We start from the raw sequence: 53,234 nt of genomic DNA, 5'->3' as shown, positions 1-53,234 counted from the left end.
CCCGGGTGGATGTTGCCCACGCCGCCGGTGCCCGTGCCGGTGAACCCGGAGATGACCTTGAATCGGTGGCTGGTCCCGAGGCCCTTGCGGCGGGGGATCCGGTTCCTGATCGGCGTCGGCCGCGGCGTCAGCATCTTCGCCGGCGCCTCCAGGTCGAACGCGACCAGGCCGGTGCTGATGGGGCCGGTGAGGGTGAGGTCCTTCACCAGGTCCGGCTGCTGCGCCTTGACCTCGTCGAGCGCGGACGTCACCGACGCGAGCGCCTCGGCCGAGAGGCCCTTGACGATGTCCGGGGAGCCGAGCGCCTTTGTGATCGCGCCGTACGCGGTCGTGGGCTGCTGCTCGAAAGTGATGCCGCGGCCCTCGGAGAACGCCTGGACGACGTCGGACGGGCCGAGCGTGCGGGTCGGCGCGTCGGTCAGCGCCACCATCAGGTCATCGAAGCGCCGAGAGACCTCGGCCTTGGACAGCGACGGTGCCTCCGGGGAGTCACCGAAAAGGATATTGGCCTTGGGCAGAGCCATAGCCCTGCTCCTTCCGTGCGAAAGCCCCGCACGTGGCGGGGCCGAAGAGTGTCTGGGGGTGGTGCGGCGGGGCGTGGTCAGGGTTAGGCGTCGGCCTTGGCGAGGAGCTCGCGTCGGCGCTCCAGGTAGCCGTCCCGCAGGTCGCGGTCCGCGACCTGATCGGCCTTGGCCAGCAGGCCGTCAGCCTCAGCGCGCAGCAGGTCTGCGTCGCTCTTCCGTGCCACCGCGGTCTGCGTGGACGTACGAGTCAGGGCGGGCCCGCCCGGGGTGGGCAGGGCCTGCAGCTCGGTGATCGTCTCCGTCGCCTTCGTCAGGTCCGCCGCGAGCGTCGCCATGCGCTCCTCATCGGTCTTCCTGGCCTCTGCGACAGCCGACTTCACGAGATCGGCCACATCGGCCTTCGTGAGCACCTCGGCCGCCGGCTCTGCGACGGTCGAGGGAGTCTGGGGGGTTTCCGGCTGCTCCGCCGGGACTGCGGGGACGTCCGTCTTGACGACGTCCGGCGTGTCCGCGAGGTAGACGTCGCCGCCGTTCTCGCCCTCCGCGGCTTCCCGGCGCGAGAACCAGGTCAGGGAGCGGACGGCGTCCAGGAGGAGACCGATGTCGATGGCCTCCCCGAGGTTGCCCTCTGCGAGAGACTCGGCCTCGGAGACGATGAGCTTGGCGATACAGGCGATGGCGTCCTGAGCGCTGGTGATGTCCGTGGCCTCGGCACCGTCAGCGGCCTCTGTGGCCGCGTCGCCTTCCTCGGCCTTCACGATCTCCGGCGCCAGGGCGCGCACATCGCGCAGGATCCCCTCGGCCTTCGTGACGAGCTCGGCGTTCACACCGTCGGGGTCGTCCGACTTGGCCGCGCCCTTGAGCGAGCCGTCAGGATTCCAGTTGTTCGGCACCATGGCCTCCAGTCCGAGCGCCTTGGCCCGAGAGATGACGTGCTTACGGATCGTGTCGTGGTCGGTGCCACCGCGGCCGACCGCTTTCACGGCCTTCCGCAGGTCGCTCTTGCTGGTGATCGGGTACGAGCCGTCGGCCATGGCCGCACTGGCCCGAGCGCTCTTGCGCGGTGCAGCAGCGGCGGCGTCGGCCTTGGCGAGCTCGGCCAGGCGGCCGTCGACGAGCTCACGGATCTGGGCCTCCGACACTGCGACTCCGCCGACGCTGACCTGGATGACCGGCAGTGCGCTCGGTGCTGCGGCCTTGTCGACGGCGACCTGCGCACCCGCCCCAGCCAGGGAAGCCAGAGCGGCCTTCACCGGGTCGGCCAGCCCGTCGTAGATGTCGGCCGGGATCCCGAAGGCCTCCGCGTCGGACTTCTCCACGACCGTCGGCTCCTCGACGACCTCCAGTGCGCCGCCCGCCCCGTCGGCCTTGGCGATCTCGAAGAGCGTGCCGGGGTTGCAGGGGCGGTCCACGACGCTGATCTCGCAGATCGTGCCGTCCACGATCTCCCCGCCTGGAGCATCGGCCTTGCCCAGCGCGACCTTAGGTCCCTTGATGCCGACGCTGAATCCCTTGAGGACCTTGGTCTTGATCTTCGTCACGGCGATGGGGTCGACGATGTGCGCGGCGATGTGGTGCACGCCGTCGGCCTTCGTCAGCCCTACGCCGACACCAACCGCCCTTTTCGCGTCGTGCTGCTCGCGAATGTTCCCGGTCTGGGCCCACTCCGGCATCGCCCGGTCCAGCCAGTCAGCGTTGAGACGCTGCTTGTCGCCATCGAGGTCGGAGGAGGCGGCCGGTCCGTAGACCATGAGCGTGCCGTCGTCCTGCTCCTCGCTCTTGGTGATCGGCGCCCACGCGTACGTGACGTCCATCTGCGGTCGGTCCTTCCGTGAGCGCGCCGCCGCAGCGGCCCGGGATGATCAGTCGAGGGTCTCGGGGTAGACCGTGCACCGGCATGAGGGGTGCCCGGGCGGGATCATGTCGCCGCTGGTGAAGGCCTGGTTGACGGGGATTGCCCCGGCGCCCTCGTTAGACATGCAGACCGCGCAGACCCGCTCGTCGACCGCAGTCAGCCAGCTCTTGTAGGCGATGCCGTTGGCCCGGTAGGTGTTCAGGGATGCGGTGGAGACTGCGCGGGAGATCTCGGTGACGGCGACGCGCTCCGCCCACGCGGGATCCGACAGGATCCCGGTGAGAGTGCTGGCCAGGGTGTCGGCGCTGTCTCCTCGTGCGAGGGCGTCGGAGAGGGCCTGGGCGAGGCGGTCCATGCGGTTGGAGGCAACCGACCGGATCGTGACTCCCGCGTCGTCGAGCAGCTGACGGAGCCCGTTCGCCGAACCGTTGGCGTTGACAAGGCGGGCCGCGTCCGGGTCCCCGGGCCGCCACTTCGACCAGTCGACGATGGTGTGCCCGGCGAGGACCGCCTGCGCGGATCGCTCGCCGATCACGTACCCGTCGGCGTGCATCTCGCGGATGATCAGCAGTGCTGAGATCAGGTCGACACCGTGCGCGGTCAGCCACCCGAGCGCGTCCTCGGTCGGCGTACGCCGCCCATCGTCCCCGCCCGAGCGCTGCACCCCGTCAAGGTCGGGCTCATCCGCACGAACCACGATGGCCCGCTGGGCAATCCACTGCTCCGCCAAGGCCTGAGGGACGACGGCGTCGCGCATCACCTTGCGCAACCGACGCTTCCAGTGCGCGACGGCGCGGAGGTCAGGGCCCCACCCGGGCCAGGCCCGGGCGCTGTCCACCGCTGGCACTTTTGGGCCCGCATCACCCGGCCCGGGTACCGGTGCGAAGACGAGCCGCACGTCGCCGTTGAGGTCCGGGGCGTCGGACTTGGTCACGACCGAGAACCGGAACGGCCTGGTCGGGGTGGGGTTCTTGCGTGCCCACCGCCGGTAGGTGATCAGCTCGGACTTCACCGCCTCGGCCCTGGCGTCGTCCTCCTGGACATCGTCGTCGGCGGCCTCCGGGTCGTCGGCCGGCTCTGGATTGGCGTCTTCGCCAATCGTCTTCGGTACGCCGACCAGGGTCCCGGGGTCACCGCGTTCTGCGGCGCCTTCGAGGAAGACCACACCGCGCGTGGTCATCATCATCGGCTTGTCGGCCTCGGCGAAGTCGTAGCGCGGCTGCCCCATGCGGTCGCGGTCCTCGTTGAGGGTCATCCGACCCCACTTGACCCGGTTCTCCGCGACCTGGTCCGCCGCGGCCTCGTCCTCCTCCTCCAGCCCGAGGAACCGGAACTCCAGCTCCGGGGGCATGCGGAGGTGGGCGCGGAGGATGCCGGTGACGAGCTGCTGGAGCCACCGCACGGTCGGGAGGGTGCCCTTGCGGTGCTGGACGTCGGCCTGGCCCTCGTGCCAGCCGCTGGAGCCGAGACCGCCCTGCTCGGTGAACCCCAGCTCCGCCATGGTCACGTCGAAGTGCGCGGCGATCTGCTTGAGCAGGAAGAGGTCGTACTCGGGCTTGTACCGCTCAGCGATGTCCGGCGGTAGCTGGGGATCGAGGCCGGGCGGGAGGATGCGGAGCCGGTGCCGGGCACCAGTCGATCCGTACGCGTCGTTGAGGGATGTCTCGTATTCGGCGAGCTGGGACGGGGACCAGTTGGCGGCCCCCGTGTTCGTGAGCAGCGCGGCGGGGACGGTGCCCTCGGTGTACTCGGAGCGGATCCACTGCCGGCGGCGCAGCCAGGTGTCGACGTCCTCCAGGGCCTGCTCGACCGGCGAGTACCCGTACGGCGTGTGGGCGCGAACGTTGCGCCGCTTGTAGACGAGACGGTCCGACGTGTACCCGCCGATGACCTCGCCTTCGGTGTCGGTGTCGGCGACGAACTCACCGCGCGGGAAACCCCAGAGGATCTGCTGGAAGGCCGGGTTAGGCGGCGCAGGGCGGCCGCCGCGGTAGTCCCGCAACGGCTTGATCGTGGAGCCGTCGAGGATCTCCAGGGCGTGGAGGTCGCCGCCGTAGGTGAGGCGGGGGTAGATCGCGACCGCGTCGAGGACCAGGTGCTCCTCCAGGAGCTTCCCGAGCCAGTCGCTGAAGCCCTCGTCCTGGCCGGGGTCGGGACGCTCCAGGAAGCGCGAGCAGCGGACGATCTCCGGGGACAGGGTCTGGCGGAGCGCCTGGTCGACTTCGTGCCGGGGCTGGGTGCTCGCGTCCTGAGCTGCCTCGATCGCGTTCGCCGTGATCGTGATCGCCCAGTTCAGCGTCACCACTTCGGCCTTGCGGATCTCGATGCACCGGCGCGGAAGACCGCCCGCGTCGGCGGCGTCCCTCAGTACCTTCCACGGCACGAGTTTGTCCGACATGCCCGGCAGGTTGCTGCTGACCGGGTACTCGGTGAACCGCGGCTCAGGCCGACCGGAGTTCGGGCGTACCGGGTCCAGGGCGGCCGGGAAGAGCGGCACGCCAGGACCGAAAGCGACCGGCGGGTCTGTGCGCGGCAGCGGTACGACGTCACCCGTGATCTGCCGTCCGGCTGAGGCGGTCATGAGCGCGGCCACCTGGCTCGCGTCGAAGGTGGCCGCCCCGGGGCTCAGGGCTTTCGTTGTGTCCGGCCTGGCGACACGGCGGCGATGACGGCGCGACACGGGCGGTCACCCCCTTCAGGTCGAAACGGACAGGTGGGCTGGCTACTCCTGCTCGTGCAGGTACCGAGCCCGCAGCGCGAGGGGCAGACGAGCCGGATTGCGGAGTGTCCATCGGCGCGGGCATCCGGGGTGCGCGCGGCAGAGCAGCATCCGGAAGCGCGGCGCGCGCTCGGGGCAGGGGCACCTCGGTGCGAGGGCGGGCATCCGGCGCACCCGAGAAGGTGACGGTGAGGTCATGACGGAGCTCCCGGTGAGGGGTGAGGGCTGCCGGTTTTCGCGTACTGGTTGATCCAGTCCATGGCGTCGGTGTGTCCACCAACGGGCTGGTAGAAGGCCAAGATCAGGGCGTCGGCGTTGTCTGGTGACCGGCCGAGACGTTTGATCGTTTCGGGCTTCGGCTCGACGACGATCCGGCCCGAGGCATCCAGGCCGTACTTCGGGGCGGTCAGCTGGGAGACGAGCCGCTCGCGGTCCATCTCGTCGAGCTCGGACATGTCCCAGCCGCGGTCCTCGGAGAGTTGGCGGCCGATCTGCCACCACAGCTGGCTGCGGAGGCGGGGGAATCGCTCGGGTTCGGTGCTGGACTCGGAGACGTTGACGGGGATGATGTTGGCCCGGTGCAGGCCCTGCATGCCCTTCTCGCGGAGGTTGCCGGCGATGCCCCAGCCGATCCCGATGCTGTCGATTTTGACGGCGGTAGGGCCGACCAGCCGGATGTACTCCAGGATTTTCGACGTCGCGATGATCGGGTCCCGCTCGCGGAACCTCCACTCGCGGCCGACGACCCGGCCGCGCCGCTCGCGGATCACGGTCTCGTCTCCGCCACCGCCCATGTCGATGCCCAGCTCGACCGGAAGCTGCTGGTCCGCGGTCGGCTCGACCTCGCGCGGCGCGTGGCAGGCCCGCACCGCGGAGAGCCGCACGACGCCGTCCTCGGAATCCGAGGGGAACTGGCCGAGAACCTTGCTGATGTACGTCGGGGATTGCTCTCCGAATTCTGCGCGCATGTCGTCGACGTAGTCCTGGGAGACGAGCATCGGGCGGATCGCATCCGGGACCTCCTCGTCGGTGAAATTGGGGGTGTCGAAGGCCGAGATGTGGATGGTGTTCCAGCGCGAGTGCGGGGCGCAATTTTTCGCGAACTGGCTGCTGGGATCGTCGGGGTTGCCGATGGCGAGGATCCGGCAGTGCTCGCCGGTCGCAATGCTCATCGCGGCGGTCCAGAACTGTTTGTTGATGCCGCACGCCTCGTCGAGGATCACGAGGACGTACTTCGCGTGGATGCCCTGGAACGCGTGCGGGTTGTAGTCGGACGGCTTCCGTCCGAAGGCGATCAGCCGCTTGCCGAGCTTCCAGTCGGTCTCGTTGATCCGCCCCATGAACGGGTTGCCGCGCGCCTCGGCCTTCGAGAACGCACCGTTGATCTCGGACCAGAGGATCGCCTTGACCTGGTCGCCTGTCGGGGCGGTGGTGACGACGCGGGCTTCGCCGGGCGGGTGGATGTCGAGCCACCAGCACACGAGTTGGGCGGCGTTGAAGGACTTGCCGGAGCCGTGGCACGAGTGGACCGCGGTGAGGCGGTTGTCGCGGACCGACTCAGCGATCGCGATCTGCTTGGACCACAGGAAAGTGCCGAGCTTGTCGGCCGCCCACCCGCCCGGTGAGAGGGCGTACTCCTCGGACTTGGTCTCCCGCTCGCTGGCTTCGTCCAGCATGTCGGCGGCGAGCGCGAGAGCGTCCATGGGCACTCCGCTCGGCTACACCGCCCGCAGCTTGCGGGCAGCGACTTGCTTGGCGGCCGTCGCCTCGGGGCCGGTGATGCCGGCGTACGCGAGCGCGGCCTCAATGGCGCCGATCACGACGCCGGCCTGCTGCTCGTTGATCGCAGCGAGCCGCTCGTCGATCTTGAGGCGTCCGATGGTGCCCAAGACGTTCACGCACCGGTCCATGGCCCGCTCGTACAGAGCGACCTCCGCGCGCAGCTGCTCCGCGCCCTTGTCGTCGGTGAACCGGATCCGGGTCAGTTCGTTGACCCGTTCGGCCAGGGCGTCCTTCCATGCGATGACCTGTCCGGCGATCTCCGACAGGGCAGTGAGCGGGTTGTCGACGGGGCCGACATCCAGGCGTGCAAGCGCGCGCCGGGTCTCGTCCTCGATCTTGGCCTCGGTGACGCGCTTCTTGCCCGCCTTCAAGTTCTGCTGCGCCTTGCCACCGTGGGATCGGCACACCGTCTGACCTTGAAGTGCCCAGTGCTGACACGGGTTTCCCGATCGTTTCGCCTTGGCGGTACACCGGCGTTCGGGGGTGGGCGACGCGAGATTCGACGGCATCATTCGCCCCCGACTACCCAGTGGTCCGGCAGGGCAGCGGTGCTCGACAGGACCGGCGCGGCTGCGGCGGTCAGGAGGGCCTCGGGCGTGCAGGAACAGCCAGGCAAGTCCGCAACGGCCGGGGCGCTACAGCTCGCCTGATGCACGAGGGTCGCCAGGTCCAGAGTGATCGCGTGCGGGCCACAGGCGTACACCGGCCGTACGAAGTCCTCGGGTCCGGGGAGCGGGCCGAAGACCGGCGCCGGCAGTTGCGGGTCGGAGAGCTCGACCGCCCGCGCGCGACGCTCCCGCTCCCACTCGACTTGCTGTGTCAGCTCTTCGCCGGTCAGGCGACGCTGCCACACCGCGACCGCATCAGCCCCGCACAGACCGCAGAGAGGCCCCGCCGGCAGCAAGGGCACCTCCGGCACGGGTTGAGCAGCGACGTCACCGTACGGGCGGGGTTCGGGACTGGGCGGAGTGAGGGTATCCACACCAGGCTCCTCTCTACGTGATCGCGAGCTGCCCTACCGGCAGGACGGGCACCTCGGGGGAATCGGTGACGCGGATCCAGTACTGGTACTTGCCGACGGCGAGGACTGGGCCGCCGCTGCCTGGGCCGATGAGAACCTGCGCCCGGTAGGCGTTGGTGCCGGGGATGGGCTGGGTGCCGTCCCAGGAGCCGGTGAACCAGGTGTCTGGCAGCCGGTTCCCGACCGGTGTGAACGCGAATTCCACGACGTCGGCCGTGGGGTTGTAGGCGAGACCCTGTTCAGTGGCCTCGACCTCGGCCTGCACGAACTCGCGGGACAGGGACGAGATGCTCTCCACCGGCGCCTACTTTCTGATCGTCCAGCGGCCGGCCCTGATCCTGGTAGCCCACCGACCGGCGACGGCCCGTACGGACCACCGGCCGGGCACCGTGCGCGCCGCCCACCGGGGGGCGGCCGCGCGGACGGACCAGCGGACGAACGGGCCGGTGACGTGGATGACGAGGTTGCGGGCGTTTCCCGGAGTAAAGAGCCAAGCCACGTCGCCCGCGACCTCGACGGCGGCGTCGAGCAGGCGGACGTAGTACCGGCCGGACCGCACGCCCCCAGCCACCGTCACCGCCGCCCGGTACGCGCTGCCGGCGATTCGCCGCCTGGCGGCCGCCATGGCGACGACGCTGGCGTGCACCCGCGTTGCGGCGTTCCGACGCACGCCTCCGCCAGCGGCGACAACAGCGGCCAAGACCACCTTGGCCGCCGCACGAAGGCCGACATCGGCCCCAGTGGTGACCAGCGCGGCAGCCACCTGCCCAAGGCTGCGGCGGACAACTGCGCCGGTGCCCGCCACGGTTGCCCGGGCCAGGGAGACCGCACGCGCTACCGCACCGACAGCCGTAGCGGTAGCGGACGCTCGGAGGCCAGCGGAGCGGCCGAGGCTGGCCCCGGTATCTGCCGCCGCTACGAAAGTCTCGAGCGTGGCGTTCCGCTGGAGCCGTCCCGTCAGCACCGATTGGGTGCCGCGTACGAGAGTGGTCTGGCGCCGCAGGCCGGGGGTTGTTGTCGCCGTGGCTGTGCGGAAGAGCCCCGCCGCCCGGCCGAGTGCGCCGACCGGGCTGGTCGCTGTGCTCGCGGTCAGGTGGGCTGCCCGTCGTACGGCGGCCGCCGTAGCGGTACCCGTACCGACCAGGAGCAGGACGCCCCGGATAACCGCGGCCCCGGTTGTCACCGTCGCCATCAGCGAGACTCCGCGGGCCAGCTGCAGAGTGCTGGAGGCGCTCGTAGTGACCGTCGCGGCGAGAGACCGCACGAAGGAGTGCCCGCTCGCCAGCCCCGTACTGAGCAGCGCCGTCGCTGTCCTGGCCAGCGCTGTCGCGCGGCTGGTCCGGCCGGTGAGCGTGCTGACGGCCGATGTGACGAGCAGGCCAGCGCGGCGGAAGGCACCGCTGGAGGTGACAGTGACGGCCAGAGCAGTGGATGCACGCCGGCTGAGCGCTCCGGTACTCGCCGCACCCGAGGTTCGGGAGAGGGAGCTCGCGCGCTGGACGCCAACGGACGTGGCAGCGCTGACTGTCCGGAGCAGCTGCGCGCGGCGCCCCGTCCCTGCCACGGTCGTAGACGAAGCCCCCCGGGTGACCCCGGTGCCTCGGAGGATGGTTGGGACCGCCGTGGTCGTGGTCCCGCGCGTCACACGGCCCTGACGGGTCACCGCGGCCGCCGAGGTTGCTACGGCAGCCCGCAGGAGACTGGTCGCCCGGACGCTCGTGCCGCTCAGCGTGACGGCCGCCGCCAGGAACAGCAGGCGCCCGGCGACGCGGGCGGCACTCGCAATCAGTGTGCAGGCAGCAGCGAGGCTGCTGCTGGTGAAGCGCTGCACCGCTGCGCTCGACGTTGTCGAGACCGCGCGGGCGAGCGACGACGCACGCGCAGTTCGGGCGGTTCCTGTGCAGGCCGCGGCGAATGCCGTGGACAGTGCGCGGGACCGGGCTGCCGCCGTTGAGAGCGTCGCGGAGCGCTGGAGCAGGGCCTGGCGGCGGCCGCCGCTGGTGGTCAGGACGCTGGTGGGGAACGAGGCCAACAAGGCAGAGCGGCGGACGCTGGCGGCCAGGAGCGCGACGACCGCGACCAGGAGGCTCACGGCACGGACCGTGACTGCCCCAGCTGCTACCGCTGCCTGTCGGGATACCCGCGCCGTACGTGTGAGCCCACCGGTAGCAACGACCAGCGCACTACGGGGCAGACTCCCCGTTCGCCCGATGCCCGTCGAGAGGGCCAGAACGGCAGAGACGGCCACCGGGTACACGGTCGGGCCGGACGGGAGCTGCGGTGGGATGCGAACGATCGGCCTCGCCGGACGGCCACGGCCGAAGCGCGCCACGTGCTACTCCACCCACGCCATGTAGGCGACGCAGCCCGGGGTCACGGCCGCGGCCGTGGTGTACCGCAGGCCCAACCTGGCTCCTGCCGGTGCGGTTCCCACCTCGCGGTCCAGGACCTCCTGGAGGACCAGGAGGCCGCCGAAGGGCGACACCATCCATGACCGGAGGACGGTCACGGACGTCGGCTCGGTGGTGAGCGCCGAGAGTGCCGTGGTGCCGGCGGTGGGCAGGCTCTCGTCGGTCAATTTCGCCGGAGTGGTCGTGGTCCCGGCCGGGCTGCCGAGGGTGGCCGTGCGGTAGAGATCGATCTGTACCCCGGTGGCCGTCGCGGATCCGTCGAAGCTGACGCCGATCTCCGACAGCCGGATCCCGGATACGGCCGGATTCAGGAGGACCAGGCTCTTTGTCGCGGACGCGGTGAGCGTCGTCTTGGCCATCGTGGCGCTGTAGGCGTAGTTACCCGGCATGGCCCCTCATCTCGTAGCGGCGCGCATGACGGCCTGGCGGGCGATGGACGGGCGGGCAGCAGCGGACGGCACGAACTCGACGAGCGCCCAGAGCGTGGACACACGCCGTGTAGTGGTCTGCGCCACGTCGCCCCGGTACCCGATCTGCGCGGTGTCGAGAAGCCGGGGCGTCCACGCGCCGCCGGCCTGCGGATCGACGTAGCTCGTGAGCTGGTGAATGAACGGTGCAACGGCGAGGTGCGTCGCCCAGCTGTTCAGGGCCACGGACACAGACGCGGACTCGAGAACCGTCCCGGAGGTCTGCGTTTTGATCCGGTAGACGATGCTCGCCGCGGTGACCGCGTTGCTCCCGATCCTGCCGCCAACGGCGACGAGGGTGATCCTGTCGGTCGGCTGGATCCCGGCAGATGCGGAGGAGGCCAGGTTGAGGTCGTCGATGGTGGTCGTGCCCGTGAGCGCCGTCGCGTTGTACGAGGTCACATCGTTGGGGGTGACCTCGTTGACCCGGGTGAAGTTGTTGGCCGCACCGGCCGTTCCGCCGACGGCGGTTGCCCATCCGTTGTTGTCCCCGGCACTGTCTGGACTCAGGTGGACGACCGAGCCAGGCCCCGGGAGCCCGGTCTGTGCGGCGCCGCTGGTGTCATTGACGGCAATGTCGTCGATGTAGATGTCGCCGGTCGTCGCGACGCCGATTCCAGCGCGGATGCGGGAGAAGCCGATCGTGACAGTGATCTGCGCGGTCCCGCTGAAATTGACGCCGTCGAGGTAGGCCACGACGGGAGCGGTCCCGGTGGCCCCGTCGCTGTTGTCGATCTCTACCCGGAACCACTGGCCCGTGGAAAGGGTCGGTGACGCGGTGCCCACATCGATGCTGGCGTCGCTGTCGTACAGCCGCAATGTGCCTGTCGGGGACAGGCGCAGCCAGGTGGGGAAGAAGCCGCCCTGCCCGACCTGGTAGATCGGGGTCGTCGCCGAGGGGAGGGTGGCGATGTAGAGGTAGAAGCGGTGAAAGGTCTGCTTGTTGGTGGCCGCGTCGCCGACCTGGTGCTCGATGAACCCCGTTGCCGCGGCCGGGTTGGAGCGCAGCGCGGCCGCCCCGGCGCGGTGGATCGCCGTGTTGATCGAGGCGGTGCCAGTAAGGGCCGTGAACTCCACGTTTGCGGTTGTCGACTGGAGCTCGAAGCCGCACGTCCACAGCCGCGCCACGTCAGGAGAACTTCGTGGTCAGGGTGTAGGAGACCTGGTCGCCGGTAGCGAGGGTCTGGGCGCCGTGGTCGGCGTGGAAGAACAGGCTGCCGTTGGTGACGTTGGCGACGCCGGGGATGTTCCCTCCGGTCACCGCGTCGTTCAGCGCGATGGTCGAGATCGCACCGGCCCCGCCGTTCTGGTTGCGGGTCACAGTGAGCGTGTTGGTCGAGATCGCGGTGATCTTCATGACCTCTGTGCGGACCTGGATGTACTGGTTCACCGCGAAGTTCGCGCCGTTGGCAACGATCAGCGATGTCGCCGAGTTGGAGCCGATCACCGTGGACGACGTCTGCACCGCATCGACCGCGGTCGGCTTCGACGCCGAGTCGGAGAGGGCGACTTCGGCGATCGTCTCCCCGGTACCGGCCGTCATGGTCCCGGTCACCTGGTACGTGTCGTTCGGTGTGGTCGTGGTGACGATCGAGGACGTCCCCGCGACCCTGGACTCCGGGGCCTCCTTGAACAGCCCAACATCGGGCACCCCGGCCGCCAGACCTGCGGGGTTCAGGCCCCAGGCGACGTTCAGCGGCTCGGCCTGCGTCGGAGATGACCCCCGCATACGACCGGCGATGATCTCCCGGCCCTTGCTCGTGATGACAGCGCCCACGGTCAGCTCCTCCGGTTGGATCGTGCGATACGGCGGTCAGCGAGATGCCGGCCGACGAACTGCCACCACAGCTGGCGGGCAGGATTCGAGTAGTGGGCGGACACCACCCCGTGGTCATGCCGCGTGCCGTCGACCCGGGTTACGACCATGCGGAGCTCCGTCGAAGTGGGCTGCTCAGCGCGCCTACTTGCCACCGCCCGCCTCCCGTTCGGCTCGGGTACGCCGACGAGCCGCCGCCTTGGCCTGTCCACAGATCGGCTTCGGTTTCGGGCCGTCGAGGACGTACGCGATCAGCGCGGCCTTACGGGACCGCCGCTGCGCCCGGTTCAGCGGTTGTTCGGCCATCACGTCCGCCGTTCTGCGGTGCGGGACGACATCGTCTTGGTAGCGCGCGTGAGAGCGGCCTGAAGCCCGGTGGCGTCGGCGACCATGTCCAGATGCACGACCAGACCCGGAGTGGCATTCTCGGCGTCCTCCGGCCAGTGCCAGGTACCTCCGCGACGCGCACCCTCGGAGTGCTGGCACTCCGCGTCGAAGAATGGGCCGCGAGGGTTGAGAACGGTGAGCGCGACCGCCTCGGGCTCCCAGGTCTGCAACAGGGTGCGGGTGGTGCCGTCCTTCGCCGGGGTCTTCGTAGTGGTCACCCACTGGCCGACTTCGGTGACGATCGCTGTGCGGCAGGTGGGGGCGTGCTCGCCTCCGGGCGTGCCGTACGACTGGTAGTGAACGGTGTCCCCGAGTGCCGGTTTGCGGCCCATCTGCTCCTCCTGGCGGTCGACATGGTCTCGGAGGTGCGCGCGGGCGGTTCCGACGTCGCCGCTGAGGACCGTGGTGCCGTCCACGATGGGGCCCAGTTGCAGCGGGACGTCGAGATCGGCTCCGCAGACGGGGCAGGCGAGGGTGATGGTGCTAGGGAGGGCGACCATCAGCCGGCCCGAGGCGGCCATGCCCACGTGCCCGGCTCAGCGCCGTGCACGCGCGACGTGACCCACAGGGTGTCCGGGCCATCCAAGAGGATCTGAAGGTTGCACTGTGGCGCAGGGTGCAGTGCCCAGACGCGGACGACAACGGCGGCGAAGACGTCCCCGGCGGCAACCTCGTTCGCAGCCGTGGCGAACCGCTGCGCACGAATCCGCTCCACGTCCTGTTCGGTCAGCGCGTAGTGAACGATCCGCCCGACCGTAGGCAGCGGGGCGGGGTAGAAAACCGTCGGCTCAGACACAGTGCTCCTGTCAGGCGTAGAGGGGGAGTTGGAGCCTCGCGGCGGCGGGTAATGGCAGGCACCGTCACCGCGAGGCTTCTCCCGCTGTCCTGTCGCCCCCGACCACCACATCGGGGCGACACTCGCCGCACGCAAGGCGGGCAGCGGGAGTTGTAGGTCCGCCGCCGAGTCGGCGACCCTCGGCGCGACCCGGCGACGGACGACCCCGCCCGTACGCCGAGGTAGCGGCGAACGAGCAGGGCGTAGCGGGGAGTTACTCGGCCGGGGCGACTGGGGGTCGGTCGGCGGTGAAGCCGAACGGTTTCGCCTCCGGGGCAGGTGGCAGGCCAGCAGCTAGGAGACGGCGCGCGGTGCGCTCGACCTGCCGCAGCATGGCCGGGGTCTCGTCCTTCACGCTGATCGTCACGTGGCGGTCGCCGGAGCTGACGGAGAGCCGCATCAGGCCGCCGTGTAGACGCGCCGCGCCCGCTGCCGGGTGGCCTTCTCGGCGCGGATCACATCGACGGCGCGGAAGAGCGGTTGGCCAGCAGCGTTGCGGCGGACAGGATCGAGGCGGCCGCGGTACTTCCAGTTCCGGACCACATTCGGGGTGACGCCGGCTGCCTCGGCGGCCTGGTCGGCGGTCCAGAGGGTGGTGGTGAGGTCTCCGGAAAGGTCCACTGGGCCACCTCTCGTCGACGGGTGCGGGAACGCAAAGAAGCCCCGCGAGACTTCGCGGGGCTTGCCTGGTCGCGGACACAGTGGTCCGCCGCCAGGATCATGCATGACGCGAAGGCCGTCAAGCTGCGGTTTCCTCCCGCGTGGCGCCCGGCTCCTGGTCGGCCAGGGCGGCGAGCTCCTGGGCGGTGAACTCGACCACCCAGGCGTCGTATTCGGCCTGGGTGAGCAGGGCTTGGCAGTCCTCGTCGCGGCACTCGATGTACGGGCGGTCGTCGACGAGGCGCAGGTCACGGGACTCGGCGAGCCAGGGGCCCCCGCAGCGTTTACAGGGTGCGAGGCGCTCGACCGGGCGGGCTTCGTCGCGGGCGGTGTACCGGACGGCGAGGTGGTGCCAGTGCGCGATCGTCGCGGCGGGATTCCCGGACTGCACGGGCGCTCGGCCGGGCTCCCGGAGTGGCTGGTGGGACTCGGCGGCGAGCGGGTGTTCCTGGAGGATCCAGGGGGCTTGGGCGCGCAGAGCCTGGACGATGCGGGTGAGCCGCGCTCCTTCCCGCTCTGTGCGGTCGCCGTGATCGGGGAGTGCCCAGCCTCGGAGGCGGAACGTTTCCTCGTGGAGCTCGGCCAGGCCGCCGACGATCAGGTCGAGGAGCAGCCGGGCGGACTGCCCGGGCCACGGCGTCGTATCGGTCGGAGCCGAGTGGAGCGATGACGTGGCGGGGGCCCGGGTGCCGTGTACGGCCTCCAGGGTGATTGCGGCGCACAGCTCGGGGAGCTCGGCCAGGTGCCGGTCCGCGCGAGCGAGGCAGCCCGAGCAGTGGACGGGGTCGCCCCAGGTGACGGGGATGTCGTGGGCGTAGGGGGCGGCTTCGGCGCGCCGCCAGCTGGTGTTGCACGGGCCTAGGCATGGGGTGGGAGTAGGCATGAGGGCCTCCCGGGAGCACAGTGGAGGGAAAGCCCATTGTCTCCCGGGTTGCTGGTGAATTCGGCTGTTGTGGCTGGTCAGTTGGGGTAAGTCAGGCGCAGCGTGATCGGAGTGTCTTCGTCCACGGTGGTGCCGGCCGCCGGGGTGCTGCTCTTCACCGTCCATGCCTGCACGTCATCGCCCGCGTCGTCGAGGACGTTGTGACCGTCCGGGGCAACCGCTTGCGTGACGTTGAAGCAGGTCAGGGCGCTGCTGTCGCCCGGCTTCCCGAGCGTCACGTCGGTGAGGTTCCGTCCGGCTGCGTCGGGGATCCGCTGGGGCCACTTTGTGTTGCTACAGACGGTCCCGGTCGTTGGGGTGCTTCCGGCGGCAGGGTCGCCGTTGCCTCCCGACGAGCACGCGGCGAGGAAGGCCAGGGCGGCAGCGGCCGGAGCGGCACGCAGTAATCGAGTCATCCGGGCATGGTCTCGGACGGCGCAGGGCCCAGGGAGCGGGTCGGCCATTTCGTGACGGTTGAGCGCCGATGGCCCTCAGCTCGAAAGCAAATGGGCAGATGCCGATGCCCCAGTGCCAGCGAAAAGGTCCAGGATGCGGATTACCGCAGGATCCAACGTGGTGCACATGACCGTGATTCTGCCTCAAAGGCCCCTGACCTGCGCGGAGTTGGCATCCCTGCGAACCGGTAGGATTTATCTCGCTGAACCGCTTCCACCCCAGAACTTCACCCACTCCGCGAGGGTGAGGGCCCGGATCGCACCGGGCGCCGGGTGCCAGTGGAAGGGGGAGGTGAGGTGCGATGGGAAGCGAGCCAGAGAAGCGCCGCGGATGGGATGACCCGAAATGGGCGATCATCTTGTCGGCGTTGTCGATTTTGGTAGCGATCATCATCGCCCTGGTGGCGTAGTTCCTCAGCACTGCTGAGGCCACCCAGGATCCGGTCGGATCGACTGGCAGCTGCACATGCAGCGAGCCCGGTCGCCTATCACTCGACCGGGCTCCTTGAACTGCGGAGGGGCCCAACCTGGTCGTACCCGGGTTGGGTCACTTCTGTTTCGTGCGCTCTAGACCACAGTGCACTAGACCTCTCCAAGGTAACGCACTGGGCAGTGCGTTGGGGTGGCCCGGATGCGAGGTCAACGGTTCACGCGGCGAGTGCGGAGGCCGCGGCTGCCAATCTGGCCCGACAACCGCGCGCGTACGACCTGGACTGCTCGTAGCCGATGAAGTTCCGGTTCTCGGTGAGCGCTGCGACGCCGGTGGTTCCAGAGCCGGCGAAGGGGTCGAGAACGGTCCCGCCGCGCGGGACGACACGGACCAGTTGCCGCATCACATCCTCCGGTTTCTGGGTGATGTGGACGCGTTCGGTGCCGCGCGGCTGACTGCCGCTGAAGTGCCCAGGGAGATAGACGGGCTCGTTGCCGGGGATCATCGCGCCGTTGCTGCCCCAGACGATGAACTCGCACTCCTGGCGGAGGCGGCCGGGCTGGGGGCGCGCGATGGGCTTGTGCCAGACGGCGACACCGCGCCAGGTGTATCCGGCTGCCTGGAGCGCGTCGGTGGTGACGGGGAGCTGTCGCCAGTCGGTGAAGACGAGGGCTGCACCGCCGGGGCGGGTGAGGCGGTGGCACTCGGCGAGGATGAGGGAGAGCCAGGCGAGGTAGGAGCGTTGGTCGCGGTTTTCGCCGGTGAAGTCACCGAGGTCGTGGCCGTGGTTGCGGCCGCCTTCCGTCATGTACTTCTCGCGGGCAGTGCGGCTAGTTCGTTCGGTCATGGTGCGGCCGCCGCTGTTGTACGGCGGGTCGCAGATGACGGCGTCGACAAGGGTGTTGAGGGTGGGGAGGCCAGTTAAGGCATCGCCTTGGTGCAGGGTCCAGGTGGGCATCGGGCTGCTTTCGTGCGATCGCGTGCGCGGTGTGCGAGCGAGTCGGTGCACGGTCTCCGGTTGAGGCCTGGCTCTGGAATGCCCACCATGCGCAATTTTATGTACTTTGACGCTTCATTTCGATTGCTTCTGAGTGTTTTGTTCCGTGGTGATGTGCTGAGCTTTGACCGCGACCTCCCAGGCGGTCAGCTCTGCCCGTACGCCCGACGCCCCTTGAGGGCCTCCTTGACGGTCGCCCCGGCCCAGCGGTGGGCGCGACCGGAGATGTCGTCCGGCGCGGGCCAGCGGCCTCGGGAGACGTCGGCGCGGATCGTGACTGCCTTGATGCCGGTGAGCTCCTCGATCTCGCGGGCTGTGTACAGCCTGCGAGATTCCAAGGTCACTGGGGGCCGGCTGAAGTATTCGGCGATCACTGCGTCCACGGCGGCGGGATCGTAGGTGTAGAAGCGGCCCTCCTTGCCGATGTGGTCCGGCCAGGCGGGGTGGCGGGACCACTGGGCCTTGAGGGTGTTGTAGGCGCGGCCGTGGCGGTCGGCGATCTGCTGGAGTGTCTCGCCCGTCTGGTCTGGGTTGGCTACCATTGGTGGTTCCGATCCTTTCGAGGTGTCGGTGGTGACCGGCAGGTTTTCGCGAGCACCCCTCTGGGGGTGTCTGGGCTTCGGCTCGGGCCTGTCGGTCTTTGTGCTGTCTGGGGTCGGTGCGGGGGGTGCCGCCCCCGGCTGGGTGCCGGGGGCGGTGTGTGCGTCAGCTGGTGGGCGGGTTGTACGACTCGGGGTCGATGGCCCACTCGATGAGCTGGTAGAGGTGGATCTCACCGGCCAGCAGGTGGAGGGTGGCGGCGTCCGCTCGGAAGTGCTCGCCGGTGGTGCTGTAGATCATGGTCATGTCCATCGCGGAGAGCCAGTAGAGGACCGCCGAAGTGGCGGAGACCTTCACGCTGTCCGGGATGGGCTCTTCCTTGATGAGGTCGTACGCGCGGATGAGCGCGGGGCGGATGTCGCGGACCAGGTAGACGATGCCGTCCGGGAGGGTGATCGAGAGGGGCATCTCCGTGAGGGAGAAGGCGAGTGCCTGGGCGAACTGTCCAAGGCGGGCCATCAGGGCCTCGTAGGTGGCGTCCGTTTCGTCGGCCATGATTTCGGTCCTTTCGGTTGGTGGTGGGGTTCGGGTTCGCGGCCCGTTCCCTCTTGGTTCTAGTATGCCCGATGGAGTATTGAATGGCAACACTTCAGGGTAAGGAATCACCCCGGCCTCGGCGTGTGAGGTCCGGGGTGATGGTGAAGCGTGGCCCCGGCTGAATGCCGGGGCCACGCTCGCGGCTAGCCCTCCTGCTCGGTCAGCCAGAGCAGGAGCTCCGCCTCAGCCTCGTCGGCGTTCATCAGGTTCGCGACGGCGCACAAGGCGCGCACCTCGTGAAAGTCGCCCTGGACGAGAAGGCCGAACAGGTCGATCGCGGCCAGCAGGCCGATCGCACTGGTGAGGAGCTGCGACGCCTGATCGCTGGGGAGCGGAATCTCCTCGGCGAGCTCAACGACCCTGCGGACGGCCGGGATGACCTCGACGTTGCTGACAATGCCGTGCGGAAGGGCGATCGGCACCGGCAGTGCCGCGCAGATCGCGCCCAGCTTGCCGTAGACGTTGGCGATGTGGGCGCCAAGGCCGCCCATGATGTCGTCCTGGTAGTCGGACATGTGGTCCGTCCTTTCGGTTGGTGGTGGGTCGGGGTTCGCGGCCCCTTCCCTCTTGGGCTCTATTATGCCCTACTTGAGTATTGAAAGGCAACATTCACGGGGGTGGATTCTCGACACGCGAAAGCGCCCCCGGCCGACCGGGGGCGCTTCAGGTGCGGCTAGATCTCACCCTCTCCGAGGTGGAAGAAGTCGTGAACGTAGCTCTCACCGGCGATCACGGAGAGAATCACGGCATCTGCCTTGTATCCCTTGTGGTCGATCTCGTAGGCGATCACCATCTCGGCCGCCGTCAGCCAGTACAGCGCCGCCGTGGAAAGCAGATCGCGCGCCCGCCCTGTCATCGGCTGCTCCGGGAGGAGCGCGTATGCGCGCTCGACCGCCGCCTGAATCTGCGTGTAACCCTCGAACTTCGTCGGGAGGGCTACCGGGATGGGGAGCTTCCCGAAGGCGATGAGCAGCATCGCGTAGAGGTCGCGCAGGCGCCGGAGCGAGGCGATCGACCGGTTCTCGTATTCGTCGGACATGTGGTCCGTCCTTTCGGTTGGTGGTTGAGGTTGGGGTTCGCGGCCCCTTCCTCCTGCTCTCCATTATGCCCTAACGGAGTATTGAAAGACAACACTTAAGGGAGAGGGAATGCAGCTGCCCCCTCCAACTCGACGGAGGGGGCAGCCGGTCAAACGGTTAGTCGCCCAGCCCCTGCAGCGATTCCGCGAGGTCGAGAACCACGCTCTCGACCTGAACCAGGCAGGCCGCCGCCGACATGGCGCGAGCGGGGTGGAACTCCTGAGTGGCCAGGAGCGCGTACACGTCCATGGCTGCGAGCCAGAACGCGTATGCGGCGTTCAGCTCGGCCTGAACGTCCTCCGGGAGCGGCTGGTCCTCAATGAGAGCCATCGCCCGTCGGACCGCCGGAATCGCCTCCATGTTGCTGATCGGCCCGGTCGGCAGGCTGACCGGAATGGGGAGGAACTTCGACACGGTCACCAGTGCGGTGTACGTGAGGCTCAGGTGTGAGGAGAGCTTCCTCATTGACTGTTCTTCGAAGTCGGACATTGTCCGTCCTTTCGGTTGGTGGCGGGGAGTTGGGGTTCGCGGCCCCTTGTCCCTCTTGGGTCCAGTATGCACCATGGAGTATTGAATTGCAACACTCTGGACCAAGGAAACGGCCCCGAACCCGAAAGCCCGAAGCCGCCCCCACCAGCTACTCCGCCCGCTGCCACCCAAACAAGCGATCACCCACACCAACCAGAGCCGTCAACCGCATCCCCGGCAACTCCGCCAGATCCTCCACACCCACCGCCGCCGCGATCTCGAACGCCGGATACCGCTCCGGATCACCCGCGTCAGGCGCATCCGCCACGATCTCGGCCATCTCGCCGAACAACAACAGAACCTTGACGCTCACACGCTCGCTCATGATCTGGATCCTCTCGTAGGTCAAACGGACATCGGGCCCGGGGACGACGGTCGACTACAGGCGAGGGACCAACCCCAGGATCTTCGGGCCGGCCCTACCGGGCCGGTGGATCTTCGGGGAGCGGGCGCGGAATGACGTGCCAACGGTGGCCGTGTGAACGGTCCCGGATGATCGACAACCCCTCTCCGTGCTCAACCTCCGTGCTGTTGTTGCTGTTGTTGTTCGTGGGCTGACCTGCGGCAACAACACGATTCGCAGCGACGAGCAGGGCTGGGTGGTCCCCCTTCACCCCGGTCGATGAGCCCCCACCACGCATCCGCACGGGCTCCACCGGAACACCCCACCGACTGAGCGCCTCACGGACACGCTCCGCCGTCGTGCCAAGGTCGACCGCGAGCACACTGATGTGGGCGTGCGGGGTACCGACCCGGGCCACGCTCTCCCTGAGGTCCTGGATGTTGGGCAGATAAGGACCCACCGACACGACAGGAAGCACGGGCTCCGCGTCGCTGGGAGCAGCCGCCTCAGAAGGCTCAGCCGAACCCTCCTCGGCCGCCCCGGACTTGTCCTTCGGCTGCCAATCGGGGTGACCGATCCGGTACGCGACGACACACCACACCACGACGAGCGGCCACATCACCCAGGCCGCCGCATCGATCCGCCGCGCAACAGCCGCGCCGAGATGCAGCACGATCTTCCGGGACAACGCGGCCGCCGCCAGAAGCAGGACCACCCGCAGCACCCACGCAAGCCCCGAGGCCTCACCAACCCATGCCGAGGTCGAGCGCCACCATCGGCGCCCCAACGCTGCTCCCCTGCTCGCAAGGAGCCAACACAGGCGGCCCGAACCCCGACTGATCCGCCGCACAGCGTCGCGCAACCACTCTGCGGTGCTCATACCGGAGACCCATGCACGAGGGTCCCCAGCATCCACGCACCGAGGCTGTTCACACCGGGCACGGTGACGGTCCCGATGTACGCGAAAACGCCTGTGCCGATGGTCAGCAGCGTCCCCGCCCATACGCCCGTGCGGAACCGGGTTCTGATGAGCTTGCTGAACGACTTACGGAGAACGATGAGCGCTAAGACGAGCGCGGTGACGATGACGGCCCCGTCGGAATCGAGACTCGGCGCGGAGCTGGTTGCCACGCTCGTCCCGTGCTTGCCAGTCAGTACGGCCATGACCATGCCGCCCAGACCGTTGCCGCCCCAGCGCAAGATGCCCGCCATGCTGCCGAGGAGTCCGGCTGGGCAACCCACCATGATCGCGCCGAACGCGACGCCACCCCAGACTTGCGCCAGAACCACCGGATCCCGGCCCCGTCCCGCCGGGGCCGCACTGCCTTTGTGCAACCCGCCAGGAGCCGCCGGCACACCACCACCGCCGCCGCGCCACCACTTCACGTGCTCGATGGCCAGGAGTGCGACCCCCAACCCCAGACCAGCATTGGTCACGACGACACTCGTGAACCCGGAAAACCCTGCAGCCAAAGAGTTCATGGTTGGACTCCGGTCAGCGCGTAGACAACTGTGGCAATCGGCAGCGTGAGGGCGGTCGCGAGGGCGACGGACCACAGGAGCATCCGGGCGGCAGCGGCGCGGATCTTCGGCCCCCATAGATCGGGGTGGGCTCCCGCAGCCGCGGCCCGGTAGATGTTGTCGGCCCAGGCGACGATCACGAGCGGCACCAGGGCGACGACCCACGCGGCACTGAGCCCGGCCTCGTCGCGACATGACCGCACGGCCACAGCCCAAGGCCCGGTCAGCGGCAGACCGCAGACGATCAATGCCAGGTTGTACCCAGGCCGAACCCGGGACCACCAACGCACCCCGGGCTCGAGGTCGGGCACCGCAACGGGACCCCCATCAGCCGGAGCGGGCATGTGCACGGTGACGTGTACGACCGGCGGCGGAGGCGGCGGGGGGACCGACCACCACGAGGGCAGAGGCGGCGGAGGGGGTGGCGCCGGGGGACTTGGCGGTGGCAGCGAAGGAGGAGTTGGCGGAGGAGGCGGCACCGCCACTGGCTGTGGCAGTGGTTGACCGGCAGGGATCACCCGGGTCGGGATGATGGGTTGGGACACGGTGGCTCACAGGAGAGTCGCGGCGGCCAGCGACACAGTGGTCGTGGCGGCCAGGGTGAGTGCGGGGCGAATCTGATGGCGCTGAAGTGCGAGGGCGATCAGCAGCACGGCCGTGGCGTCTGTGACTGTGGCTGCCGTTGGGCTGGTGAGCCCGAGGAGCGTTACGACGTGCCAGGCGTCGGCGAGATCGCGCAAGGTGATCGGTTCAGCCATGACCGCCCCAGATCCGAGCGATGAAAACCACAGCGGCGGAGATGGCGGCGACGGTCCGGACGGCAGGCAGAAGATCTGTACGGATCCCCTCCGGGACCAGCGCCATGAAGGCCGCCACGGCCAGCAGCGCACACATCGGGAAGACGATCAGGGCGAGGATCATTTGCCCGGCTCCCCCATGGTCTGAGCGAGTCGGGCGATGACCGCCTTTTCTGCGGTCTCCTCGACTTCCCGGGCGAGCGCGAGCCGGATCGTCTCGACCTTCGGTTGCCCGATGTGCAACTCCTGCTTCAGGAGCCGGATTGACGCGGGCCGACTGTGGGCTGCGCGGTGCGCCTGGTCGACGATGCGAGCGCGGCGCAGGAGGTGCTCGTCGTCGTTCTCAGGTACATCGGGTACAGGCTCAGGTACGGCCTCGGGTTCGCCAGGTACAGGCTCAGGTACACCCTCGGGGCCGGGGTCCTTTCGCGGCGCGGAGCTGTCCTCCGGGGCTGCGCCCTCTTCGCCGCAGCAGTCGTCCAGGTCGGGCGGGTACGGCAGTTGGGCGTGTACCTGGGCACGCGCTGGATGGGACGCAGGTACAGGTACCTGGGAGGCCATCACCGACGGCCCGCAGCCCATAGGCGCAAGGTCGAGCACCAGGCCAGAGCCAAGTACATGGTCAGGTACATCGGCGAGTACAGGCGCCGCCGGCACCCCAGGGAACGGCGCCGGCGTCGGCGGCGGCCAGGGCGCCTTCGTCGCGATCCGCACCATCGTCTCCGAGACAGGTACGCCGTACCTGGTCGTCAGCGACGCGAGGTCGGCCGGACCCAGACCCGGATGCGCGGACTGCACCAGGAGCACCGCCTCAAGCGGATCCATGGACCGCAGCTGCGCCCCCGTCACACCGAGCAGCGTCGCCGGGTACGCCTCAGGTACATCCGAGTACACCCAGGGCGACGTCACAGGTACGGTCCTCAACTCGCCCGCGGTGCGGCGCGCGGCGAGCTCCTGGAGCAGCATGTGCCGCTGCTCCCCGTCGCTGCCGGCCTTGGAGCGGGTGACGGCGGCTGCGAGGCGGTGTGCCCCGAGCGGGGACAGTCGGCGGCGGGACGCGAGACGTACCGCGCGCACCATGGCCCGGTCGCGGCTGATCTGCTCCGCCGTGCGGTTCCTGACGGCCAGGCCCAGGCGGGACAGGAGACGCTCGCGGAGCTCCCGGCCGATCTGCGCGAGCAGCGCGGAGTCGAGGGCGGTCGGACGGGAGATACGGATCTCCAGGCCCATGGCGAGGTGCCAGAGGAGACCGGCCAGGATGGGGCCGATAGCCGCGCGCACGGTGCCGCCCACGGGGCCTGACTCGGCGTACGCCGGGATGACCTGCACGCCGGTGATGACCCAGACGAGGGCACCGGGAACGCCGGTGGTGCCGGCCTCGGTGGCCGTGGCGGTGGCGGCCTTGTTCGCGCGAGCCATGAGGGCACAGGCGAGAAGCGCGATCTCAGCGGCGGCGAACATCACGGCACGCTCGTTGAAGTCGGTCATGCCGAGGTAGTCGGTTGCGAACCGCCAGCTGGTGTCAGCGGTGTACCCGGTGCAGACGATCGCGCCGACCGCGGCGACCCGCACGGACGCGGGCTGCGCCGACTTACGGATTGCGCGTACGGCGGCCCACGCGAGGGCCACGGTGAGGACCAGGGGGGTCCCGGCCCCGGTCGCAGTCAGCACGGGGTGGTGGACCGCCCACGGGGTGAGCTGGTCAAGGGTCACGGTGCTCCTCCAGGAGCAGCAGGGGGCCGGGTCCGCGGGCATGGTCTGGGGCGCGGGCCCGGCCGGTCAGGGGGTGGTGATCAGCGGCGGGAGCGGTTCCAGCCGCGGGTGCGCTCGCGCTCGCGGTCGCCGTCCTCCCAGGCCTGGCCTGCGTCCGCCGCACGGCGAACGCCACGGCTGCGATGGGAGGCGCGGCGCTGGCCGGAGCCGGTGATCGGGTGGCCGGGGTAGCGGGTGGTGTCGGACTCCTCACGGCGGAACCGGTCCAGGAGGCCCATCAGTTGCCGTACCCGAGCGAGCGGAAGCGTGCGGCCTCGGCGCGGCATGCGGCTGCCGCGCGGTCGGCCGGGATCCAGTCGATGCCGTCGCCGCAGTCGTGGCCGTCCTGGTTGGCGATGTAGCCCTCGATGAGGTTCTCGACCGCGTCGAAGAGCTCGGTGCCGGGTGCGTTGTCGTCGTCGGGGTAGGGGATGTTGGGGCTACCCCAGATCGCGAGGCGTACGGCCCCGTCGGGGTCGAGCGCGGCGTCCTCGTCGAGGAGACCGGCAACCTTGTCGAGCATCTCCACCACGGGAGTCCAGTCGGTCATCGCGCACCGCCCTCGGCGGCGTGGAGGACCAGGTCGTGGGTGCGGTGGGCCGTGTTGGCGCGCTGGCTGGCGTTGGCGGCGTAGTCGGCGTCGGCCAGGCGGTGGAGCTCGGCCACGACGGCCTCGTCCTCCGGAGGCTTCCAACCGGCCGTAGTGCGAAGCCTGATGGCGTGTTCGCCGCAGGTCTCCCCGGGATGGACGGGCGGCAGGGCGGCGGTAGCGAGGCGGAGGGCGTCCTGCTCGACGACGGCCGGCACACGGTGCAGGATCGCGGCGGCCGCGATGCGCAACGCCTCGTCCAACACCGGCGCGAACAACGGCAACAACGGCGTCATCTCGAGAATCCGCGCGGTCACGAGGAGCATCTGCGCGGCGTAGCTCGGCCCCGGCAGTACACGGTGCGCGCCTTCTGGTGGTGGCTGGTGATCGGTACGCTCGGGCATTGCCTGCCCTTTCGTCACTGTGAGGGTGGGCGCCCCCGGCCCATACGGCGTTCGAGCGCCGGGCCGGGGGCTTGTTGTTGATCTAGTGGCAGCGTGGCTACCACCCAACCTGTGTGCAGGGTACCCTACACGCGAGGCCCGGGGAAGGCCGCGCTCCCAGAGCAAGGAGTGAGCGTGGCGGACGACGCGGCGGACAAGACGCCGGACGAGGAGGTGCGACGAGTGCTCGACACGATCGACGGACTCGGCGCCAGCGGCGACGCAGAGGAGCGAGCGCTACGCCTAACGGAGCTCCTCGACGAGTGGCCAGGTGCACACGCCAAGGTCCGCGAGATGCGGAAGAAGGCGATCGCGGAGCTACACGACGAGGGGCACGGTCTCTCGTACCGAGAGATCGGAGTGCTGCTCGGGATCAGCTTCGGACGCGTACGCCAGATCCTCGCCGATGAATCGTCCGGTCAGGCCAAGCGGGCGAAGGAGAAGCGAGCAACTGAGCAACCCGAAGCAGACAGCGGCCAGTAGGAGCGCAGTCGGGCACCGCTACTACGACAGCCGCGACCGGTTGTCAGCCTGCTGCCTTGACCGGCCAGGTCAAGGACACGCCGATGCCCCATGGGAATGAGATCGTGAGAGACCACTCCGCAGCCTCAAGCCACTGTGCAACTTCCGCCAAGGCGACACCCAAGAGTTTGGTAATCCGACGGAGCGCGGCACCGACCGAGCGGGCCCAACTTCCATTGCGCATGGGTGACGCTGGCGCGTAAGTACTGGCCACCACGTAGGAGGCCAAGGCGCCCCAGCATTCGACGTCCACCAGTTCATCTTCTGGGTCTTCGTGCTCACGCACAGGTTTCAGGGCTCCGCTGTTGAGGATCGCGGCTTCCACCACTTGCAGCGCATGCAAACAGTCGGCTTCCGACTCATGCGGCATCCCTTCGATTTTCATTAGGAGAGCCTCTGTAGGCGCTTGCATAACGAGCCTCCTGAAACTTCCCCCAACTTCAATGATCCACCTCAATCTGACCCCGCGCGAGCGGATGCCATCGATGCGTACGACAGTCGCCGGGGTCATATACGGCGGGGCGCTAGCCGGGTGTAGCTGAGGCTGGACGTCGTTAGTCGTGGTCGACGAGACGGGGGTTTGCCGGCGCCCCTCCCAGTCATTAGGGGCGGAGGCTACGTTGGCCCAAGGGCGTGTACGCCATCGTGGCCCGGGGCCGCGCCACAAGGCTGCTCAACTCGGCCCTTCCCCGGTCTGGTCTGTGCTTCGGAGTCGAGGGGCGGGCCACAGAGGTCATCAACTCCGTCCGCGACTACAAGGGCGATGAGTTCTACAAGTATGTGGCCATCCTGCCCGGCCATGACATCTCGCTCGAACGCCATGGACATGCAACCGGTCGTGGGCAAGTCCTTGACGCAGGAGGAGTACTTCCACACCTTCGTCTCGCTCTGCGTTGTCAACCCGGTTGTGCTCTCCTCCGACCAGCATCCCCACGATCATGGTGGACGTCGGCGGCAAGATCCCCGCGCTGTGCGTAGTGCCAGGCCACCAAGCTCGTCAACCGCATCAAGAACCTTTGAATCAGTACGCCGTGCTCTGTGCGGAGGCGGCGACGCACAGACGTGACGATCGCGGCGGAGCCGGCCGATCGCCCAGGTCAAGCTACAAGTCGGTGTCGCGGTGACCGGTGCGGGCCTGGCCTTCTCATGAATGCGCCGACTGATTCAAGCGAAGTAGATCGATTGCTTCGACCGTGACGGACTTGCCTAGCTAGGCGACAACCGTGCGCTGTTCGACTCGCACCGAGTGTCAGTCACGGCTGACAGACTGTCCCTGCGTCGCTACGACGCTCCGGTGACGAAGTGAGATCTCGAACCGCGGCCATGCTTTGGCGGGCCAGCTGCGATTCGAGATCTCCCCTTCGCCTGTCATCGGAAACCGCCCCACCGCGAAGGAAGAGAGGTGCCTTGACAACATCTGACGGTACCGCAGGGGTAGGACAACGCTCTGGTCGCTGGGTGATCTACGTCGTGTTAAGTGCGGTGGTTTTCAGCGTGCCAGCCATGGCTCTCCTCGCCCTGACTGGGCATTCTGCGGAAGCGCAGGCAGCAGGAGGAATCGGAGCATCGCTGATCGCACCCGCCTCGTTGCTTCTGGCCCAGTTCACGCGCACCGCGCCAGACCCGCAGGCTGGGCAGCCTGCACCCGCAGCGGCCCCAGCCTCGGTGCTCGCGCCCAGCCCCATACAAATCACTGTGCACGTGCATCGGCCGGCCCAGGGCCCAACCCCCACCCAAACCGCACCATGATCCAGAAGGTGGAGTAGGAGTCTGCGCATCCCGGACTTCTACTCCACACTTCACCAGGCCACCCGGTGTGGTGGTCGCGAAGTTCCAAGGCCGCGTCCACTCGCGCACGCTCAAGGGCGCCTTCTACAAGGGCAAGTTCGTCTTCGTAGAGAACGTGCGCAACTCGCTCGCTCATGTGTGGTTGAAGAGGCGGAGTTGGCCGGTGTGCCAGCCGTCGGGTTCGGGTGTGACGTCGGCCCAGATGCGGGCTCGCACGCCGTCGTGGCCGGGTGTGCGCCAGAGGTGTCCGATGCCGGGTGATTGCCAGAGGTCTGTGACGGTCTGGGCTGCGGTTCGGATGGTGTCCTCGTCGAGTGCGGTCATCTCCACGCACAGGAGGCCGGGTCGGCCCAGGGCGTCTGTGATCTGCTGTTCCGTCATCGTCGCCATGTTGGCGGCGACGCCCGCGAGTCTGGGTCGGTTCCGGGGCGGGCTGCACTCCACCCCTGCGGGGGATGATGTGGGCTTCCAACTACCAGAGCTCCCAGTGGATCTACCAACTGCTCCCGTACTAGTAGTTCGCTCCGACACAGCTGGTCAGGTTGGGGCATCGCGGTACGCCTTGTGTGGGTGAAACCCGAGGCGTTTCGCCTTCGCTCGCTGACGTCGGATTCGCTCACCATGCCGTGGGTGGAGCAGACCTAAGGGTGCTGCCGGCGGGGCGTTGAGGTAGTCGGCGAACGGACACCCCGCGACGTGGAAGCACTCCTCGATCCGAGTGTTGCAGTCGCCGCAGAGGAGCCCCCGGACGAGCCCGGATATGTGGTCATGGTCCAGCGCCGTTGGGATGGCGGTGAGGCACGTGAAGCACATGTCACCCCAGCGGAAGGCCAGTTGCTGGCGTATGGCACCAACGTCGTGACTTGGATCGAAGAACCGTGGGCCTTGCAGCTCCTCCCACCGTGGGCAGGACTCGCCCCAGTACGGTCCCCCGCCGCAGGTGCCGCCTGCGGAGATGTGCACGATGTGGTCGATGTCGTAGTAGTCGAGTTGCTCGGCGAAGTGCCAGAGCAGCCCCTCGCGGCGGGCCTCTGGGAAGTCGTCGAGGGAAGCCATGCTCCGTGTCACAGAGTCTCCTGCGGGCCTAGGTCGCCAGGCGCTTCCACATCCTGCGTAAGCGGCAGTCGTTACATCCGCCATGTCAGTCGTTGGGAGTGATCCAACGTCCCTTCAGGACGTCATTGATCATCGCTGTCGTGACTTCTCGCCGCACGGAAAAGAGGACCGCGAAGGATTCGGTACGCAACAAGACCTCATGGGCTTGGTCCTGTGACCGGTTGGCGATAATGCCTCGCACCTCGGCTTCCATGGAACGCAGCGATTCGGCGAAGCGGCTGTAGAACAGGTCCTCCGGCCCGAGATGGCCGACTGCAGCCATCGCCTGATGGACCTGCTTCCGCAGCTCGGCTGACACTTCATCGAACCATGGGAGCTCGACAAACCGACCCGCCGCGGCGGTCTTCGTGACGTACCTGAGGCAGTAGATCCACTCAAAGGCGGTGACCCGTACGTTACCGATCAAGGTCACGGCCTCTACGACTCTTTGCGACACCTCGGCCTTTTCCTTGCGCCGCTGTAGAGCCATCGCGCCTCCGGTAGCGATGAGGCCGCCGACCACTGTGCCCCCCAGGCCGATCCACGCAGGGTCCATCGGCGCCCCCTTTGCTTGGCAGCCCAAGTTAGTAGTCCCTGGCGGCCCGCGCATCGGCTTGAGCGCATTCGTCGATGGCACAGGCATCGGCGCCGGGGGTGCGGGGTGTGGACTCGGCCACCTACACTCGAACATGTGTCCGAAGTATCTGCTGCTGAGCGCCTCACTGCGCTGCGCTTCCTGGCCCGGGTCCAGGAGCGCGATCTGGCGCGCACCCAGCGGTGGATCCTCGACGCCGAACGCCGAGCCGGCGAGGAACAGATCCGCCACGAACGCGCAAAACTGCCGCCCCCGGAGTGGATCCTCCAGCGATCCGCAGGGCGAGGCAGTCCGACCCTGCACACCACGATCGGCGCGCACGCGGACGCCTGCTGGGGCGCCAACCCCCACCACGCCCGGGCCGGCACGCTCTCCCGCCAGCAGGCCCTGAACGCCCTGACCGAAGGCGCAGAAGCCTGCCCGCAGTGCCGGCCCGACGTCGAGCTCGGTGTGCTGTGAGCGCCCTGCCTCGGGACGTGATCCGCCTGATCACTCTGGAGCGGTACCTGGAGCTCCAGCTCGCCGAAGTGCGCGCCGCCCTGGCCGCCGCGCAGGAGCGGGACGCCCGCGACCTCGCCTCAGCCCAGGCGGCCGGCGGCGTCCGGTGGAGGCTGGAGCCGATGCGCGACCCCAACGGCGGCGCGCCGGCCCTCCTCCACCGTGCGACCTGCCCGCTGGAGCGAGGCGGCATCGAGGCATCTGACGGGATGGCATCCCAGGTTTTCGACATCCCGGAGATCACGTTCTGCCAGGTGTGCGACCCGGAGCCCGACGTCCCCCGGCGGTACCCGCCGCGACGCCTGGCGGCACCCCAGCCCTGAGCAGGACGGACCGCCGCGCGCCCGGAGACGTAGCGACCTACCGTGGAAGACGGGGCTCACGTGTGGAGGCACCGGTGACCCGTCACCCCTCAGCCCGAACCGACGACCTGCGGCTGCACGTCTTTCTGCGCTCCGAGGATGTAGCCGCCCTGGCTCTCGATGGCCTCGCTGCGGCGTGGGCCACGGACCGTGACGCAGTCGAGGAGGCGCTCGACGCATTGGCGGCCGCCGTCGGCGACGGCGAGAACGCGGGCGGCACGCTGGCGGACGTCCGGGCAGCGCGTGAGGAGCTCGCAGCGATCGCCGGTCTCCCCGAGCCGGAGACGCGCATGTCTGCCGGGATGGCGATGCACCTGGCCGACCAGCTGCACGCGGCCGCCTCCCGTACCCGCTACTACGGCCGCGGCCGTCATCTGCGGGCCGTCTGATCATGGCCGCACCGTTCGCCCTTGCGTTGGCCGCCTCCGTCGACACCCTCCCCACCGCGAAGGGGCTCGCATACGAGCCGAAGTACGACGGCCACCGCGGCGTCATCGAGCGTCTGGACGGCGAGCCGGGGGTGGTGATGCGGTCGAAAACTGGCCGGGAGATTACGTCGGCGTGGATGGATCTGGCCGTCCCCGCCCTGGCGCTGCCACCTGGGGTGATCTTGGACGGGGAGATCGTGGTCTACCGGGATGGTCGGTTGGATTTCAGTGCGGTGCAGGCGCGTGCCGCCGCTGGGCATGCCCGCGGCCTCACCCTCGTCCGCGACAGCCCCGCGTCCTTCGCTGCGTTCGATGTCCTCGCGCACCCGGACCACGACGCCATTCGCGCCGCCCCGTACTCCGAGCGGCGCGCCTTGCTCTTGAAGGTGCTCGACCCGCTCGGTCCGCCGATCCAGGCGACCCCCATGACCACTGACCCGGTGGAAGCGCGCCTGTGGTGGGAAGTCTTGCGGACGCAGGGCATCGAAGGCCTCGTCATCAAACGCCTCGATCAGTCCTACCCGGGCGGCCGCCGCGCCTGGCTCAAAATCCGGCATGCCGACACAGTCGACGCCCTGGTCATCGGGTTCGTGGGAACCGTCGCGAGGCCCACACATCTGGTGGTGCGCCTGCCCGACGGGCGCACCGCGCGCTCGCGCAACCTCACCACCGCGGTGCGCGTTGCTGTCGCCCGCGCCTTGCCCGACCTAGTCCAACCGCGGGTAGTGCACAGCGAGGACGGCGAGCCGTACACCACCGTCACTGACGGGCTCCTCGTCGAAGTGCTCGCCGGGACCACACGTCACGTCACCGTCACTGTGACTCGGGTTCGGCAGGCCGGTGCTATGGCGTAATGGAATCCTGACGATCTGACCGAGGGTGCCTCAGTCGGCAAGGCTCTCGGGCCTGGTGAAGGCTGGGCAGGCGTGTCAGATTCGGAGTGCGAGGCGGTGGCGGTTCGGGGACGCGGAGGGGCCGCGCTGCACGGAGCGAATTGATCGATTGGCCGATGGGCCGACGTAGGGGGTGAGCGTCCGTGCAGGATGCCTTTGTCGCTGCCGCATTCGCGGAGCAGACCTACACCGGTGGACCGATCGAGATATGCGGGGTGCTCAACCGGATGCCGCGAGCCCTCCTTGAGGGCGATGAGGCACAGGCCATCGACGTCTTGGACGCGGTGATCGACGAGCTCTACCGGGCAGGCGAGCTGAGCTGCCCCGGGCATCGGTGGCGGAGCGAACCGCGGCCCGACTCGATCCGCGGCAATTTGACAGCCGTGTACGAAGCGGGTCATGTCCGTTGCGACCCGCAGAACGGGCGATGGACGTTCGGGCGGTTCTCCTACTTCATGGCCATGCGAGACGCTCCGCGAGGACCCAACTACGGGCGTGGCGACGGTCTGATGCGCTTCCAGCGGAAGCACTGATCGCATCCGATACCAGCCCCCGCCATGACGAAGACGAGGATCACTCGTCTGCCTCGGCCCCCACAACGACGGATGCGGAAACCGCAGGCGCCCCGTCCTCCGTCGCCTCGTAGGACACGTCGACCGACAGAACGATGACGCGGACCCCGTGGATCCTGATCCGCTGCCCCACCGCCGGAGCGTTCAGGTAGCCCTCTGAGACGAACTCCGCGACCGTCGTTCCGCCTTCGGTGACGAACTCGATTCCGTGCCGAACTGGCCCATAGCGTTCGGTACTTCGAGCCAGATCCACGTCGAAAATCTGCTGGAGAGCAGGGGGCAGTCTCTCGACCATGCGGAGCCTCCTCAGAATCGGCTGACGGTGCGCTCTACTCCCGTCAGCTCGGAGCGTATGCCCGGACGAGGAGAGTGCCGAGCTTGCCGGCTGTGGGTGCCCCGATGATGCGCGCGTCGACGTCGATGAAACCGTGGCGCTTGAGGATGTCGGCCCAGGTGTCGGGGTGGTACTGCCAGCGGAGAACGGTCAGTTCGCGCTCGCGCCCTTCGAGCCATTTGCCGTGCATCTGCTGGGGCCCGTGGACGTCTGCTGAGGGTTCGGCTTGCGAGAACGCGAAGACGCCGCCCGGGGTCAGAGCTTTGAGGACGTGCGGGAAGAGATCGTCGGGGTCGGTGAACCAGACGGCTCCCCACACGGAGTAGATGGCATCCCACCGGGACGGTGTTGTGGACAAGTAGTCGCAGGCCTCTCCGTGGTGGAAGTCCAGCCGTGGGGTGTTGTGCCACAGCGCGCGGGCGCGATCGACCTGCACGGGCGAGAAGTCGATGCCGGTGACGACCGTCCCCTGGAAGGCGAGGTGGGCAGCTTCTTTCCCTTCGGCCGGCCCCAGCTCCAGTGCAGTGCGGGGTCGGCCGAGAATCTCCGCGCCGGGGCCGTGGCCGTCGTACTGGGTCCAATCGAACCGGCCGATAGCCGGGGCCAGCTGCTCACCGTCGCCCTTGTGCGGCTTGTATTTGTCCCAGTACTCGGGCCTGGTCAGGGGCGCGTGGGGCATGGAGCTCCTCGGGAGGATCGTGCGACGGGTGTCGGCGAGCTCGACACGCTATCGACGCGACCCTCCACGGCACCGGTGATTGTCCCGAAGTCACCCGGTTGTGGACGCAGAAGAGTCCGAGAGCGCCCATGGCACTCTCGGACCCGACGGGTTGTGATCAGCGATCAGTGGCAGTTCGCCCCCGGTGAGCAGGGGCCGCACTTGCCGTAGTCCCGCTCCCACAGCTTCCAGTCGACGTCGAAGCCGGCGTCGGCGATGATCTGCGCGGTCCGCTCCACGCTGCCGTCGTACTTGAACGCGATCTCCGGGATGTGTTCCAGGAACTTCCCGTCGAAGTGCAGGTGGCAGAACTCGCGGTAGTTGCGGGTGTCGAGGATGAAGGCGTGGACGGCCAGGTCGACGAGGCGGCCGCAGCACATTTCCAGGCCTTGGCCCCACTTCTCCATCGCGACGACGAGGTAGGAGACGGCGGCGCCGAAGAGCCGGTTGGCCATGATCTCGTCGACGGGGTTGTCGCGCATGAGCAGCTCGATCTCCCGGTCCCAGACGTCGCGCTTCACGTACGACCGCGGGTCGCGGACAGCGGTTTCCACTGCGGTGGTGGTCATGGCGTTCCTCCGTGGTGTCGGGCCTCGCTTCGGGCGGGGCTGCACCTCCAGAGAACCGCTCCCTTGCACCAGTTGGTGATCGGTCGTCGGAGGCCGCAAGGGGTTTGCATCATCTGCAAGAACCGTCGACCGGGTGTCAACGGGTGCCTACATTGGTAGATCCCCGGTCGGGTGAGGAGGCGTGATGCTCGTCGATCCGCTGTGGAACTCGCTGCGCGTGCGCGCGCTGGTCGAGGCGCGCGACTCTGGCGGCCTGGTGCGAGTCGGCCGTGAGCACCGGGGGTGGACGCAGACTGACCTGGCCATGCGTCTGGGGTACTCCGCCTCGACCGTCTGCCGGCTGGAGAAGGCGCGCCGGGTAAGGGATCTGACGGTCTTACAGGCAGCGGCCGGTGAGGTGGGTGTTCCTGAGCCGGTCTTGTCCGCGTCACTGGGACTGAGTGGCCGTCAGAGCACTAACATGGCGCCGCCGGAAGGTCCACGAACCGAGGAGGACCCGTTGCGCCGCCGCACCCTGCTGGCTGCTGCCGGTCTCGTAGCCCCCGCCCAGCTCCTCGTCCCCCTCGACGACGCGCTCGCGAGCATGCCCGACCCGAGCGGCTCCCCCGTGCCTCTGGATGCCCGTATCGCGAGGGCCCGCGCCAACTTCGACGCCGGTCAGCACGCCGCGCTGTTGAAGGCGCTGCCGGCGCTCCTGGGCGACGCCCAGCACGCGGCCCGCTCCCGCGACGATCTGGCGTACGCCCGCCTCTCCTCCTGCTACAGCCTCACCACCGAGGTCCTCCTGAAGCTGGGCCGCTACGAGCGCGCACGCCTCGCCGCGGACCGGGCCGCCGTGTACGCCGACGTGTCCGGATCCCCGCTCGCCGCAGCTGCAGCCGCGCGCGAACTGAGCATGGTGCTGCGCCACCAGGACCAGCCTGCCGCCGCGCAACGTCACATTCTGGACGCCGTCGCCCGTATCGAAGCAACCGGCCTGAAGACCGACGCGCAGGCGTCGGCGTACGCGCAGATGCTCTGCACGACCGCGTACACCGCGGCCGTCGCACACGACCGCGCGCAGGCCCTCGACTTGATCCGCGACGCCACCCGAGCCGCCCGCGACCTCCCCGACCACCCACCAGCAGGCCGACTCTTTCCGGTCACCCCGGCCTCCGTGACCCTGTACTCCGTCGGCGTGCACTGGGCACTCGGCGATGCCGGCTCCGCACTGGAGGCAGGCCGCGCCCTGCAAGCGGGGCAGTTCCCGACCGCCGAGCGCAAGGGCCGCATGCACACCGACCTCGCACGCTCCTGGTGGCAGCTCGGCAAGCCGGAGCAGACCACGGCCGCGCTGCTCGCGGCAGTGCGGGTCTCCCCGAGCGAAGTCCGCGACCGACCAGCGATCCGGGGCATCGTGAGCAAACTGCGCACACAGCACCCACGGACTCCGGGCGTGCAAAATCTGGTCGATGCTGTGGGGTTCGACGCCGCCTGAGGAACTGCCCGTGCGCCCGGCGGTGGCATCGGCTTCGGTGTTGGGCACCGCCGGACATCCGTCCAGGATGGCAGGCCGCACTGACGCCTCAGAGTTGATGATGCTCCCCCGAGCGAGGGGGCTGCCCCGCTGACGGGACGCGAGACTCGTGTGACGCAGCCACGAGCCATCAGCTAGGCCAACCTGCAGCAGAGGGCTGATGCCTTGACTGGCTGGCGCACGACAACGGAGTGGCCCGAACCATTGACTTCTTGTCGCCGGTCAGAGTCACTCCGTCGTCGTCCACCGAATGCGATTTCCAAATTACTTGGCCAGCCTCAAGGAGGCTTCGCAATTGACGGTCTGCGTGTACTTACGCGAACCCTGCTGGTAGTCGAACTTGCATCCGTGAAAGTTGGCATTCATCGGGCCGGTGATTTTCACGTGAGCGACGTAATATGTCTCGCTCGCACTCTTTCCGGGAACCTGAATGACTTCATCGAGATGGTTCTTCAACTTGTCAAAATCAGGCATCCCGGAGTCGCCGCGGCGCGTAAGGAGCGCCAGCCCGTCTGTCTCTTCGAGTGTGTACGCGCCGTAGCCCACCAGCTTGGCCCCTTGCGGGACATTAAGGAACTTCGCGCCAGTCACCTCAAGCGGCTGGGAGGATTTGTTACTCGGAACGGGGAGAGCAACCCAAAAATCCTCGCCGATCACCGCGTCATCGACTCCAACCAATGAATCGGACTGTATTCCGCCGTCCAGGAGGTCGCCTTGAGCGCGCTCGGCAGGCGTTGGGTCGTGCGAGCACCCGATCAAAGCTCCGGCGGCGATTGCCACAAGAAGAGACATTCTTGAAGCGGATCTCCCCGCTACCACGACATCATCAATTTAGGACGGCGGCCCGCCCCGAATCCATCGCTGAGGCCCCAGATGTCGTGCGCCTGAGGCTTGTTGCCTGCTGAGATGCGCTGCCGGTGATCAGTGTCGAGCTGGGTCGACGCGCCCAAACTGAGACCGTAGACAGAGGCAGCACCACCCCACTTGGCGCTCCTACCGGCTGCCACCTGCATGTATCCGCCCCGCGGGAGCTTGGCACGATATTTGGGATTGGATTTCTGGAACGCCTTGTACCCGTCCTTGTACTTGACGTCCTTCCCGTACTTTCCGGTGTAGCCGCCCGGCGGGACGTCGTAACCGCCAGGAACAATTTTCTGCCAGGAACTGCGCGCTACACCACCGCAGTAGTAGGTGCTCTTCATTTTGTTGTACCTGACTGGGACCTTCCACTGCTTGCCGAAGTACGGTCCTTTGTTCGTGAACCCGGACGACATTCCTGTGCTGGACCCAACCGACTTTGTCCCGCTGATCTTCCAGTTCGATCCGTACGACACTGCGGTGTCGATGACAGTGGCCATCTTGCTGTCGTAGTCGAAGCTCGCGAAAGTATCATAGTGGGCGTGTGCCTCACCGACCGTCGTATAGGCAATCCTGGAGGAGATCTTCCTCGTCACGGTTTCACAGGTTCCCGAGCCGTAGGGCGTTACCTTCAGTGCACTCGTGTCAACACCGTTGACCAGATACGGATTAAAGTCAGTCGCGAGATGGCTTCTATCACTCTGCCAGGAGGCGGCTATGGAACCGTCATCGACCGGATTCTTCTCAGTCTCTGCGGCGAACGTATTCGCAGTCATCGCGTCTGTCGGTTCCGAGGGTGCTGCCGTCGGGTCTTCGGCAGGGATCAACGCAGTGGTGTGGGCATCGGTATCGGCTGCGATGGCTGCCGCGAACGCCGTCGGCTCTCCCGTGGAGGGCTGGTCGGGTGCCGCGACCGTGTCATCGATGCCAACAACCGCGACACCGGATGATGTCGTACCCGCGGTCATCGCAGTGACATTGAGCGCGCCGCCGTTCTCGTCAACAATCGCCTGCACCGCAGCGGGCAGAGTATCCGGCACCGTCAGCGACCAAGTACCGTCCGCCGCCGTCGTAGCACTGCCCAGAATGGGCTCGCTCTCCCCGTCACCGGCTACATCAGTGGCCTGAACCGTGACCGGCATACCAGAGGCCGGCTGGCCGTTTCCAAGGGTGAACTTCCCAGAGACCTTGCGGGGCCCCGTAGGAATGGGATCCGGCGTCGAATCCACAGGAGGGGCCGGCTCGACAGCCGAGTCGTCCGGAGCTGTTCCTGAGTACGGCTTAGCGTCCCCTGCATCCGCTAGGCAGTCGGCGGTGTCGGCGTGGATCTGGCCGTAGATCCCGACTCTGAGGTCGTCGTTGGCGAGTGCCAGCGCGGTGTCGCCGGTGTAGCTCTTGACCTCGCCGGCGTAGTCGGTGAGCCCGCTGTGGGTCCGCACGGCGCCGGGGCCCGGGCTCCACGCCTGCTTGGCGCCGGTCAACCCGCTCGCCACGACTAGGGGAGCGCCAAGGGACGGGTTGACCGTCTGGTTGGGTGGGAGCCCTGCGATCTGTTCGGAGTACTTGCTCGCGGTGATCTGGCCGCCCTTGAGGGCGAAAACCTGATCGCCGGCCGTCCAGACGTCGTCCGCGTCCTTCATTGCGACGGCCGCAGCATTGTCCGCGGGGATCTTGCTCGTCGTCGGGGTGATGGCACCGGCTGCGGTGGCGGGATCCGCCACCTTGTAGACAGCGATTTCACCCGCTGCGTTCTGGCCGTAGATTCTCGCGCCCGCAGCCCACACGTGCGTGAAACTCAGCCAGCCGGTCCCGTAGGTCTTTGCGGATGTGAGTAGGGCACCGCCCGTGGCTGTCATGTCCTTGTAGGACTGGAGCTTGCCCGCTTCGGTGATCTCGTAGATCGTGCCGCTGCCAGCGGTGAAGATGCTGCTCTTCCCCGGGAGAGTTGCCGTCAGCTCAGTGTCGACAAGGGTGCCACTGGCGTCGGTGCTTTTCGGGTTCCAGTCGATGTACTTGCGCAAGGTGCGTGGCTTGGCAGGGTCCACGAATGCCGGACCGGCAGGGCCTTCGAGGACGTAGGTCGCGACGTTGGATGTGCATTGGTCCGAGACGACAGCGCTGGGCGCGGCGGCGGGCGCGTTCGCCGCCGCGAGCTGTGGTGCAACGACTGCTCCCGCGAGCAGTGCTGTTGTGCAGAGGCCGACGCTTACGCGTCTGGCTTGGCTTCTTCGTGCACGGTTGGTCATGTGCTTCCCCCCACGGAAGTCTCAACGGAAAGCAGATCTTGCCCGCCGTAGGGGTCGAATCTAAGCATGATCAATAAATGGCATGGGCATGATGACCGAAAGAAATCGGTCGAGCGGCGAAGGGCTCGACTCTGCTTGGGTCGCGCATGTCCGTCTTGTGGGTGATTTGCTGATCATCAATTGAGGTGGGCGGTGATTGGTTCCGCCGAAATGAGATCCCTGCGATATGCAAGCGATGCAATTCTGTGATGACGTCCGATCGAAATGGCATGCCCTGTTCAAGGGGGGCCTGTTGTTTGGGCTAGCGCACGGGTTCTAGCCCCTCGGGCTACGCGTCGACGCCGCAGGATGCGATGTGAATCCCCCCGGAGAACCTGAAAAACTGGCCGCCAGTGCGCCAGGAAGTCCAATCCGCGAGGAATACTTGGCGGCGCGACCCGCTGGCTCTCAATGGGAACGGTGAGCGAGCGGGTCGCGCCGCTCCAGGTGGCGGCCCTGGCCGCGAAGCTGCTGTCCCCAGCGTCCAGCGATGCCGAAAAGCTCAAGCTGTACGCCCTGCACAAACACGCACGCCGTACGTGTCAGCGGGAAGCGTTAGGCGCTGACTTGGGATGGTGTTTGGCTTGGAGCTCGTAACAGGGTCATGAACGGGCCCTCTTGAGGCGGCGCCAGCAAATCAGATTGCAGACCAACGAGACGAAGGCGTAGTGGAGTTCGAGGCGTCGATGCCAAGCGAGACGCACCGCTGGTGAACATCCCCAAGTAAGCGCTCCATGACCATCCCCGTGGTCACCAGAGGCTGGCGAGCGTAACCAAGAGGCTGCGCTGCTTCGGCACTTACGGTCTAGCCATCTCCAAGTTCAGCAGCATTTGGCACTCACTCGCGGCGACTGCGAAATTGTGGCGGCCTTGCGCGCTCAGCCTCATGATCCGATCCGATCGTGCCCCTACGACCATCTAATACATCGGACTCCCGCTGCGCCAGTTGGGAGGAGCGGATTCGGCCCGCGACTCCATCTCGGAACTAGCTTTGTTGGACAGCGACTTGCAGGGTGTTCTTGCTGTCCGGGTTGAGAATCTTGGCGATCGGAATCTGCAACGTCGGGAGATCCTCGGGCCCAACTCCCTTGGGCGGGAACTGATCGGCCGAATCGCTGCGTATGACGCCCAGGTAGCGGAGGCCCTGCGCCCAGCCGATGAGGAACGGCACCCAAAGCATGCTCGCCCGGGGCGAGTTGGTGTAGGCGGTGGGCTCGACCAGGACGAGCCATACGGTGACCATCTGGACGAGGAACATCTGGAACCACCGTCGTGCTGCTCGGCGTTCACGGATCAGGGCTCCTGGGTGTGGCAGTGGACGGCGTGCTGTTGCCCGGAGGTGAGGAACCACGGGACGCAGCAGGCGGAGTTGAGTGAGATCGCGGCGTCGGTCTCCGCGAGTTCCGAGACGAGCCGGCTGATCGTGCGGGCGTCCTCGCGCGCTCGCTTCGCGGTATCGCTCAGGTGCCATGCGGTTTCGGCGCAGACCACAGCGCAGGCGAAGAACGCGGCCACCAGCGGCAAGATGGCGAAGGCGAGTGCCAGCAGGCTCAGGCAGCACAGGGCCGCGCTCATGAGTAGGAGGGCGGCTTGGCGGGCGCGGGTCGCGTTCATCGGCGCACGCAAACGGGGCTGGTCCAGTGGCCCATGAGCACGCTGACGGCGAGGGCGACGTCCAGGACGTACAGGGCGAGGATGACGTACTCACCGATCATGGGGAGACCTCGGCTGCGCGCCACTCGGCTGCCCGGCGGCGGAGTTCGGCCGCCAGCTCCAGTTCCACGGCGCAGTTCTGACAGTCGGACGGCCACTGAGCGGCCACCTCGGCGGCTGCCCGCCACTCGGCGGCCCGGTCGGTGCGAGCGGGGAGGACGGCCAACACGGCGTCGGCCTGGTGCTCGACGATGACGGCCCAAGGTCCCTCACCGAGCGGGTCACGCAACGACCGGACGAGGAGGCCGCGAAGGTTGGTGTCGGCGGGCGCGGCCACCGCGCCGGCTGCGGGCATGTCGCGGACGGGGATGATCAGTGCGATCGCCGCCCGGAGGTCCGCCACGAGCTGGGCACGCTCGGTGGTGGGCATGTCGGCGTTGACTGTGAGGTGGAGGCGGGCCTCGGGCGGCTCGCCGTTCCAGCCGAGGTCGATGACGTCAGCGCCGGTGTGTGCAGGTGGCACCGCGCCGGCGGCAGCCAGCGGCTCGTATCGGTTGGTGAACTCCTCGTCGTCCAGCACCCCGAACCAGCCGCCCTCGCCGCGCACCACCCAGTCGCCGACAACCAGGTCGAACGGGGCTTTGTAGTCGGTTTCCTGGAACGTCGCGTTGGAGTTGGGGGCGCTGCTGCGGTCTGCGGCATTGGTCGCGGTGAACCTGTCGCCTGCGAATGCGGCGAGCTCCGTGGTGTTCGTGCCGGACCATTGAATGGCTTCGACTTCGACGACGCGGGCACGGAATCGGGGGACGGCCATCACGCGGCCCCGGCGATCTGCTGGAGGAGGTACAGCATCCGATGGGCGTCCCCTGGGGGGACGGGCGGGATGGTGTGGGTGGTGCGTGGGTCGAGGTCGCCCCGCCACTGCAGGGAGAGGTGCCACAGGTCGTGGACGGCGGCGTATCCGGTGGGGAACGGGCCGGGGATCTCGTTTCGGTAGAACACCTCGTGCAGTGCCTTCAACGGGCGGTCCACGCTCCATAGGAGGAGGTGCCGGTCGGTGAGGACTTCGCGGATGGTTGTGGCGGCCTCGCCGGGCCAGATCGCGGCGTTGGGTACGTCTTGGGTGCGCGGGCCGCCGAGGCGCACGGTGAGGTCGAGGAGGGTGTGCCCGTTGGTGTCGAGGCACGTGATCGTCGACGACGTCGGTGGGCGCTTGTAGCCGCCCTGGGTGACGCCGCGGTTGGGGGTGTGGGCGTGGACGATGGTGGTGCGCGGGTCGTCGAGGAGGTCCCTGGCGCTGGTGCGGGCCAGGGAGCGGGCGGTCGCGGCCAGGCGTTGGGCGGTCTGGATGCGGTCGATGTGTGCACAGGCCCGGCACAGACGTACGCCCTCGGCCGGCGTGCTGGGGTCGGTGGTGGGGAGGTTGGTGTGGGCGCCGCACTGTGTGCACCGGTAGCGGTGGGGGTGCTGGCGGTTCGCAGCGTTCTTCAGCTGGCGAATGGTGGCTGAGCTCGGTGTGGACTCGGCGATGAGGTGGAGGTCGATGACGGTTTTCCGGCCGATGCCGTCGACTCCTCGCACGGTGGCCGCGACGGGACCTGGGCTCCGGGGGTGGTGGAGTTCGGCAAGTTGGGTCTTGGTCATGTATGTGCCCGGAGGGACCTGTGACCAGTCGTCGTATGCAGGCGGGGTCGGTGTGGTCATCGTGTCTCCGGGTGGTGGGGTCGGCGGGTGAGGCCGAGGACGATGGCGGAGGTGCAGGGCCAGGCGACCGGTGCGTGGGACCAGGTGCTGTGCGGGTGGGTGCGGGTGCTGCAGCCGCGCGCGCAGATCCGGCCGAGGCCGCGGCCGTCCGTGATGCCGAGCACGGGCCGGTGTCCGAAGTCGCTGCCGGAGGGTTGGGGCAGGTAGCGCATGGCGGCCGCCGGCCAGCACGACAGGCAAGGGGTCTTGCCCTGGGATGCAGCGTGCTTCCAGTCGACGGTCTCGGCAGCGTGCATGCGGGGCATCCGGCGCGTGCCGGGCCATTCGTGGTCCCAGAAGTCGTTGAGCATGCGGCCAGCGGAGAACGCGTGGCAGTCGCTGGTCTGGTGGTAGCGGGCGCCGCCCTCGGTGATGTGGACGAGGTTCTGGTTCACGCGGGGCGGTCTTCGATGGCGAAGCTGATGACGATGGTGTTGCCGACGGCATGAAACTTGATCTTGTTGCCGGGGATCAGACCGTTCTCCGGGGTTCCGGTGAGCTCGCGGTACGTCAACTGGGCCGCAGCCCAGGCCTCTCCGACGTCAGCGGACGGGGCGCCGGTCGCCCCGGTATCGATTGGCCAGTCGTAACGCTGACCGGTGTACGGGGTGATCGTCGGCTGGATGGGCACGGTGAGCTCCTGGGCGGTTGTGGTGGTGGTGAGTTGGGCGAGGTGCGACAGCGGATATACAGCCGTGGTCAACGGACGGGGTGGTCGTCGCGGCGGTGGGTGGGAACGCCCGCGGCGTCGGCGAGGGCACCGCATTGAGGTGTGCCGTGGGCCAGGTGGTCTGCAGTCGTCAGGCAGTCGTGGCGCCGGCACTGCTGCGTGAACACCAGGCATTCGGCGACCGCGTCACGCTCGACGGTCTGCGCGGCGCAGGGAGCCTCGGCGAAGTCCCCCTCCGGGCTGGGATGAGGTTCTGTGAGGACGTAGAGGACGCCGATGGCGCGCATGGCCAATGCCCATCTGGTTGCGATGAATCCGGCGCCGGTGGCCCTGCAGCAGGTGACGATCAATGCGCTGCCTGCGAGCTGTGCGTCGGCCAACGAGCGCGCGAGCTCGCGGTGGACGAGGTGCTCGTCGTCCCACTTCGGGGAGCCGGTGACGAGCACCCTGTACGGCCTCACCGGGCGTCCTGCACCGGGAGCCACTGCATGACAGTGACCGGGCGCTGCTCGACCGCAACTGCGGGCACCGTCTGTCCGTGCTGGTGGAAGGGTTCGATGCCCTCCTGGTTCTCCGTGGAACCAGCCTCGTACTCGACGGAGTACGCGATGCCGTCGTCGGGCGCACGGAAGATCAGGCGGTGCACTTCAGTCCACCGCCTGGCGCCGATGATTTCGTCGGCGAGTTCGGTGGCGCAGTTGGCGCCGCCCAGTTCGGACGGGACACCGATCGCGTCGAGCTGCTCACGGGTGAAGTGCCGGATAGGCATGGTGGTCTCCGGTGCGGGGAGGGCGAGTTGGTCTGATGAGGGCGGCCGTCGGTGTCCGGGTCGCGGGTGGTGCTTGGCGTGGCAGACGGGCCCGATGCCGGTTGCGCGGGAGATCGGGTCGGTGAGGGGCCGCCCGCACATGCCGCAGCCGATGTCGACCGGCGGCGCGACGTCTGCGGGGTACAGGTCAGACATGCGCGGCCGCCCGTGACTTCGCCCGGTTGTGGCGTTTGCACGCTTCGCAGTACGCGCGGCCGTCTGTCTCGAGCCGGCCGTGCTCGGCCTGGTCGTGCCCGTGGAGGCATGCCTCGGGGCGTTCCGGGCGACCCGTGAGGTGTCGCAGGGCTTCGCGGACCTGCATACGCGCCGCCGTGTCATTCACGTGGGCCGGTGCAACGCACTGGTGGTAGCCACATTCGGCGTACGCGTAGCCCTCGGGCTCGCGGCTGGTACGGATGCGGAATGCGATGGCGGCTGCGGTGTGTGCCTTGCCGCGGTACGTCATGACGGGTGTGCCGCTTGTGCTCTGTCTCGGGCCGTCCCAGTGCAGGTGTCCGCCGTCGACCTCGCGGGTGTTGGCCTGCCACTTCTCGTTGAGGGTGAGCGGCTGGGCTTGCACGGCGGGGACCTGGTAGATCCGTCGCAGGTTCGCAACGCGGGTCTTGCAGCAGCGGAGTTCGTGGGAGATCCGGTTGTTGCTGAGGCCCTGCTCCAGGAGGTCGTGGATCTGCTGGTTGGTGGCGTTGCGGTTCATGCGTGGGGCCTGGCGGTGGTGCAGGTGACGAGTTGCTCGGCGAGGAGGTGTGCTCGGTGGCGCTCTGCGGCGGCCTCCTTACGCCAGCGGTCGGCGCCGAGGCGCGCACTGCGGAGGCGCTTGTTCTGCTGTTCGTAGGCGCGGCGTCCGACGGGCTGGTGGGTCTCGTGCCAGGTGGCGATGATGTGCAGCGCCCGATCGTGCTGGGTGGGGGTGATGCCGGCGAGGGCGGCGCTGGCGATCTGTTCGCGGAGGACGTCGCCGATGCCGGATCCCCAGAGGGACCAGTCGAGGAGCGACCAGAGTTCGTCGGTGCGGTCGACGGGGTGTGGGCTGGTGGTGAGGTGTTCCGTCAGGCGGGCCTCGGCGGCGCGGAGCCTGCGGGTGGTGGTGAGTCCGAGCACGGTGCGGCACTCCTAGAAATTCAGGGGGTGCCGGGGTGGGCCCACAAGGCTGGGCCCCAAGACCGGTCGTACAAAGAGGTCAACGACGTTGAGGGCGTTGCGTCGCGCAGTCGGCGGCCCGTGTTTCTGTTCCAGAACTGGGATTCAGGGCAACTATCTGGCCGTGAGCGGTCGTCCTACCGGTATGACGACCCCGAGTCCCGCACCCTCCCCGGCTCTGCCTGGCTGGCCGCACTGCAGCCACGGAGCTTCCCCATCAGAGCCGGTCGGCTGCTGGGGCATCCAATTGCCCGGGCATAGCAGGTGCCTGACCCATCTGACCGATACCGACCGCACGACCTATCTGATGGGTCTGAGCTCCGGTGTTGACATCGACTACCGCGGCACCGCGTTCACGCCTTCCCTCCTAGCGGAGCTCCTCCAAGCACTCTGCGACCCCACAACCGGGCGCCCTCGCATCGGCGAGGCCCGGTTCATATCAGCAACCTTCGAGGGCGAGGCTCAGTTCGGGTGGGCGACCTTCGAGGGCGAGGCCACGTTCGAGTCGGCCATTTTCAACGGCTGCGCCCGGTTCTGGTCGGCGACTTTCAAGGGGAATGCAGACTTCGAGGCAGCATCGTTCATGGGTGACGCCGTATTCGTGGAGGCGACCTTCAAGGCTGGCGTCTGGTTTAAGGCGGCGCACTTTGAAGAGAGCGCCAAGTTTGAGTCGGCGGTATTCGAGGGCGATGCTTGGTTCGAGTTGGCGACGTTTAAGGAAGATTCCACCTTCGCGTCTTCGGTCTTCAGGAGCGAGGCTAGGTTCGAGACCTCGACCTTTGAGAACGTAAGTTTCCAGACTGTGTCCTTCGAGGGCGATTCTCGGTTCGAGGTAGCGATATTCCATGGCGACGCCGATTTCAGGACGGCGATGTTCAAGGATGAAGCGCAGTTTGATAGGGCGAACTTCAAGGGCCTGGCGTGGTTTCAGTCGGCGGCCTTTGCAGGCTCCGTCAGTTTCACGTCGACAACTTTTTGGGGCGGCGCCAGTTTTGGGTCGGCGGCTTTCGCAGATGACGCCGTGTTCGTGTCGGCACATTTCAGAGGGGAAGCCAGGTTTGGGGAGGCTGGCTTCGAGGGCGTCTGGTTTGTCAGGACGATCTTCGCGGGCGATGTCAATTTCGCAAGGGCAACCTTCAAACGCAAAGCTGACTTCGAGTCCGCTCGCTTCGAACGTGAAGTCGGGTTTGTCCTTGTGGATTTCGAACGCAACGCGAACTTCGAAGCGGCCACCTTCGAGCGGGCTTCGACGATCGGGCCGCTGTCGTGCGCTGGAACAGTGACGTTGTCTGGCGCGGTGTTCGGTACCCCAGTCACCATCTTGATAGCTGCGGAGCATCTTGAGTTCCTGAGGACGCGCTGGTCATCGACAGCAGAGGTGCGTCTGCGGTACGCCACAGTGGACTTCGCATACGCCGTCGTTGAGTTTCCCCTGACGATTTCCGCGCAACCGGACCCGTTCGCAACCGCCGACGGCGTGGTGCTTCCGGAGACGTATCTCGTCGGACTGAGATCGCCCGAGGTGCTGCTGTTGTCGCTTCGTGGGGTGGACGCGGCCCATCTGGTGGTTGCCGATGTCGACCTTTCCTCCTGCAAGTTGGTCGGAACCGTGCATTTGGACCAGATACGACTGGAAGGCGTGTGTTCCTTCGATACGACTCCCACTGGGACTCGGTGGGTGCGATTCACTCGGCGTCGCGTCCTGGCCGAGGAGCATCATTGGCGTGGGCGACCAGGGGCGCAACGCGGTTGGCACCCCGCGACGTCTGCTGGCAGCCTTGCGCGCCCGGCACAGTTGGCGCCGGTGTACAGGGCTCTACGCAAAGCGTTCGAAGATGGCAAGGACGAGCCGGGCGCAGCGGACTTCTACTACGGCGAGATGGAAATGCGCCGCAACGACCCATCGGGCACGGTCGCGACCGAACGTGCGCTGCTGTGGTGGTACTGGCTGCTGTCCGGCTACGGATTGCGCGCATCCCGGGCCCTGTGCTGGCTGGGCGTCGCCATGCTCGCCACGATCGTTCTGCTTATGGGCCTTGGGCTCCCAAGGGATTCTCCAAAGCAGGAGGCGACCGGCACCGTACCTCGCGGCGGTGGCAGGGTCACCTTCGAGATCGACAAGGCAGATCCAAAGAACCCGACTGGAGACAGGTTCACGGGTGAACGGTTCGAGAAGGCCTTGAACGTCACTCTGAATTCGGTGGTTTTCCGTTCCTCAGACCAGGACTTGACCACCTCCGGCACGTATATCGAGATGGGTTCACGCCTGACAGAGCCGATTCTGCTCGGACTGGCAGTCCTGGCGGTCCGCAACCGCGTCAAGCGCTGATCCGCTGTACCGAAGACTCAGCAAGTCGGGATTTCCAGCGCCTAATCGAGCGAGTGGTCACCGGGGTGGGCCCATCGATGGGCCCCAAGACCGGTGCGGTGGGTGTCAGCTGGTGACGGATCGCAAGCCCTGATGGCCTGCGGGTGCGGGGAGTTGGTCGAGAGCATCGCCGATGTGGTCGGCGATCTGGCGCCAGCGTTCGGCGAGTTGCGGGGTGGTGGAGTCTCGCGCGGCGGCGGCAACGAGGAGTGCCTCGACGATCTCGGAGGCGTCGCGCGCACCGCCGGGGAGGCGGAGGATCGCGGCCATCAGGTGCAGCTCCTGCGCCCGTGTAGGGGGCGTAGCCCGTGCCGGGTAGCCCTGGCATGGCCTTGGCACCCCGGATCGGGTGCCTTCTGGGCGGTCGGCGCGGGAACGATCGTGACGCCTACGCCCGGATCGTGGCAGGCGGTGAGTAATGCCACTGTGGTCAGGGCGGCTGCGAGGTAGCAGAGACCACTGTGTTCGTGGCGCGGCCGGTTGCGGCTCATGGCGTGGATCTCCGGGGCTAGAAAGGGGGCTCGGTGCTGTAGCCCTGGGCGGCGCGGGCGTTGTCGACGGCCCACGGGTCGTCCTGTGGAGGCTGCTGCGGACGGGAGCGCTGCGCCTGCCCCTGTTGGCCCTGCGGAGGGCGCTGTGCGCCTCCCTGGCCGCCGTTCCCGTTGGCGGCGGCCTTGGTCACCACCGCCGTCGCGAACGTCAGGCTGGGGCCGATGGAACGGATCAACAGGCCCGTCCGCTCGTGCTTCTGCCCGTCCTTCTCCCAGGACTCCGTACGCACTTCACCGGAGACCAGAACCTCCATGCCCTTCGCGAGCGTCTCGGCGACGTGCTCACCCAGCCCCTCCCAGGCGGAGCCCCGGACGTAGAACACATCCGCGTCCTCCCACTGCTGGGTCTGCTGGTTGAGCCGACGCGAGTTGAACGCCAGCGAGACGGAGCAGACCGCCTTCCCGGATGGGGTGAAGCGCAGCTCTGGGTCCGCGGTGAGGCGGCCGACGCCGTGGATCGTGGGCAACATGTGGATCTCCATTTCGGTTCAGGCCGACGAGTGCCGGCCGCAGGTCAGTTGGTGCGATGGGTCCTCGGCCGGAAGGTGATCCCGGCCTCGACGAGGAGGGCGTAGACGAACCCGTACGAGCGCTCGGTGTCGGCCGCCAGAGTCCGGATCGACGCGCCAGCCCGGTACCGCTCGGCCAGCCGCTCACGAAGATCCACGCGGGCATCACCCCGCAGCGCCGCAGTCACCGCGGCCTCCCGTTGATCAGCCGCGCCACCGCAAGCGCATGAGCCACGGCCACTTCCGCAGCCTCCAGAACGGCGAGTTGCGCCACGGCGGCCGCCGAATCCGACAGCCACTTCGCGATCACCGCCCCAACCCCGGGGTGCAGCAGCGCGATGTAGTCCGCATTCGCCCCGTTGTCCATGGGCTCCTCGACCACGTACGTCGGGAGGACGTCATCGCGCTCGGGCCCGGCATGCACCAGGCGGTCACCGTGGTTCATCGACAGCCACGGCGGTGGCGTCAGCTCCGGGTCCTCCAGGCGCGCGTACAGCACCCCCGCAGCAGCCCTCAACTCCACCGCGAGACCCGCCGAATCCGGGGTGCCTTCGACAGGGCGGACGGTGAGGTCCGGGCGCGGCTGAGCCGGAGGCTGCGGTGCAGTAGCGAGGCGGGCCTGGGAGCTGCAACGGGTGATGGTTTGCGCGGCGGCCGTGGCGTTCGCGGCGGCTTCTGCGGCGGTGATGCCGAGGTTCATCGGTTCTTCCTCCTGCGGTGGTCGTCGAGTCGGGTGACTCCGGTGGGGAGTTGGTTGGGGATCTGGGGTTGTGGGTGGCGGGCGGGGCATGTCGCGATGTGGGGCATGTGGAGGCGTTCCCAGCCGTTCAGGGGGAGGTCGGCGGAGGGGCGGCGGGATCGGGTGGTTCCGGTGCCGTCGCGCCAGACGGCCGTGTTCCCGTTCGGGGCTGGGGTGGGATCCACGGCAAGGGATCGGCCGGCTTCGGTGCGGGTCCAGCGGATCGGGCGTCGGCAGTCAAGGCAGGCTGGTGGGGCCATGTCGGGTCCTGGGTGGCGGTGTGGGCGCGCTGTGCGGCAGCGTCGCGGTCGGGGTGCGGGGCGGGGAGCTCCTGCTGTTCGGGTGTGGTGCAGGGGTGGCTGGGTGCGGCGGCGCACACCGGGCAGACCGTGGTGGCGATCACCCACTCGCGGCGTCGGGTCTCGTGCGTTCCGGCGCGGATGGCGCGCTTTCCGCGCTGGTCGGTGCAGCGTTCGCCGGCGGCCGCGCGGCACCAGGAGCAGCGGATGGATTGCTGCGGGAAGAGGTTCACGGGGCGGCTCCGAGGAGCGCGGGGCCGACGCCGAACCATGGCGGGGTGAGCGTTGTCGGTCGCTGTCCGGAGAGGTGGCCAGCGGCGAGGATCACGCGGCGGATCGCGTCGCGTCGCTCATCTGGGGCGCGGACTCCGGAGGCGACGTCGGCGAGGATCGGGCGGAGCGGGTAGGCGTCCGTACGGATCCGGCCGCGGTGGTGGCTTTCGACGTGGCGGTCGGTGATGTGGAGCCAGTCGGTCGCGTCGAGGGGCTCGGCAATGGCCAGGAGGTCGACGCGGTCGCCGAGGATTGTGCCGCCGTCGGTCCAGGCGTAGCGGATGCGTACGCCGCCGTCCGGCTGGGCCATGGTGATCCACAGGAACGTCTCGCGTGGGAGGCCGGCGGCGATGCTGTGGACGAGGGCGTCTTCCAGGGGCTGTGGGTCGCCGGTGGGCGTGAGCAGCAGGGGCTGTTGGGGTGTGGTGGTCGTCATCGGGTGGTCCTCGGGGTTTCGGGTGGTCGGGTTCATCGCCGGCAGGGCGGTCATGCGGACATCCGCCTTAGATCGGGGCCGTCCATGGCCACGACGGTGGTCATCTGGGACAGGCGGGAGGTGATCCGTCCGCCGACTTTGTCCGTGAGGTCGGGGCCGTTGGGGTCCTTGGCGGGGAGGTTGCTGGTGATGATCAGCGGGCGGCACTCGACGTAGCGGGTGTTCAGGAGCCGGTATGTGGCTTCCTCGGTGAAGTCGCTGATCTTTTCCGTGCCGAGGTCATCGAGGAGCAGCAATGGGACGCGGGCGAGGTTCTTGAGCTCGAACTCGGCGCCTCGGTCGCTCCCGCCGGGGCGAAGCAGGGCGTACATGTCCGGGGCCGTGAGCGCGATGGCCTGGAACTGGTCGGGGGCTGTCTCTGCGATCCGGCGAAGTGCGCCGTACGCCTGGTGGGTCTTGCCTGTACCGAATGGGCCGGTCAGGAAGAGGAATCCGGCTTTCCGAGGGTCCTGTGCGACGCGGTCGGCCCAGGCCGTGACCTCTGGGTGGGTGGCTGTGGCCTGTTGGTAGAGGTAAGGCGTGGCGGTTTCCCAGCGCTTCAACGCGAAGGCGACCCGTTGGCGGTGGTGGTATTCGGGGTGGCCCGGCATCTCTGGCGATGGGGCGTCGTCGGTGGGGCCCGCGGTGATGTGGCCGAGGCCGCGTGCCTCGAGGAGTTGCTGGAAGCGGCGTAGGACTTCTCCGCCGGCGACGGGCTGAGGCTCTGGCATGGTCAGAATCCGTTCCGGTAGGCGGAGTGGTCCGGTGTGGGTTCGAAGGGCTGGTGCCTGCCGGAGGAGCGGGGCGGCGTCGGCGGCGGGGTTCCTGCAGCGGGCTGCGGCGCGAGTTCGGCCCATCCGGAGATGAAGTACTTCGCGGACTCGACGTCGGTGCGGCGGGAGACCTTGACGGCGTGGTCGACCATCGCGGGGACGCCGGTCTTTGCGATCAGGGCGAGGAGGGGGAACCACTGGTTGCCCTTGAAGGGCCAGCGGACGTTGATGTTGGCCGCTCGGAGGGCGTCGACGAGAGGTCGGGCTTGGGTGGGGATGCCGTAGGAGAGATCGGCGGGCTCGTCGGGCGTCTCTTGCTTGCTAGCTGAGGGATCTGAGGGGCTTGAGGGGAAGGGGTCCGAGGTTCCCGGACCCTTTCGAATTGGTTCCCGGACCCTTTCGAAGTCGTTCCCGGACCCTTTCTCGGCGATTGGGTCCGGGGTTTCCGGACCCTTTGGGGGCGATTGGGTCCGGGGTTCCCGGACCCTTTCGGGGTCGTTCCCGGACCCTTTCTCGTCGATTGGGTCCGAGGTTCCCGGACCCTTTACGGGAGCGAGAGCAGCGATTCGGTACACGGCGCGGTGCCCACGGTGACCCGATGACACGGTCTCGAGGACGCCCTTACTGCGGAGCGCCTTCAGGACCTCGTACCGGCTTGAGCGGGCGGACAGGCGCATCCGGTGGGCGATTGTCGGGTCATCCTCGATGCCCGGCCAGCACTCCCGCGTGGCCTCGTTGGCGTTCTCCGCCAGCACGCCCAGGGCCCAGCGCTCACGCCAAGTCAGGTCATCGGGCGCGTGGTCGAGCACCTCAACGATCAGACGGATTCCCACTGGTTCTCTTCTCTCGGGCGGTGCTGTGTCAGCGCGCTGGTTGCGACGGTGGCCGTGTGGGGCCTGGCCGTAACTCCGCGTTCTCCGCCGTCCGTTGTGGGGCGTTTCGTTGTGCCACCGCGGTCTGCGCGGCCCGGTAGGTGTGAGCAGCTGCTCGCCGCTTGCCGGAGGCGATGGCGCGGGCGTCGACGAGCGCTGATGCGGACTGCGGTGACGCGGTGGTCCAGGCGCTCGCCGGCCACCCTGGGCCGACCGGCGATTCTGGCTTTCCGGCCAGGGCTGCGGGGGTGTGGTCGGGGCAGCGGAGGCCGCTCATGTACGGGCGGATGGCGTCGGCCGCCTGGCAGTACTGGCCTGCTGAGCCGTCCCAATGCCTGCACAGAGGCTGCGCATTGGTGCCCACGGAGCCTCCTTTGCCGCTAGTCGGGGTGTGGGGTGGGCGCGGCCGCCGGAGATGTACGGCCGCGCCCGTGTGGGATCTCAGAAGCTGGCGGCCTGGCGGATCGGGGCGCCGTTCAGCACGGGAACCGTGACGATGGCGGCGATGGCCGTCCGGACGTCGTCGAAGGCCTGGGCGAGGATGTCCTCGGGGCGCTCGATCTTGATCCCGAGCGTGAGGCCGTTCTGGGACAGCCGGTATCGGAACCGGGCGGTGGCCTCGAACGGATCGGCGCCTTCGAAGGGGCGGAGCCCGAGCTTCAGGATTGTGGGGATGACGATGTCGCCGCGACTACCGGCGGTCGCCTGTACGTCCTCGACGTACGACAGGGTTCGCTGGCCGCTGGACAGCTTGGTCCCGGACTTGAAGTCGGCCTTGGTGGTGGCCTGGAAGGACTCGGCGATCTCCAGCATGGTCGCCTGGTCCGGTTCGACGAGGTCGCCGAAGTTGTCCTCCAGGAACTCGGCGAAGGCATCCTGCTTGAGGTAGGTGCCGTCGATCTTGGTCCAGGCTTCCCAGGCGGTGGTGGTCCGGAGGCGGAGCTCAAGGCGGTGTTTGCCCCAACGAGGGTCGTTGGCGGTGTGGGCGTCGAGGACCGCCGTGATGGTGCGCTCCTGGACGTCCGCGTAGACCTCGGTCGAGTCGTCGGCGTGCTTGGTGAAGTAGGCGAGCCAGCTGTCGACGTCACGGACCACGGTGGTGCCGAGCTTCCCTTTGGGAGCGTCGCGGTACTGCTCCCCGGTGAGGTCGATCTGCTGGACTGTGCCGGAGTGGGTGACGAGGGCGTAGACGTGGCCGGTTTCCAGCTGTGCGGGTTGGCCCGCGCGCATGGCGATGTCGATGACGGCTTCGAGGCCGCCGGGGTTCGATGCGAGCGTGGTTTCGTATCGGGAGGTCGTCACTTGGCGCTCCGGAGCATGGTCGGGGTGATGGGCTCGGTGGCCTCGCGGAGGCCGGTGATAACGGGCTGTCGCGGGTCGGTCCGGGACAAATTGCCGTCGTCCGCGAGGAAGAAGATCGACTTCGGGCGCTCTGTCTTCGGGGTCTTGGCGGTGACGGAGTCGGTGACCGTGACGGTCCGCCCGTCGGTCCCCGAGATCGGCTTGATGTCGAGCTTCAAGGCGATGGATCCGCCCTTGCCGGTCTCCTGGACGGCCTGCAGAAGGTCGTGGAGCTGCTGAGAGAGCTCGGCGTGCAACTGGCCGCCGGCCTGGTCCTGGAGGAAGGCGGCGAAGGGGCGGATCACCTGCTCGTCGCGCTGGTCCTCGGTGGTGGGGTTCTCGGGCATGGAGCCGACCTTTCGGGTGCGTCGGGGTGGTGGGGGGGGGGGGGGGGGGGGGGGGGGGCGCGGGGGGGGGGGGGGGGGTTTTTGTTGGAGAGCGGGAAGAGGGGGTAGGGGTGGCCGGGGCCCGCGGCGCGGTGGGAAGGGAGGGACGGGCG

Annotated in this window: 69 protein-coding genes (1 of these 69 only partly in view); 8 read left to right on the top strand and 61 right to left on the bottom strand. The window is 68.0% G+C overall.

Annotated elements, in window-relative coordinates; genetic code table 11:
- The 33 genes from AB0H78_RS02890 to AB0H78_RS02730 form a co-directional block, all read right to left on the bottom strand.
- Positions 1-524: the 5' end (the start) of a hypothetical protein gene (locus tag AB0H78_RS02890; protein ID WP_363232423.1), read on the bottom strand. It extends 1,195 nt beyond the left edge of the window; the window shows 524 of its 1,719 coding nt (coding positions 1-524); the start codon lies at positions 522-524; its stop codon lies beyond the left edge, outside the window.
- Between the two features lie 83 nt (positions 525-607).
- The gene (locus tag AB0H78_RS02885; RefSeq protein ID WP_363232422.1) at positions 608-2,338 is read right to left on the bottom strand and encodes a hypothetical protein; all 1,731 of its coding nucleotides are present in this window, start codon (positions 2,336-2,338) and stop codon (positions 608-610) included.
- 48 nt (positions 2,339-2,386) lie between these two features.
- Positions 2,387-4,960 (bottom strand): phage portal protein, encoded by a 2,574-nt coding sequence (locus tag AB0H78_RS02880; protein ID WP_363232421.1) that lies wholly within the window; start codon positions 4,958-4,960, stop codon positions 2,387-2,389.
- A gap of 332 nt (positions 4,961-5,292) precedes the next feature.
- The gene (locus AB0H78_RS02875; RefSeq protein ID WP_363232420.1) at positions 5,293-6,801 is read right to left on the bottom strand and encodes a hypothetical protein; all 1,509 of its coding nucleotides are present in this window, start codon (positions 6,799-6,801) and stop codon (positions 5,293-5,295) included.
- A 15-nt stretch (positions 6,802-6,816) separates the two neighbouring features.
- Positions 6,817-7,389 carry an HGGxSTG domain-containing protein gene (locus AB0H78_RS02870; RefSeq protein ID WP_363232700.1) on the bottom strand — a complete coding sequence of 191 codons (573 nt, stop codon included), beginning with the start codon at positions 7,387-7,389 and terminating at the stop codon, positions 6,817-6,819.
- Entirely contained in the window at positions 7,389-7,862 is a 474-nt protein-coding gene (locus AB0H78_RS02865) for a hypothetical protein (RefSeq protein ID WP_363232419.1), read from the bottom strand. The genes AB0H78_RS02870 and AB0H78_RS02865 overlap by 1 nt, the downstream gene beginning before the upstream one ends.
- A gap of 13 nt (positions 7,863-7,875) precedes the next feature.
- Positions 7,876-8,199 carry a hypothetical protein gene (locus AB0H78_RS02860; RefSeq protein ID WP_363232418.1) on the bottom strand — a complete coding sequence of 108 codons (324 nt, stop codon included), beginning with the start codon at positions 8,197-8,199 and terminating at the stop codon, positions 7,876-7,878.
- A gap of 6 nt (positions 8,200-8,205) precedes the next feature.
- Positions 8,206-9,993 (bottom strand): hypothetical protein, encoded by a 1,788-nt coding sequence (locus tag AB0H78_RS02855; protein ID WP_363232417.1) that lies wholly within the window; start codon positions 9,991-9,993, stop codon positions 8,206-8,208.
- A gap of 243 nt (positions 9,994-10,236) precedes the next feature.
- The gene (locus AB0H78_RS02850) at positions 10,237-10,701 is read right to left on the bottom strand and encodes a hypothetical protein (protein WP_363232416.1); all 465 of its coding nucleotides are present in this window, start codon (positions 10,699-10,701) and stop codon (positions 10,237-10,239) included.
- 6 nt (positions 10,702-10,707) lie between these two features.
- The gene (locus tag AB0H78_RS02845) at positions 10,708-11,856 is read right to left on the bottom strand and encodes a hypothetical protein (RefSeq protein ID WP_363232415.1); all 1,149 of its coding nucleotides are present in this window, start codon (positions 11,854-11,856) and stop codon (positions 10,708-10,710) included.
- A gap of 52 nt (positions 11,857-11,908) precedes the next feature.
- A complete protein-coding gene (locus tag AB0H78_RS02840; protein ID WP_363232414.1) occupies positions 11,909-12,556 on the bottom strand; it encodes a hypothetical protein in 648 nt (215 codons plus the stop codon).
- 183 nt (positions 12,557-12,739) lie between these two features.
- Positions 12,740-12,901, bottom strand: a complete 162-nt coding sequence (locus AB0H78_RS02835; RefSeq protein WP_363232413.1) for a hypothetical protein — start codon at positions 12,899-12,901, stop codon at positions 12,740-12,742.
- Positions 12,901-13,503, bottom strand: coding sequence for a hypothetical protein (locus tag AB0H78_RS02830; RefSeq protein ID WP_363232412.1), 603 nt, complete (start codon positions 13,501-13,503; stop codon positions 12,901-12,903). Before AB0H78_RS02830 ends, AB0H78_RS02835 begins: the two co-directional genes overlap by 1 nt.
- On the bottom strand, positions 13,482-13,778 hold the full coding sequence (locus AB0H78_RS02825; protein WP_363232411.1) for a hypothetical protein: 297 nt from the start codon (positions 13,776-13,778) through the stop codon (positions 13,482-13,484). Before AB0H78_RS02825 ends, AB0H78_RS02830 begins: the two co-directional genes overlap by 22 nt.
- A gap of 438 nt (positions 13,779-14,216) precedes the next feature.
- Positions 14,217-14,438, bottom strand: a complete 222-nt coding sequence (locus AB0H78_RS02820; RefSeq protein WP_363232410.1) for a MerR family transcriptional regulator — start codon at positions 14,436-14,438, stop codon at positions 14,217-14,219.
- A gap of 118 nt (positions 14,439-14,556) precedes the next feature.
- Positions 14,557-15,360, bottom strand: a complete 804-nt coding sequence (locus AB0H78_RS02815; protein ID WP_363232409.1) for a hypothetical protein — start codon at positions 15,358-15,360, stop codon at positions 14,557-14,559.
- A 77-nt stretch (positions 15,361-15,437) separates the two neighbouring features.
- Entirely contained in the window at positions 15,438-15,815 is a 378-nt protein-coding gene (locus AB0H78_RS02810) for a hypothetical protein (protein ID WP_363232408.1), read from the bottom strand.
- A gap of 686 nt (positions 15,816-16,501) precedes the next feature.
- A complete protein-coding gene (locus AB0H78_RS02805) occupies positions 16,502-17,242 on the bottom strand; it encodes a site-specific DNA-methyltransferase (protein ID WP_363232407.1) in 741 nt (246 codons plus the stop codon).
- A 185-nt stretch (positions 17,243-17,427) separates the two neighbouring features.
- Positions 17,428-17,823 carry a hypothetical protein gene (locus AB0H78_RS02800; RefSeq protein ID WP_363232406.1) on the bottom strand — a complete coding sequence of 132 codons (396 nt, stop codon included), beginning with the start codon at positions 17,821-17,823 and terminating at the stop codon, positions 17,428-17,430.
- 163 nt (positions 17,824-17,986) lie between these two features.
- Positions 17,987-18,376: a hypothetical protein gene (locus AB0H78_RS02795; protein WP_363232405.1), complete on the bottom strand. Its 390-nt coding sequence runs from the start codon at positions 18,374-18,376 to the stop codon at positions 17,987-17,989.
- A 185-nt stretch (positions 18,377-18,561) separates the two neighbouring features.
- Positions 18,562-18,933, bottom strand: a complete 372-nt coding sequence (locus AB0H78_RS02790; protein ID WP_363232404.1) for a hypothetical protein — start codon at positions 18,931-18,933, stop codon at positions 18,562-18,564.
- Between the two features lie 158 nt (positions 18,934-19,091).
- On the bottom strand, positions 19,092-19,457 hold the full coding sequence (locus AB0H78_RS02785) for a hypothetical protein (RefSeq protein WP_363232403.1): 366 nt from the start codon (positions 19,455-19,457) through the stop codon (positions 19,092-19,094).
- A gap of 157 nt (positions 19,458-19,614) precedes the next feature.
- On the bottom strand, positions 19,615-19,986 hold the full coding sequence (locus AB0H78_RS02780) for a hypothetical protein (RefSeq protein ID WP_363232402.1): 372 nt from the start codon (positions 19,984-19,986) through the stop codon (positions 19,615-19,617).
- Between the two features lie 148 nt (positions 19,987-20,134).
- Complete coding sequence (locus AB0H78_RS02775) at positions 20,135-20,350, bottom strand: hypothetical protein (RefSeq protein WP_363232401.1); 216 nt, start codon at positions 20,348-20,350, stop codon at positions 20,135-20,137.
- 94 nt (positions 20,351-20,444) lie between these two features.
- Positions 20,445-21,092: a hypothetical protein gene (locus AB0H78_RS02770; RefSeq protein WP_363232400.1), complete on the bottom strand. Its 648-nt coding sequence runs from the start codon at positions 21,090-21,092 to the stop codon at positions 20,445-20,447.
- A 152-nt stretch (positions 21,093-21,244) separates the two neighbouring features.
- A complete protein-coding gene (locus AB0H78_RS02765) occupies positions 21,245-21,850 on the bottom strand; it encodes a hypothetical protein (RefSeq protein ID WP_363232399.1) in 606 nt (201 codons plus the stop codon).
- The gene (locus tag AB0H78_RS02760) at positions 21,847-22,092 is read right to left on the bottom strand and encodes a hypothetical protein (protein ID WP_363232398.1); all 246 of its coding nucleotides are present in this window, start codon (positions 22,090-22,092) and stop codon (positions 21,847-21,849) included. Before AB0H78_RS02760 ends, AB0H78_RS02765 begins: the two co-directional genes overlap by 4 nt.
- Before the next feature lie 348 nt (positions 22,093-22,440).
- A complete protein-coding gene (locus tag AB0H78_RS02755; protein WP_363232397.1) occupies positions 22,441-22,647 on the bottom strand; it encodes a hypothetical protein in 207 nt (68 codons plus the stop codon).
- Positions 22,640-22,810 (bottom strand): hypothetical protein, encoded by a 171-nt coding sequence (locus tag AB0H78_RS02750; protein ID WP_363232396.1) that lies wholly within the window; start codon positions 22,808-22,810, stop codon positions 22,640-22,642. The genes AB0H78_RS02755 and AB0H78_RS02750 overlap by 8 nt, the downstream gene beginning before the upstream one ends.
- Positions 22,807-24,399 (bottom strand): hypothetical protein, encoded by a 1,593-nt coding sequence (locus AB0H78_RS02745; protein ID WP_363232395.1) that lies wholly within the window; start codon positions 24,397-24,399, stop codon positions 22,807-22,809. The genes AB0H78_RS02750 and AB0H78_RS02745 overlap by 4 nt, the downstream gene beginning before the upstream one ends.
- 80 nt (positions 24,400-24,479) lie before the next feature.
- Positions 24,480-24,677, bottom strand: a complete 198-nt coding sequence (locus AB0H78_RS02740) for a hypothetical protein (RefSeq protein ID WP_363232394.1) — start codon at positions 24,675-24,677, stop codon at positions 24,480-24,482.
- Positions 24,677-24,988, bottom strand: coding sequence for a hypothetical protein (locus AB0H78_RS02735; RefSeq protein ID WP_363232393.1), 312 nt, complete (start codon positions 24,986-24,988; stop codon positions 24,677-24,679). The genes AB0H78_RS02740 and AB0H78_RS02735 overlap by 1 nt, the downstream gene beginning before the upstream one ends.
- Positions 24,985-25,431, bottom strand: a complete 447-nt coding sequence (locus tag AB0H78_RS02730) for a hypothetical protein (protein WP_363232392.1) — start codon at positions 25,429-25,431, stop codon at positions 24,985-24,987. Before AB0H78_RS02730 ends, AB0H78_RS02735 begins: the two co-directional genes overlap by 4 nt.
- 174 nt (positions 25,432-25,605) lie before the next feature.
- Between AB0H78_RS02730 and AB0H78_RS02725 the strand changes: the two genes are divergently transcribed.
- A complete protein-coding gene (locus AB0H78_RS02725; protein WP_363232391.1) occupies positions 25,606-25,953 on the top strand; it encodes a sigma factor-like helix-turn-helix DNA-binding protein in 348 nt (115 codons plus the stop codon).
- 43 nt (positions 25,954-25,996) lie between these two features.
- On the opposite strand, the gene AB0H78_RS02720 is transcribed toward AB0H78_RS02725, so the two are convergent.
- The 4 genes from AB0H78_RS02720 to AB0H78_RS02705 all read right to left on the bottom strand — a co-directional run bounded on the left by AB0H78_RS02720 (position 25,997) and on the right by AB0H78_RS02705 (position 29,431).
- The gene (locus tag AB0H78_RS02720; RefSeq protein WP_363232390.1) at positions 25,997-26,377 is read right to left on the bottom strand and encodes a hypothetical protein; all 381 of its coding nucleotides are present in this window, start codon (positions 26,375-26,377) and stop codon (positions 25,997-25,999) included.
- Positions 26,378-27,912: 1,535 nt separating this feature from the next.
- Positions 27,913-28,161 (bottom strand): DUF6207 family protein, encoded by a 249-nt coding sequence (locus AB0H78_RS02715; RefSeq protein ID WP_363232389.1) that lies wholly within the window; start codon positions 28,159-28,161, stop codon positions 27,913-27,915.
- Between the two features lie 156 nt (positions 28,162-28,317).
- Positions 28,318-28,836 carry an endonuclease domain-containing protein gene (locus AB0H78_RS02710; protein WP_363232388.1) on the bottom strand — a complete coding sequence of 173 codons (519 nt, stop codon included), beginning with the start codon at positions 28,834-28,836 and terminating at the stop codon, positions 28,318-28,320.
- A gap of 85 nt (positions 28,837-28,921) precedes the next feature.
- Positions 28,922-29,431: a hypothetical protein gene (locus AB0H78_RS02705; RefSeq protein WP_363232387.1), complete on the bottom strand. Its 510-nt coding sequence runs from the start codon at positions 29,429-29,431 to the stop codon at positions 28,922-28,924.
- A 135-nt stretch (positions 29,432-29,566) separates the two neighbouring features.
- Here AB0H78_RS02705 and AB0H78_RS02700 point away from each other — a divergent pair, with 135 nt between their 5' ends.
- From AB0H78_RS02700 to AB0H78_RS02680, 5 genes are all read left to right on the top strand, one after another.
- Positions 29,567-29,929, top strand: coding sequence for a DUF6233 domain-containing protein (locus AB0H78_RS02700; RefSeq protein ID WP_363232386.1), 363 nt, complete (start codon positions 29,567-29,569; stop codon positions 29,927-29,929).
- On the top strand, positions 29,926-30,291 hold the full coding sequence (locus AB0H78_RS02695; RefSeq protein ID WP_363232385.1) for a hypothetical protein: 366 nt from the start codon (positions 29,926-29,928) through the stop codon (positions 30,289-30,291). Before AB0H78_RS02700 ends, AB0H78_RS02695 begins: the two co-directional genes overlap by 4 nt.
- 74 nt (positions 30,292-30,365) lie before the next feature.
- A complete protein-coding gene (locus AB0H78_RS02690; protein ID WP_363232384.1) occupies positions 30,366-30,719 on the top strand; it encodes a hypothetical protein in 354 nt (117 codons plus the stop codon).
- Positions 30,720-30,721: 2 nt separating this feature from the next.
- A complete protein-coding gene (locus AB0H78_RS02685) occupies positions 30,722-31,612 on the top strand; it encodes an ATP-dependent DNA ligase (protein ID WP_363232383.1) in 891 nt (296 codons plus the stop codon).
- A gap of 182 nt (positions 31,613-31,794) precedes the next feature.
- Positions 31,795-32,184 carry a hypothetical protein gene (locus AB0H78_RS02680; RefSeq protein WP_363232382.1) on the top strand — a complete coding sequence of 130 codons (390 nt, stop codon included), beginning with the start codon at positions 31,795-31,797 and terminating at the stop codon, positions 32,182-32,184.
- A 40-nt stretch (positions 32,185-32,224) separates the two neighbouring features.
- Here AB0H78_RS02680 and AB0H78_RS02675 read toward each other — a convergent pair whose 3' ends face one another.
- From AB0H78_RS02675 to AB0H78_RS02665, 3 genes are all read right to left on the bottom strand, one after another.
- The gene (locus tag AB0H78_RS02675; protein ID WP_363232381.1) at positions 32,225-32,518 is read right to left on the bottom strand and encodes a hypothetical protein; all 294 of its coding nucleotides are present in this window, start codon (positions 32,516-32,518) and stop codon (positions 32,225-32,227) included.
- Positions 32,519-32,561: 43 nt separating this feature from the next.
- Positions 32,562-33,236: a class I SAM-dependent methyltransferase gene (locus tag AB0H78_RS02670; RefSeq protein ID WP_363232380.1), complete on the bottom strand. Its 675-nt coding sequence runs from the start codon at positions 33,234-33,236 to the stop codon at positions 32,562-32,564.
- Between the two features lie 164 nt (positions 33,237-33,400).
- Complete coding sequence (locus tag AB0H78_RS02665; RefSeq protein WP_363232379.1) at positions 33,401-33,844, bottom strand: hypothetical protein; 444 nt, start codon at positions 33,842-33,844, stop codon at positions 33,401-33,403.
- A 184-nt stretch (positions 33,845-34,028) separates the two neighbouring features.
- Here AB0H78_RS02665 and AB0H78_RS02660 point away from each other — a divergent pair, with 184 nt between their 5' ends.
- Positions 34,029-35,321 carry a helix-turn-helix transcriptional regulator gene (locus AB0H78_RS02660; protein WP_363232378.1) on the top strand — a complete coding sequence of 431 codons (1,293 nt, stop codon included), beginning with the start codon at positions 34,029-34,031 and terminating at the stop codon, positions 35,319-35,321.
- Between the two features lie 303 nt (positions 35,322-35,624).
- Here the strand turns inward: AB0H78_RS02660 and AB0H78_RS02655 are convergent, their stop codons facing one another.
- The 12 genes from AB0H78_RS02655 to AB0H78_RS02600 form a co-directional block, all read right to left on the bottom strand.
- Positions 35,625-36,152 carry a hypothetical protein gene (locus tag AB0H78_RS02655; RefSeq protein WP_363232377.1) on the bottom strand — a complete coding sequence of 176 codons (528 nt, stop codon included), beginning with the start codon at positions 36,150-36,152 and terminating at the stop codon, positions 35,625-35,627.
- A 20-nt stretch (positions 36,153-36,172) separates the two neighbouring features.
- A complete protein-coding gene (locus AB0H78_RS02650; RefSeq protein WP_363232376.1) occupies positions 36,173-38,464 on the bottom strand; it encodes a hypothetical protein in 2,292 nt (763 codons plus the stop codon).
- A gap of 1,024 nt (positions 38,465-39,488) precedes the next feature.
- On the bottom strand, positions 39,489-39,761 hold the full coding sequence (locus AB0H78_RS02645) for a hypothetical protein (RefSeq protein WP_363232375.1): 273 nt from the start codon (positions 39,759-39,761) through the stop codon (positions 39,489-39,491).
- 35 nt (positions 39,762-39,796) lie between these two features.
- Positions 39,797-40,117 carry a hypothetical protein gene (locus AB0H78_RS02640; RefSeq protein ID WP_363232374.1) on the bottom strand — a complete coding sequence of 107 codons (321 nt, stop codon included), beginning with the start codon at positions 40,115-40,117 and terminating at the stop codon, positions 39,797-39,799.
- A 97-nt stretch (positions 40,118-40,214) separates the two neighbouring features.
- Positions 40,215-40,970, bottom strand: coding sequence for a hypothetical protein (locus tag AB0H78_RS02635; protein ID WP_363232373.1), 756 nt, complete (start codon positions 40,968-40,970; stop codon positions 40,215-40,217).
- On the bottom strand, positions 40,970-41,800 hold the full coding sequence (locus AB0H78_RS02630) for a hypothetical protein (protein ID WP_363232372.1): 831 nt from the start codon (positions 41,798-41,800) through the stop codon (positions 40,970-40,972). Before AB0H78_RS02630 ends, AB0H78_RS02635 begins: the two co-directional genes overlap by 1 nt.
- A 56-nt stretch (positions 41,801-41,856) precedes the next feature.
- Positions 41,857-42,294 (bottom strand): hypothetical protein, encoded by a 438-nt coding sequence (locus AB0H78_RS02625; RefSeq protein WP_363232371.1) that lies wholly within the window; start codon positions 42,292-42,294, stop codon positions 41,857-41,859.
- Positions 42,291-42,602 carry a hypothetical protein gene (locus tag AB0H78_RS02620; RefSeq protein WP_363232370.1) on the bottom strand — a complete coding sequence of 104 codons (312 nt, stop codon included), beginning with the start codon at positions 42,600-42,602 and terminating at the stop codon, positions 42,291-42,293. Before AB0H78_RS02620 ends, AB0H78_RS02625 begins: the two co-directional genes overlap by 4 nt.
- Positions 42,599-43,030, bottom strand: a complete 432-nt coding sequence (locus tag AB0H78_RS02615; protein WP_363232369.1) for an SLOG family protein — start codon at positions 43,028-43,030, stop codon at positions 42,599-42,601. Before AB0H78_RS02615 ends, AB0H78_RS02620 begins: the two co-directional genes overlap by 4 nt.
- Positions 43,027-43,533, bottom strand: a complete 507-nt coding sequence (locus AB0H78_RS02610; RefSeq protein ID WP_363232368.1) for a DUF6011 domain-containing protein — start codon at positions 43,531-43,533, stop codon at positions 43,027-43,029. The genes AB0H78_RS02615 and AB0H78_RS02610 overlap by 4 nt, the downstream gene beginning before the upstream one ends.
- Positions 43,526-44,092, bottom strand: a complete 567-nt coding sequence (locus tag AB0H78_RS02605; RefSeq protein ID WP_363232367.1) for a hypothetical protein — start codon at positions 44,090-44,092, stop codon at positions 43,526-43,528. Before AB0H78_RS02605 ends, AB0H78_RS02610 begins: the two co-directional genes overlap by 8 nt.
- The gene (locus AB0H78_RS02600) at positions 44,089-44,496 is read right to left on the bottom strand and encodes a hypothetical protein (protein ID WP_363232366.1); all 408 of its coding nucleotides are present in this window, start codon (positions 44,494-44,496) and stop codon (positions 44,089-44,091) included. The genes AB0H78_RS02605 and AB0H78_RS02600 overlap by 4 nt, the downstream gene beginning before the upstream one ends.
- Positions 44,497-44,842: 346 nt before the next feature.
- Between AB0H78_RS02600 and AB0H78_RS02595 the strand changes: the two genes are divergently transcribed.
- Positions 44,843-46,864, top strand: a complete 2,022-nt coding sequence (locus tag AB0H78_RS02595; protein WP_363232365.1) for a pentapeptide repeat-containing protein — start codon at positions 44,843-44,845, stop codon at positions 46,862-46,864.
- A 105-nt stretch (positions 46,865-46,969) separates the two neighbouring features.
- Here the strand turns inward: AB0H78_RS02595 and AB0H78_RS02590 are convergent, their stop codons facing one another.
- The 9 genes from AB0H78_RS02590 to AB0H78_RS02550 form a co-directional block, all read right to left on the bottom strand.
- Complete coding sequence (locus AB0H78_RS02590) at positions 46,970-47,173, bottom strand: hypothetical protein (RefSeq protein WP_363232364.1); 204 nt, start codon at positions 47,171-47,173, stop codon at positions 46,970-46,972.
- A gap of 238 nt (positions 47,174-47,411) precedes the next feature.
- Positions 47,412-47,924: a single-stranded DNA-binding protein gene (gene ssb / locus AB0H78_RS02585; protein ID WP_363232363.1), complete on the bottom strand. Its 513-nt coding sequence runs from the start codon at positions 47,922-47,924 to the stop codon at positions 47,412-47,414.
- A gap of 44 nt (positions 47,925-47,968) precedes the next feature.
- Positions 47,969-48,151 carry a helix-turn-helix domain-containing protein gene (locus tag AB0H78_RS02580; RefSeq protein ID WP_363232362.1) on the bottom strand — a complete coding sequence of 61 codons (183 nt, stop codon included), beginning with the start codon at positions 48,149-48,151 and terminating at the stop codon, positions 47,969-47,971.
- Positions 48,148-48,663 carry a hypothetical protein gene (locus AB0H78_RS02575; RefSeq protein WP_363232361.1) on the bottom strand — a complete coding sequence of 172 codons (516 nt, stop codon included), beginning with the start codon at positions 48,661-48,663 and terminating at the stop codon, positions 48,148-48,150. Before AB0H78_RS02575 ends, AB0H78_RS02580 begins: the two co-directional genes overlap by 4 nt.
- 567 nt (positions 48,664-49,230) lie before the next feature.
- Positions 49,231-49,764 (bottom strand): hypothetical protein, encoded by a 534-nt coding sequence (locus AB0H78_RS02570; RefSeq protein ID WP_363232360.1) that lies wholly within the window; start codon positions 49,762-49,764, stop codon positions 49,231-49,233.
- The gene (locus AB0H78_RS02565) at positions 49,761-50,480 is read right to left on the bottom strand and encodes an ATP-binding protein (RefSeq protein WP_363232359.1); all 720 of its coding nucleotides are present in this window, start codon (positions 50,478-50,480) and stop codon (positions 49,761-49,763) included. Before AB0H78_RS02565 ends, AB0H78_RS02570 begins: the two co-directional genes overlap by 4 nt.
- A gap of 2 nt (positions 50,481-50,482) precedes the next feature.
- Positions 50,483-51,355: a hypothetical protein gene (locus tag AB0H78_RS02560; protein WP_363232358.1), complete on the bottom strand. Its 873-nt coding sequence runs from the start codon at positions 51,353-51,355 to the stop codon at positions 50,483-50,485.
- A 480-nt stretch (positions 51,356-51,835) separates the two neighbouring features.
- Positions 51,836-52,696 (bottom strand): DUF2303 family protein, encoded by an 861-nt coding sequence (locus AB0H78_RS02555; protein ID WP_363232357.1) that lies wholly within the window; start codon positions 52,694-52,696, stop codon positions 51,836-51,838.
- Positions 52,693-53,082 carry a hypothetical protein gene (locus AB0H78_RS02550; protein ID WP_363232356.1) on the bottom strand — a complete coding sequence of 130 codons (390 nt, stop codon included), beginning with the start codon at positions 53,080-53,082 and terminating at the stop codon, positions 52,693-52,695. Before AB0H78_RS02550 ends, AB0H78_RS02555 begins: the two co-directional genes overlap by 4 nt.
- Positions 53,083-53,234: the final 152 nt, after the last annotated feature.

Source organism: Streptomyces sp. NPDC050738, assembly GCF_040654175.1.
Lineage (GTDB): Bacteria > Actinomycetota > Actinomycetes > Streptomycetales > Streptomycetaceae > Streptomyces.
Note: the sequence above shows the minus strand (reverse complement) of the source record. Positions and strands in the feature narration are given on the sequence as shown.

Coding starts and splice junctions, on each gene's coding strand:
- AB0H78_RS02885 (WP_363232422.1), bottom strand. CDS start 2,338: ATGGACGTCACGTACGCGTGGGCGCCGATCACCAAGAGCGAGGAGCAG.
- AB0H78_RS02880 (WP_363232421.1), bottom strand. CDS start 4,960: ATGACCGCCTCAGCCGGACGGCAGATCACGGGTGACGTCGTACCGCTG.
- AB0H78_RS02875 (WP_363232420.1), bottom strand. CDS start 6,801: ATGGACGCTCTCGCGCTCGCCGCCGACATGCTGGACGAAGCCAGCGAG.
- AB0H78_RS02870 (WP_363232700.1), bottom strand. CDS start 7,389: ATGCCGTCGAATCTCGCGTCGCCCACCCCCGAACGCCGGTGTACCGCC.
- AB0H78_RS02850 (WP_363232416.1), bottom strand. CDS start 10,701: ATGCCGGGTAACTACGCCTACAGCGCCACGATGGCCAAGACGACGCTC.
- AB0H78_RS02835 (WP_363232413.1), bottom strand. CDS start 12,901: ATGGCCGAACAACCGCTGAACCGGGCGCAGCGGCGGTCCCGTAAGGCC.
- AB0H78_RS02830 (WP_363232412.1), bottom strand. CDS start 13,503: ATGGCCGCCTCGGGCCGGCTGATGGTCGCCCTCCCTAGCACCATCACC.
- AB0H78_RS02815 (WP_363232409.1), bottom strand. CDS start 15,360: ATGCCTACTCCCACCCCATGCCTAGGCCCGTGCAACACCAGCTGGCGG.
- AB0H78_RS02810 (WP_363232408.1), bottom strand. CDS start 15,815: ATGACTCGATTACTGCGTGCCGCTCCGGCCGCTGCCGCCCTGGCCTTC.
- AB0H78_RS02805 (WP_363232407.1), bottom strand. CDS start 17,242: ATGCCCACCTGGACCCTGCACCAAGGCGATGCCTTAACTGGCCTCCCC.
- AB0H78_RS02800 (WP_363232406.1), bottom strand. CDS start 17,823: ATGGTAGCCAACCCAGACCAGACGGGCGAGACACTCCAGCAGATCGCC.
- AB0H78_RS02795 (WP_363232405.1), bottom strand. CDS start 18,376: ATGGCCGACGAAACGGACGCCACCTACGAGGCCCTGATGGCCCGCCTT.
- AB0H78_RS02790 (WP_363232404.1), bottom strand. CDS start 18,933: ATGTCCGACTACCAGGACGACATCATGGGCGGCCTTGGCGCCCACATC.
- AB0H78_RS02785 (WP_363232403.1), bottom strand. CDS start 19,457: ATGTCCGACGAATACGAGAACCGGTCGATCGCCTCGCTCCGGCGCCTG.
- AB0H78_RS02780 (WP_363232402.1), bottom strand. CDS start 19,986: ATGTCCGACTTCGAAGAACAGTCAATGAGGAAGCTCTCCTCACACCTG.
- AB0H78_RS02775 (WP_363232401.1), bottom strand. CDS start 20,350: ATGAGCGAGCGTGTGAGCGTCAAGGTTCTGTTGTTGTTCGGCGAGATG.
- AB0H78_RS02765 (WP_363232399.1), bottom strand. CDS start 21,850: ATGAACTCTTTGGCTGCAGGGTTTTCCGGGTTCACGAGTGTCGTCGTG.
- AB0H78_RS02755 (WP_363232397.1), bottom strand. CDS start 22,647: ATGGCTGAACCGATCACCTTGCGCGATCTCGCCGACGCCTGGCACGTC.
- AB0H78_RS02750 (WP_363232396.1), bottom strand. CDS start 22,810: ATGATCCTCGCCCTGATCGTCTTCCCGATGTGTGCGCTGCTGGCCGTG.
- AB0H78_RS02740 (WP_363232394.1), bottom strand. CDS start 24,677: ATGGGCCTCCTGGACCGGTTCCGCCGTGAGGAGTCCGACACCACCCGC.
- AB0H78_RS02735 (WP_363232393.1), bottom strand. CDS start 24,988: ATGACCGACTGGACTCCCGTGGTGGAGATGCTCGACAAGGTTGCCGGT.
- AB0H78_RS02730 (WP_363232392.1), bottom strand. CDS start 25,431: ATGCCCGAGCGTACCGATCACCAGCCACCACCAGAAGGCGCGCACCGT.
- AB0H78_RS02720 (WP_363232390.1), bottom strand. CDS start 26,377: ATGAAAATCGAAGGGATGCCGCATGAGTCGGAAGCCGACTGTTTGCAT.
- AB0H78_RS02715 (WP_363232389.1), bottom strand. CDS start 28,161: ATGACGGAACAGCAGATCACAGACGCCCTGGGCCGACCCGGCCTCCTG.
- AB0H78_RS02710 (WP_363232388.1), bottom strand. CDS start 28,836: ATGGCTTCCCTCGACGACTTCCCAGAGGCCCGCCGCGAGGGGCTGCTC.
- AB0H78_RS02705 (WP_363232387.1), bottom strand. CDS start 29,431: ATGGACCCTGCGTGGATCGGCCTGGGGGGCACAGTGGTCGGCGGCCTC.
- AB0H78_RS02685 (WP_363232383.1), top strand. CDS start 30,722: ATGGCCGCACCGTTCGCCCTTGCGTTGGCCGCCTCCGTCGACACCCTC.
- AB0H78_RS02675 (WP_363232381.1), bottom strand. CDS start 32,518: ATGGTCGAGAGACTGCCCCCTGCTCTCCAGCAGATTTTCGACGTGGAT.
- AB0H78_RS02670 (WP_363232380.1), bottom strand. CDS start 33,236: ATGCCCCACGCGCCCCTGACCAGGCCCGAGTACTGGGACAAATACAAG.
- AB0H78_RS02665 (WP_363232379.1), bottom strand. CDS start 33,844: ATGACCACCACCGCAGTGGAAACCGCTGTCCGCGACCCGCGGTCGTAC.
- AB0H78_RS02660 (WP_363232378.1), top strand. CDS start 34,029: ATGCTCGTCGATCCGCTGTGGAACTCGCTGCGCGTGCGCGCGCTGGTC.
- AB0H78_RS02655 (WP_363232377.1), bottom strand. CDS start 36,152: ATGTCTCTTCTTGTGGCAATCGCCGCCGGAGCTTTGATCGGGTGCTCG.
- AB0H78_RS02650 (WP_363232376.1), bottom strand. CDS start 38,464: ATGACCAACCGTGCACGAAGAAGCCAAGCCAGACGCGTAAGCGTCGGC.
- AB0H78_RS02645 (WP_363232375.1), bottom strand. CDS start 39,761: ATGTTCCTCGTCCAGATGGTCACCGTATGGCTCGTCCTGGTCGAGCCC.
- AB0H78_RS02640 (WP_363232374.1), bottom strand. CDS start 40,117: ATGAACGCGACCCGCGCCCGCCAAGCCGCCCTCCTACTCATGAGCGCG.
- AB0H78_RS02635 (WP_363232373.1), bottom strand. CDS start 40,970: ATGGCCGTCCCCCGATTCCGTGCCCGCGTCGTCGAAGTCGAAGCCATT.
- AB0H78_RS02630 (WP_363232372.1), bottom strand. CDS start 41,800: ATGACCAAGACCCAACTTGCCGAACTCCACCACCCCCGGAGCCCAGGT.
- AB0H78_RS02610 (WP_363232368.1), bottom strand. CDS start 43,533: ATGTCTGACCTGTACCCCGCAGACGTCGCGCCGCCGGTCGACATCGGC.
- AB0H78_RS02605 (WP_363232367.1), bottom strand. CDS start 44,092: ATGAACCGCAACGCCACCAACCAGCAGATCCACGACCTCCTGGAGCAG.
- AB0H78_RS02595 (WP_363232365.1), top strand. CDS start 44,843: ATGGGTCTGAGCTCCGGTGTTGACATCGACTACCGCGGCACCGCGTTC.
- AB0H78_RS02590 (WP_363232364.1), bottom strand. CDS start 47,173: ATGGCCGCGATCCTCCGCCTCCCCGGCGGTGCGCGCGACGCCTCCGAG.
- ssb (WP_363232363.1), bottom strand. CDS start 47,924: ATGTTGCCCACGATCCACGGCGTCGGCCGCCTCACCGCGGACCCAGAG.
- AB0H78_RS02575 (WP_363232361.1), bottom strand. CDS start 48,663: ATGAACCTCGGCATCACCGCCGCAGAAGCCGCCGCGAACGCCACGGCC.
- AB0H78_RS02570 (WP_363232360.1), bottom strand. CDS start 49,764: ATGACCGCCCTGCCGGCGATGAACCCGACCACCCGAAACCCCGAGGAC.
- AB0H78_RS02565 (WP_363232359.1), bottom strand. CDS start 50,480: ATGCCAGAGCCTCAGCCCGTCGCCGGCGGAGAAGTCCTACGCCGCTTC.
- AB0H78_RS02550 (WP_363232356.1), bottom strand. CDS start 53,082: ATGCCCGAGAACCCCACCACCGAGGACCAGCGCGACGAGCAGGTGATC.